Consider the following 55,914-nt stretch of genomic DNA (forward strand, 5'->3'; position numbering starts at 1 on the left):
GGAACGCCGACGGTGTACGACTGCCGCCACACGTGGCCCTGTCGCTTGACCGCGACCTCGAACCGCGACGACAGGGCGTTCACGACGGAGGCGCCCACGTGCCAGCGCCCCGCGCCCGCGCCGCCGCCCCGCGCCCGCGCTGCCGCACCCCGGCGCGCCCCGCCCCGCCGCACCCGCTTCGGGAGGAGGAATGGGCGCACCCACGGCGCGCCGCCCCTCGACACGCCGGACGACCGCAAGAAGTTCCTCCCGAACACGACGGATGGCGCCAGGGAGGCGACGACGGATGCCGCCAGTCCATCCTCGGCACGTGCGCCGCCACGAGATCGCAGGATCAGCGACGGCTCGGCCCCGAATCCAGCCGCATGCGCCGCGTCATCCTGCGAATTCCCACACCTGCCGTTCGCCCGCGCGACCGCCGCGACCGGGTGTGCCCGCGACCCCCGCAACCGGGTCTTGCGCGACCCGGACGCCCGGGTGTTGCGCGACCCGGACGACCGGGTGTTGCGCGACCGCCGCCCCGTGTCCTACACTCGGGTAAACGCTTTCCCGCAGCGGCGCGGCGGCCAGGCACCATGAGGCCCGAGTCCGTCTCCCGCTCCCGGCACCGAAGAGGAACCACCGTGGCAGACGCGACGACCCCGCAGACCATCGGCATCATCATGAACGGCGTCTCCGGCCGCATGGGATACCGCCAGCACCTCGTGCGCTCGATCCTCGCGATCCGCGAGCAGGGCGGCGTGCTGCTCGCCGACGGCGAGACCCGCGTGCAGGTCGAGCCGATGCTCGTCGGCCGCAGCGAGAAGAAGCTCGCCGAGCTCGCCGCCAAGCACGGCATCGAGCACTACTCGACCGACCTCGACGCCGTGCTCGCCGACGACCGCTGGCAGGTCTACGCGGACTTCCTCGTGACCAAGGCGCGCGCCGCCGCCATCACGAAGGCCATCGCGGCCGGCAAGGCGATCTACACCGAGAAGCCGACGGCCGAGAGCTACGCCGACGCGCTCGAGCTCGCGCGCCTCGCGCAGGATGCCGGCGTGAAGAACGGCGTCGTGCACGACAAGCTCTACCTGCCCGGCCTGCGGAAGCTGAAGCGCCTCGTCGACTCCGGCTTCTTCGGCCGGATCCTGAGCGTCCGCGGCGAGTTCGGCTACTGGGTGTTCGAGGGCGACTGGCATCCCTCGCAGCGCCCCAGCTGGAACTACCGGGCCGAGGACGGCGGCGGCATCGTCGTCGACATGTTCCCGCACTGGAACTACGTGCTCGAGAACCTGTTCGGTCGCGTCGAGTCGGTGTACGCGACGGCCGTCACCGAGATCCCCGAGCGCGTCGACGAGAAGGGCGCGCGCTACGCCGCGACGGCCGACGACGCCGCCTACGCGATCTTCGAGCTCGAGGGCGGCATCACGGTGCAGCTCAACTCCAGTTGGACCACGCGGGTCAACCGCGACGAGCTCGTCGAGTTCCAGGTGGACGGCACCCTCGGCTCGGCGGTCGTCGGCCTCTTCGGCTGCAAGATCCAGCCGCGCAACGCGACGCCGAAGCCGGTCTGGAACCCCGACCTCGCCGACGACCACGACTACGCGCAGGACTGGATCGAGGTCCCGACGACCGAGGAGTTCGAGAACGGATTCAAGACCCAGTGGGAGGACTTCCTCCGCCACGTCGTCGAGGACGCTCCCAACGCCTACGACTTCCTCGCCGGCGCCCGCGGCATGCTGCTCGCCGAGCTCGGCCTCGAGTCGTCGAAGACGGGTCGTCGCATCGACGTCCCCGAGGTGACGCTCGCCGAGGGCGACGAGGCGACGGATGCCGCGGCCGCGGGCACCACGGAGCCGAGCGAGCTGACCGGGGCCCGCTGACCATGACCGCGCTCACGCTCCTCGACGCCGACGGCCGCACGCGCGCCGTCGCGCTCGCACCGGCGCCCGCGTTCGCGAAGCCGCGCCATCCGCTGCGATCCCGCGTCGCGTACGCCGCCGCGCACGTCGTGCCGAAGGCCCATGCCGACAACACGCCGGGGCGTCCGGCCGAACTCGACTGGGACGCGACGCTCGCGTTCCGCCACCACGTGTGGTCGTGGGGCCTCGGCGTCGCCGACGCCATGGACACCGCACAGCGCAACATGGGGCTCGATGCCGCGGCGACGCGCGAGCTCATCACCCGCAGCGCCGCGGAGGCGGCGTCGGTCGGCGGCCGAGTGGTCGTGGGCGTCAACACCGACCACGTGGACGACGAGCAGATCTCGCTCGAGCAGGTCGTCGACGCCTACACCGAGCAGCTCCACCACGCCGAGGACGCCGGCGCGGGCGTCGTGCTCATGGCGAGTCGCCACCTCGCGCGCGCGGCGCGGAGCGCCGACGACTACCGCCGCGTGTACCGCGAGGTGCTGCAGGCGGCGGGCGCACCGGTGGTCCTGCACTGGCTCGGCACCGCGTTCGACCCGGCGCTCGAGGGCTACTTCGGGTCGACCGACGTGGATGCCGCGGCCGCGACCCTCCTGCAGGTCATCGAGGCGAATCGCGACACGGTCCAGGGCGTCAAGATGAGCCTGCTCGACGCCGACGCCGAGGTCTCGGTGCGGCGCCGGCTGCCGGCGACCGCGCACATGTTCACGGGCGACGACTTCCACTACGTGGGACTCGTCGAGGGCGACGACGAGGGCCACTCGGACGCCCTCCTCGGGGCCTTCGCCGCGCTCGCCCCGAACGCCTCGGCGGCGATCCAGGCCCTCGACCGCGACGACGTCGACGGCTACCGCGCCATCCTCGGGCCGACCGAGGAGCTCTCGCGCCAGGTGTTCGCCGCCCCGACGTACTACTACAAGACGGGCGTCGCGTTCCTGTCGTGGCTCAACGGCCACCAGTCCGCGTTCCAGATGGTCGGCGGTCTCCACGCCGCGCGCAGCCTGCCGCATCTCTCGCGCATCGTGGAGCTCGCGAACGCCTCGGGTGCGCTCGAGCGCCCCGAGCTCGCGGCCGCCCGCTGGCAGGAACTGCTCACGATCAACGGCGTCGACACGACGGATGCCGCGCCCGCGGCATCCGCCCCGGCCGATGCCGAGCCCGCCGCCGAGGCGGTGCCGGCATGAGCGCGCACCCCCGGCTGTCGCTGAACCAGGCGACGATCAAGCGCGCGTCGCTCGCCGAGGCGCTCGAGGTCACCGCCGCGGGCGGGTACCGCGCCATCGGGCTGTGGCGCGAGCCGGTCGCCGAGGTCGGTCTGGCCGAGGCATCCGCGCGCCTCACGGACTCGGGGCTGCGGTTCACGAGCCTCTGCCGCGGCGGGTTCTTCACGATGCCCGAGGGTCCGGCACGCCGGGCGTCGATCGACGGCAACCGCCGGGCGATCGAGGAGACCGCGACGCTCGCCGCGGCCGGCGCACCCGGGTCGACGGCGGTGCTCGTGCTCGTCGCGGGCGGGCTCCCCGAGGGGTCCCGCGACCTCGTCGGGGCGCGGGCGCGCGTGGCCGAGGCGATCGCCGAGCTCGTCCCCGACGCCGAGGCGGCGGGCGTGCAGCTCTCGATCGAGCCGCTGCACCCCATGTACGCCTCAGATCGCGCGGTCGTCTCGACACTGGGACAGGCGCTCGACCTCGCCGCGCCGTTCGCGCCGGGGACCGTCGGCGTCGAGGTCGACACGTTCCACGTCTGGTGGGACCCGGAGGCGCTCGACCAGGTCGCCCGCGCCGGACGCGAGGGCCGCATCGCGAGCTACCAGGTGTGCGACTGGGCGACCCCGCTGCCGGGCGACGTGCTGCTCGCCCGCCACTACCCGGGCGAGGGCGTGATCGACTTCGCGACGTTCACCGCGGCCGTCGAGGCGACCGGGTACGACCGCGACATCGAGGTCGAGCTCTTCAACGCGGATATCTGGGCGGCGCCGTTCGCCGAGGTCGTCGCCCGCACGGCGGCCTCCTTCGATCGCGTCGTGGCGCCGCACCTGGCTCGGGCCGCCGCCCCGTCGCCCGCCTGACGCGCGGGAGCCCGCACACCCCCACGCCCGCGCGCCCGCGCGCAGCCCGCACGCCCGCTCACAGCCCGCACGCCCGCACGCCCGCTCGCAGCCCGCACGCCCGCTCACAGCCCGCACGCCCGCACGCCCGCGCGCAGCCCGCACGCCCGCACGGGAGGAAGTTCCGCCCCCGGGTCGGTGTGTCGCACCGCGGCACGCCGACCCGATGCCGGAACTTCCTCCCGGAGCGCGGGACGCGGCAAGCAACAGGCGCAGCGAGCAGCGGTGACGCGGCGAGCAACAGCCGCAGCGAGCAGCGGTGACGCGGCAAGCAACAGGCGCAGCGAGCAGCGGTGACGCGGCAAGCAACTGGCGCGGCGAGCAGCGGTGACGCGGCGAGCAGCAGAGGCGCAGCGAGCGGCGGTGTCGGCGCGAGCGGCCGGCAGCGGCGGTGTCAGATGCTCCGCCGACCCGACGCCGCCCGGCCGCTACCCGGCCTGCACCCGGTGCAGCTCCGCGTAGCGCCCGCCGCGCGCCACGAGCTCGTCATGCGCGCCGACCTCGACGATGCGCCCGCGCTCCAGCACGACGATCCGGTCGGCGGAGCGGATGGTCGAGAGCCGGTGTGCGACGACGAGCGTGGTGCGGCCCCGCATGAGGCGCGCGAGCGCCTCCTTCACCTTCGCCTCCGACGCGGGGTCGAGCGCGCTCGTCGCCTCGTCGAGCAGGAGCACCCGGGGGTCGCGCACGAGCGCCCGAGCGATCGAGAGCCGCTGCCGCTGGCCGCCCGACAGCCGGGCGCCGCGTTCGCCGACGACCGTGTCCCAGCCCTGCGGCTGCGCCTCGACGATCTCGAGCGCGTTCGCGTCGCGCAGCGCGGCGACGACGCGCTCGTCCGGCACGTCCCCCAGCCCGTAGACGATGTTGTCGCGGATCGTGCCCTCGAAGAGCACCGACTCCTGCGGCACGACCGACACGGACCGCCGGAACGTGCGGAGGTCGAGCTCCTCCATGTCGACGCCGTCGAGCAGCACGCGGCCGCGGGTCGGGCGCAGGAACCCGAGCACGAGGTTGAGCAGCGTCGACTTGCCGGATCCCGACGACCCGACGAACGCGATCGTCTCGCCGGGCCGGACGTCGAGGTCGACGCCGTCGAGCGCGGGCGGCTCGCCGAACTCGTAGCGGACCTCGGCGCGGTCGAGGCGGATGCCGCCGGCGACCTGCGCCACGGCGCGCTTGCCCTCGTTGAGCTCGAGGTCGGGTTCCTGCAGCACCTCCGCGATCGAGCGGACGGACTCCGTGCCGCGCGCGATGATCGGCAGCAGCATCAGCAGGCCCGTCGCCGACTGCGTGAGCAGCGCGAAGTACGAGCTCAGCAGCACGACCTGGCCGGCGGTGATCGGCAGCCATCCGCTCACCGAGATCCAGGCCGCCAGCACGAGGCAGCCGACGCCGAGCATCTGGAGCGAGACCCACGACAGCGAGGCGAACCGGCCGTTCAGCAGGTCGAGCCGCAGCCCGGCCGATCGCACGCCCTCGGCGCCGGTGGCGACCCGGTCGACCGCGACGTGCTCGAGGCCGTGGGCGCGGGTGATCGGCAGCAGGGTCGCCATCTCGCCGACGCGCGCCGAGAACTGCTCGACCTCGAGCCGGAAGCGCTCGTTGCGCGCCCGGCTGCGCCGGTTGAGGATCGCGCGCAGGACGACGGCGAGTGGGATCGCGAGGGCGTAGACCGGGAGGAACTGCGGCACGTTGACGGCGGTCATCGTGATCGCGCCGATGAGCACCATCGTCGCAGAGAGCAGCGGATGCGCCGCCTGCTGCAGCATCACCTCGACGTTCTCGACGTCGCGGACGACCTTCGTCTGCACGATCGCGGAGTTCGACCTCGTGTGGAAGCCGATCGAGAGCACCTGCAGCCGTGCGGCGAGCGCGTTGCGCAGGTCCCGGCCGACCTCGCGCACGGCGCCCATGAAGAGCTTGGTGTACATGACGTGGTTCGGGTAGTTCTGCAGGAGCGCGACGACGGCGATGCCGGCCCAGAGCGCGAGCTCGCGCAGCGGGCCGCCCGCGACGACGACGTCGATGATCTCCGCCGTGACCACCGGCATGAGCCAGAGCGGCGTGTCCTTGAGGGCGAAGAAGGCGACGGATGCCGCGACGCGGCGGCGGTGCATGCCCAGCAGCCGGAGCACGGATCGTCCGGGCCGGCGGCCGTCCACGGCGGCCTCGAGATTGGAAAGCGCTTGCCGATGCATGATTCCATCATGCCGCCCGGCGCCGCCCGACACCAGCCGGCGACGAGGTGGGAGCGCTCTCGCCCATGATCCGCGGGAGTTACGGAAGCGTTACCAACATTTGTTTGAGGTGAGTCGAAATCGGAGGAACATGGCCGATGCCACCGCCGACGATGACGGTGGCCCCGGAGGGGTCGACCTCACCTTGCAAAGGGGAGAGACATGAGAACGACATCCCTGGTCTCCGTCGCGGCAGTCGCCGGAGCGTCGGCGCTGCTGTTGGCGGCCTGTTCGAGCGGTGGCGACTCGGGCGGCGGGTCGGATGGCGGAGGCGCGGCAGAGGCGCGGGCCTGCGTCATCCTGCCGGACGCCGCGTCGTCACCGCGCTGGGAGAACTTCGACCGGAAGTACCTCGAGGAGGGCCTGGCGGACGCCGGCTTCGAGACCGACATCCAGAACGCGCAGGGCGACACCAACAAGTACGCCACGATCGCCGACCAGCAGCTCAGCAAGGGCTGCGGCGTCATGCTGCTCGTCGACTACAACGGCGCGGGTGCGGCGGTCGCCGAGAAGGCGTCGGCCGAGGGCATCCCGGTCATCGCCTACGACCGCTCGATCGAGGGCGCCGACTACTACGTGTCGTTCGACAACGTGGAGGTCGGACGGCTCGAGGGCCAGTCGATCCTCGACGGCCTCGACGCCGCGGGCAAGGACCCGGCGACCGCGGTCGTCGTGTACATGGGCGGCGACCCGTCCGACAACAACGCCAAGATGTTCCACGACGGCGCGGTCGAGGTCATGGAGGCCGCGGGCATCACCCCGGCCGCCGAGCCCCCGGGCGTGTGGGACGGCGACAAGTCGGCGACGAACTTCGAGCAGGCGCTGACCTCGCTCGACGGCAAGGTCGACGCGGTGTGGGTCGCCAACGACACCAACGCGGCCGGCGTCATCACGATCCTCGACAAGAACAACCTCGTCGTGCCGGTGTCCGGCCAGGACGCCTCGATCGCGGGCCTGCAGAACGTGCTGCTCGGCAAGCAGACCGCCACGGTCTACAAGCCGGTCAAGCTCGAGGCCGACGCCGCGGTCGAGCTCGCGGTCCAGCTGCTGAGCGGCGAGACCCCGCCGGCTCCCGACCTGGAGGACCCGTACGGCACGCCCTACATCGCGGTCACGCCGCAGCTGGTCGGGCCTGAGCAGGTCATCGACGTCGTCGACGCCGGCGACGCCGACCCGGCCGAGCTCTGCCAGGGCGAGGTCGAGGCCAAGTGCGCCGAGTACGGCATCCAGTGATCACCCGCGGCGCGCGCTAGCGCCGCATCCACAGCGGTCCCGGGCCGCCGCAGCCGCACCCGGTTGCGGCCGCCCGGGACCGATTCCCTCTCCCGGCGGGCCGCTTCCAGTGCCACGCTGGGAAGCGACAACGACGTCGGAAGGATGCACATGGACGCGCCACTCATCGAACTGAGCGGGGTCGTGAAGAGCTTCGGTCCCGTGAGCGTGCTCAAGGGGGTCGACCTCAAGGCCTACCCCGGCAAGGTCACCGCGCTGGTCGGCGACAACGGGGCCGGCAAGTCGACGCTGATCAAGGGCCTCGCGGGGGTGCAGCCGTACGACGGCGGCACCGTGAGGTTCGACGGCAAGCCCGTCGCCCTCCACCATCCGCGCGACGCGTCGCGGCTCGGGATCGAGGTCGTGTACCAGGACCTCGCGCTCTGCGACAACCTCGACATCGTCCAGAACATGTTCCTCGGGCGCGAGGAGACCGAGTTCGGCACCTTCGACGAGGGCGTGATGGAGAAGGAGGCGTCCGACACGCTGCGCTCCCTCTCGGTGCGCACGGTCAAGTCCGTTCGGCAGAAGGTCTCGAGCCTGTCCGGCGGGCAGCGCCAGACCGTCGCGATCGCCCGTGCGGTGCTGAAGAACGCCCGGCTGGTGATCCTCGACGAGCCGACCGCCGCGCTCGGCGTCGCGCAGACCGAACAGGTGCTGCACCTGGTCCGCCGGCTCGCCGACCAGGGCGTCGCGGTCATCCTGATCAGCCACAACCTGGCCGACGTCTTCGAGGTCGCCGACCACATCGACGTGCTCTACCTCGGGCAGATGGTCGCGCACCTGGATGCCGACCAGACCAGCCGCGACGACGTCGTCGGCTACATCACCGGGGCCAAGGTCCAGCAGGGAGCGAGCGCATGAGCACACCGCAGACGCCGCAGACGACCGGGCCCGCGCCCGACACGAGCGTGAACGACGTCAACGACCTGATCGGATCCGGCCAGGAGGGCGGCGTCGCCGATCAGGCCAGGGCGTACCTCCAGCGCCTGCAGCACGGCGACATGGGCGCGCTGCCGGCCGTCGCCGGGCTGGTGGTGCTGGCGATCCTGTTCAGCTTCCTCAGTCCGTTCTTCCTGACGGAGCGGAACTTCGCGAACCTGCTGACGCAGGCCGCGACCCTGGTCATGCTCGGCATGGCCCTGGTCTTCGTGCTCCTGCTCGGCGAGATCGACCTGTCGGCGGGCGTGACCAGCGGCATGACGATGGCGCTGTTCATCGTGCTCGTCAACGTGCACGCCGTGCCCTGGATGCTGGCGCTCGCGATCGCGTTCGCCGCGGGAATCCTGACCGGTACGTTCATCGGGTTCTTCGTCGCGAGGGTCGGCATCCCATCGTTCGTCGTGACCCTGGGCCTGTTCCTCGGCTATCAGGGCCTCACGCTGATGATCATCGGCTCGGGCGGCCTGTACCGGGTGCAGATCCCCGAGATCCGCGACATCCAGAACTCGAACATGCCGGTCTGGGCGGGCTGGGCGATGCTCGGCGTCATCCTGCTGATCTCCGCGGGCATGTCGTTCTGGGACCGCGCCCGGCGCACCCGTGCCGGCGTGCCCAACCGCACCGTCGCGCTCGTGTGGATCAAGCTCGGCGTCATCGCCGTGGTCGGCGGTGCCGCGATCGCCGTGCTCAGCCGCAACCGCGGCCAGTCCGTCGGCGTCGTCGAGGGCGTCCCGATCGTCGTGCCGATCGTGCTGCTGATCCTCTGGATCGGCACGTTCGTGCTCGACCGCACGAAGTTCGGGCGATACCTCTACGCGATCGGCGGCAACGCCGAAGCCGCCCGCCGGTCCGGCGTGAAGGTCATGGCCATCCGGTGGACCGCGTTCATCGTCTGCTCCACGCTCGCGGTCGTCGCCGGGCTGTTCTCGATCAGCAAGGTCGGCTCGGTCGACGCCGCCGCGGGACGCGAGATCGTGCTCTCCGGCGTCGCCGCCGCCGTCGTCGGCGGCGTCAGCCTCTTCGGCGGCCGCGGACGCCTCATGCACGCCGCGATCGGTGCGCTCGTGATCGCCGTGATCACGAACGGGCTCGGCCTGCTGAACCTGCCGGCGGGGGTCAACCTCATGGTCACGGGCGGCGTCCTCATCCTCGCCGCCACCGTCGACGCGATCTCGCGCGTCCGCGCCGGCGGCTCCCTGATGCGGACCTGACCCCGGTCGATCCGGAACGGGGCGGATGTCGCGCGTGCGGCACCCGCCCCGTTCGCGTCGCCCGGCGCTGCCGCTCCGGCTCGCGAGGAGCCTCGATAGGCTGGATCGGTGTCATTCGAACCTCGCTCGCTGCCGGTCGATGCCGCCGCCCACGCCGCCCTCGCGGCCAAGGGGCTCGACTACCGCCTGATCGACCCAGCCGACCATCCGGCACTCGACGGATGGCTCGACGCCGACCAACGCGGGTTCCACCACTCGCGCCTGCGTGATGTCGTCCGCGAGCACGAACGTGCCGTCATGGGCGACCGTCGCCTGCACGGCGTGTTCGACCCCACGATCCCGGAGCCCGTCGTGCCGGTCGCGACGGTCTCGAGCTGGCCGTCCGGACTCAGCGTGCCGGGTGGTCGCAGCGTCGACGGGTGGGCGGTGAGCTCGGTGACGGTCTCCCCCACGCACCGGCGACGCGGCATCGCCCGCGCGATGATGGAGGGCGAGCTCGCGACCGCCAAGGCCGCGGGTGCCGCCGTCGCCATGCTGACCGCGACCGAGGCCACGATCTACGGCAGGTACGGGTACGCTCCGGCGGCGAAGGCCGCGACGATCGAGGTGGACCGCCGCCGCGCACACTGGATCGGTCCGGCCGCGCCGGGACGCGTGCACTACGTCGACCCCGCGAGCCTGCGCGAGGCCGCGGCGGCGATCTCGCGTCGCGCGGTCGCGCGCGTCCCCGGCGAGATCGACCGCTGGCCCGGCACCCTCGACCGCATGCTGGGCCTCGTCGATCCGGACTCCGAGGGGTCGCGCGCGGTGCGCGCGCTCCGGTACGACGACGAGCACGGCCAGGCGCAGGGGTTCGCGACGTTCCGCGTCACCCGCGAGCCGAACGAGCCCGGATGGGTGGAGTTCGACGTGCTCGCCGCGGCGACGGACGACGCCGAGCGCGCGCTCTGGCGGGTGCTCGTCGAGCAGGACTTCGTCTCCGGCCTGCGCGGACGGCTGCGGTCGACGGACGAGCCGCTCGAGTGGTTCCTGGAGGACCCGCGGGCGGTGACCGTCTCCGAGGTCTTCGACCACCTCTGGGTGCGCATCGTCGACCCCGCCGCGGCCCTCGGGGCACGCCGCTACGGCGCCGCCGGCGAGCTCGTGCTCGACATCGACGATCCGCTGGGCTACTCGGCGGGCAAGTACACGCTGCTCGCGTCCGCCGACGGCCGCGCGGTCGTGCACGTGCCCCGCACCGACGGCGCCGACTCGGCGCCCAAGCGGGAGCGCGCGCGGGCGCGCGCCGCGGGGACGGAGTCGGGCGGCTCGCGCTCGGCGTCCCGGTCGGCCTCGCGCGCCGCGGAGCCGCGGTCGCTGAAGCTCGACGTGCGCGACCTCGCCTCGATCTACCTCGGCGGCGTCCGCCCGTCGGTGCTCGCGCGCGCCGGCAGGATCACGGCCTCGACGCAGGGCGCCATCGAGCTCGCCGACCGGATGTTCGCGTCGACCCGGACCCCGCACCTGAGCATCTGGTTCTGACCGCGCGGCGCCCGCCGCGCGGCATCCGGTTCAGGCGGCGTCCTGCCGGGGGAAGATGACCTTCTCGACGACGATGATGAGCGACGCGGCGACGGGGATCGCGACGAGCGCGCCGAGCACCCCGCCCAGGGTGCCACCGGCGACCGCGGCGATCACGACGAGCGCACCGGGGACCGCCACGGCCCGACTCATGATCCGCGGGCTCAGCACGTAGGCCTCGAGCTGCATGTAGACGAGGTAGTAGATCGCCGCGGCCAGGCCGGTCGCGGGCGACGCCGCGAGGCAGATCAGCGAGATGATGACGGCGCCGGTGAGCGTTCCGACGAGCGGCACGAGCGAGCCGAGGAACGCGATGAAGGCGAGCAGGATCGGTGCGGGCGCGCCGATGATGGTCAGGAAGACGAGGCTGAGCACGGCGTTGACCGACGCGAGGCTGATCTGCCCGATGACGTACCGGCCGACCGATCCGGTGATCTCCTGCGAGACGTCGACGAAGCCGTTGCGGGACGTCGCGGGGACGAACCTGGCGGCGTAGCGCTTCATCGCGTCGAGCGAGGCGAGGAAGTACAGGGTGAGGATGAGGACGATCGTCGCGCCCGTGAAGCCGCCCGCGATGCCGGCGCCGACCGCGAGGATGCCGCCCGTCAGGGCGCCGATGTTCGACGGGTCGGCGAGCCAGTCGCCGATCGCGGCGATCGAGTCCTCGAGCCACGTGCCGCTGCCCGTGAGCGAGCTGATCCAGCCGACGAGGGCGCTCTGCTTGACGTCCTCGACGATCGTGTCCCAGTTGGTGACGACCTCGGTGATCTGGGTCACGACGATCGGCACGATGGTCGCGATGAGGCCGACGAAGAGCCCGATCACGAAGGCGAACACGATGAGGATGGCCACCCAGCGCGGCATCCCCCGTCGCTGCAGCCAGCTCACGATCGGGTCGAGGCCGAGCGCGAGGAACAGCGCGAGCGCGATGTAGAGGATGACGGTGCTGAGCTGCCCGACGATCCCGCCGATGAACAGCGCGACGAGCACGCCGATCGCGCCGACGAACCCGATGCGGAACGCCCGGACGCGCACCTCCGGTGCCCCGGGGTCGTGGTCGGCGGTCACCTCCGCCTGCACGGTCGGCTCGGGTCGCCGGACGGCGTCCGCCACGCGTCTCCACATGGCTGCGACGCTACGCCCGGGCCCGAGGCGGGTGCGGTCGGCGCGCCGACGCGCCGGGCCGCCCGCTCAGAGCAGACCCGTCGCGGCGGCGATCCCGACGGCGATGGCGGACGCCATGCCGACGGTGCCGAGCACGATGCCGGCGATGCCCAGCGTCCGGCGGCGCGAGGCCGCGCGATCCGACTCACCGGTGCCGGCGCGCGCCCAGATCGGCACGCGACCCTTCCGGACCTGGGTCTGCACGATCATGAGCCGGATGAGGTCGCGCATGGTGCTGGCGACGTCGTGCGCGTTCGGACGGACCGCGGGGTCGTCTGCGGTCATCGCGGCGAGGATGGCGCGCCACTCGGGCTCGAGCTCCTCGGGTACCTCGGGGGGACGGTGGAGGCGCGCGAGCGCGGCCTCGATCGGCGTTCCGGTGTACTCGCGGTCGCCCTTCAGCGCCTCGAGGAGCACCAGCCCGAGCGAGTAGATGTCCGTGGCCGGCGTGACCTCCTGCCCGCGCGCCTGCTCGGGCGAGATGTAGGCCGCCGTGCCCATGATCGTGCCGTCGCCGGTGAGTCGGGTGCCGCCCACGAACTGCGCGACGCCGAAGTCCGCGAGCCGCGTCATCAGGGTGTAGCCGAACGTCGGCACGTCGCTGACGAGGATGTTCTCGGGCTTGATGTCGCGGTGGATGACGCCGCGGCCGTGCACGTAGCTGAGCACGTCGGCGATCTGGGCGCCGATGTCGGCCACCTGCCGCGGCTTGATCGGGCCGTCGACGATCCGGTGGGCGAGCGAGAGCCCGTCGATGAGCTCCATGACGAGGTAGCGACGGTCGATGCCCGCGTGCACGAGCGTGCCCGCGTCGTAGACGGGCACGAGGCCCACGTGCGCGAGTCCGCTGAGCAGGTTGATCTCACGTTCGCGGCGCTGGCGGTCGGCCGCGGTCTCCTCCGCCTCGCGGAAGAGCTTGACGGCGACGTGGCGCCCGAGCTCGCTGTCTCGGGCACGGTACACGTCGGCCATTCCGCCCGACCCGATGTGCTCGAGGAACTCGTAGCGCGGCGACGGCTCGGTGGTCGGCGCCGGTTCCGCGCCGAACAGGCCGGGGTCGGCGACGGGACCGGGATCCGACGGCGCGTGGGGCACGACCGGCATCGCTCGGGGGTCGGTGCGCACGCTCGGGTCCGTGCGCGTCGACGGGTCGGAACGCAGGGTCGGATCGGTGCGGACGCCGACACCTGGCACGCCGAGCGGGCTGGCGCGGTGCGGGTCCTCCGGGGACGACGACCCGTTCATCTGCGGCCTCTTCTCTTCGGCTCCTCGGCCGATCCACAGGTGGGTAAGATTCGCTAGTTTATCTAACTAGCAGTTTTGCGAACAACTCTTGCTGAGAAGTATCGGCGAGCGCGGTCGGCGCGGCAATTCGCCGACCCGGGCTTGACAGGCCGATCGAAGCATGCAGGGCCGATGGGCCGCCGCAGCGGGGTCCGGGCTCAGGAACCGGAGGCGGAACGGGCCTCGTCGATCGAGGTCACGGGGGCGGTCGGCGCCTGCTCCCCCTCGCCGTCGCGCACGCTGTCGACGGCCGTGCGCATGTCCTCCAGGAAGTCGAGGACGGTCACCGCCTCGTCGGGCTCCAGCCCCTCGGCCACCTGGATCATGCGGCGATGCATGTCGCCGAGCGTGGCCCGGACCTCGTCGTCGCTCGCGATAGTGGGCGCGATGACGAGGGCGCGCCGGTCGGTCGGGTGCGGCCGTCGCTCGACGTGGCCGCTGCGGACGAGGCGATCGATGAGGACGGTGGTGGACGCCGACGAGATGCCGAGGTGCGTGGCGAGGTCCTTCGGGCTGACCGAGCGCCCCTCCTGCTCGCGCTTGAGCAGGAAGCGGATCGCCAGCAGGTCGGTCTCGCCCATCCGCATCGCGGACCGTGTGCGTCGGCGCATGGCCGCCTCCGCTGCGCGATAATCGCGCAGCGCATTCAGGACCGCGACCCCTCGCCGGGTGCGATCGGCGGAATACCAGTACCCCGAGGATCGCTCGTCAGACATTCCAGTAAGCCTACACGAACTGGTAACTAGACGTTCTAGCGAATCCGACGTGACCCTCCGCGAGCCGGTCGCCCCTCAGAATCGGTGCAGGTACACCCAGGGAAGCCGGTCCATCATCAACCGGTGCCGCGGGCCGTCGGCGTCCGGTCCGTCGTCGGGCACCGCCCGATGATCGCGCACGTCCGTGTGGAAGTGCTCGTCCTCCTGCCAGTACAGGGTCGTCCGATCGTCGTCGAACCGGCCGACGTACGCCCGGAGCTCCTGTGCGTCGAGCATCCGCAGCGCGGCCTCGACCGATCGCGCCCGCCGGAGCTCATGGAGCGTGACCCAGGTCGGCGGGAACAGCGTCATCGCGCCGTCGGCGTGGCGCTCGAGCGCCTCCGTCGGCGACAGCCACTCCGCGTCGACGAACTCGTCCCGCGCGATCCGGACCTCCCCCGCCGGCGCCGGCGCCGCGAAGAACCAGGTCCGCATGCGCTTGGGCACGCCCTTCGGCGGGTTCCACAGCGCGAACTCGACGAGGTCGCCGACCTCCAGCTCGAGGCCGACCTCCTCACGCGTCTCGCGCACCGCCGCCCGCAGCGCGGCCTCGCGGGAGCCGATCGGGTCGCCCTCGGCATCCGCCTCGTCGACGGCGCCGCCCGGGAACACCCAGGCACCGGCGAACGAGCCGCGATCGTGGGGGCGCTCGCCCAGCAGCACCTCCGGCCCGAGCGCGCCCTCGCGGAGCAGGGCCACGGTGGCGGCCGACCCGACGGGCGGTTCGGCGCCCGGGTCGACCTCGGCGTCCATGCCGACCAGCCTACGCCGCTGGCTACACTTCGGAGACATGGCCGAGATCGCCGACGCTCCTGCCCTGCCCGACGGCGTCACGCTGGTGCGTGCGCCCAATCCGGGCCCGATGACCCTCGACGGCACCAATTCCTGGGTCCTCCGCGCCGGCGGCGCGGCCGGCGCCGTCGTCGTCGATCCGGGACCCGCGGATGCCGCGCACCTCGACCGCCTCGCCGAGGGCGGCGTCGAGCTCGTGCTCGTCACCCATCGCCACCACGACCACACGGACGGCGTCGACGCCCTCGCCGAACGCTGCGGCGCGCCCGTGCGCGCGATCGACCCGGTGTGGTGCCGGGATGCCGACCCGCTGCGGGACGGCGAGCTGATCGAGGCGGGCGGCATGCGCCTCGAGGTGCTCGCGACGCCGGGCCACACGTCCGACTCGATGTGCGTGGTGCTCCGCGACGCCGACGATGACGCGGTCGCCGTGCTCACGGGCGACACCGTGCTCGGGCGCGGCACGTCGATCATCGCCCACCCCGACGGCGCCCTCGGCCCCTACCTCGAGGCGCTCCACCGGCTGCTCGCCATCGGCGCCGGCGCCGCGGACGGCGGGCCGCCGGTCACCGTGCTGCCCGGCCACGGACCGGTGCTGCCCGACCTCGCCGCGATCTGCGACGCGTACCTCGCGCACCGCGCCCAGCGCCTCGACCAGGTGCGTGCCGCGCTGGCGCGGCTCGGTGCCGATGCGAGCACCGAGGCCGTCACGGACCTCGTCTACGCCGACATCGATCCCGGCGTGCGGATGGCGGCCGAGGCGTCCGTGCGGGCGCAGCTCGAGTACCTCCGCGGCGCCTGAACCGGTCGTCCGCACCGGGGCGCACGGGTCCGGCGGATCGGCCCGGGCGTCCGTCAGCGCGACGCATCGTCGCGCTCGAGCGCCGTCCCGGTGTCGTCCACGTACTGCTGGTGGAGGTGCACGGGCTCGAGCTCGCGCTCGGCGGCGCGCTTCCGGCGCCGGGCGGCTGCGGCGAGGTTCAGCACCTCGACGAAGATGGCGAACGCCATCGGACCGTAGATGAGGGCCTTGTCGATCTTGACGCCGAAGCCGTCGGCGACGAGGAACACGCCGATGAGCAGCAGGAATGCGAGCGCGAGCATCTTCACCGTCGGGTGGCGGGTGACGAAGCCGAAGATGTGGCGCGCGGCGAAGAGCATGATGCCGAACGAGAGCACGACGACCGTGATGATCACGATCATGTTCTCGGTCATGCCGACCGCGGTGATCACCGAGTCGAGCGAGAAGACGACGTCGAGTGCGAGGATCTGCGCGATGACGGCGCCGAACGTCGCGGTGCCGGCTCCGGTGGTGTGCTCCTCCTCGCCCTCGAGCTTGTGGTGGATCTCGGTGACCGCCTTGTAGACGAGGAACACGCCGCCCGCGATCAGGATGAGGTCGCGGCCCGAGAAGCCCAAGCCCCAGATGGTGAAGAGGTCCGCCTTGAGCGTGATGATCCAGCCCGCGGCGAACACCAGCCCGACGCGCATGAGCATGGCGAGGGTGAGGCCGAGGTTGCGCGCCCGCGCCTGCTGCTCCACGGGCAGCTTGGCCGCGAGGATGGAGATGAAGATCACGTTGTCGACGCCGAGCACGACCTCGAGCACGAACAGGGTGACGAACACGGCCAGCAGGTCGGGCGTGAACTCGAGGGAGAAGTCCATGCGGGCCATTCTCCCCGAGCCGCGGTGGGAACATGCCGTGACGCGCATGCGATCGGCGAGGCGGGCGGCGATCAGTCGAGGTCCGGCTCCCCGAGCGAGATCGACGGGATCGCCACGCCGAGCGGATGCCGCACCCACACCTCGCGCGTCCGTCGGTGCTCCGACCGCGTGCTGAACCGGAACAGCTCCGTGCGGGCGCGGACCGCGACCGGGCGCTCGCCGTCGAACGGGTCGTGCGCGAGGAGCCGCAGCGTCGCGGCATCCGCCTCGAGCAGGCGCTGCAGCAGCCGGAGGAACCACTGCTCCTCGATGCGTCCGAGCGGCAGGAACCACATCAGCCAGTCGAGGCGCAGGTGGTACGGGGCGAACTGCCGGGGGATGCGCCTCGGATCCCCGGGCTTGCCCTTGAAGCCGTACTCCCGCCACTCGGCGTCCGGCTCGGCGGGGTCGTCGGCCGTGCCCTCCACGATCACCTCGACCCGCTGGCGGGTGATCGTGCCGAAGGCGCCGTAGGCGTTCACGAGCATGTAGCGGTCGAACGAGGCGTTCATGAGCTGCCGCCGCGAGAAGAGGTTCATGAGCGGCTTCCGGCCGAGCCAGGCCAGGAACAGCGACACCGCGAGCACGAGCACGATCCACCACGGCGGGCTGGTGGCCTCCGCGCTCGCCTCGATCGGCCCGACGGGCAGCCACGGGAGCAGCCGTTCGACCACGCCGTCGCCCACGGCACCGAACGCGAGCACGATCGTGATCCAGTTCAGCCAGGCGAAGTTGCCCGTGACGACCAGCCAGAGCTGCGTGCCGATGATGATCGCGGCGGCGATCGTGCGGACCGGCTGCGGGGCGAACAGGAGGAAGGGCACGACCAGCTGCGCGGTGTGGTTGCCGACCACCTCGAGCCGGTGGAACCACTTCGGCAGCAGGTGCGCCTGCCGGCTGAGCGGCCCGGGCATGGGCTGGGTCTCGTGGTGGTAGAAGAGCGCGGTGAGGTCGCGCCACGCACGGTCGCCGCGGATCTTGATCATCCCGGCGCCGAACTCGAGCCGGAACACGAGCCACCAGACGAGCACGAGCGTGGGCAGCGGCGGCGGGACCTCCCGGGAGCCGAGGAAGGCGACGAGGAATCCGGCCTCGCAGAGCAGCATCTCCCATCCGAAGCCGTAGAACGTCTGCCCGACCGAGACGATCGAGAGGTAGAGCGCCCACATGCCGAGGAAGACGAGCATCGGCGCCCACGGCGGACCGAGTTGCGGCAGGCCGACGACGACGGATGCCGCGAGCAGCATGCCGACCGCGCAGACGACGGCGAGGCGGGCGTCGGTGTACCGCCATCGGCGGAAGATCGTCGGACCGAGGTAGCCCAGGCGTCGCGTGCGCCCGAGTCGGCGGAGGTGCTCGCCGGCGCGGGCCGCGCGCTCGCGCACGCGCCGCTCGGCGTCGTCGACGGCGCGCAGCAGCGCGGGGACGGGGAGCAGCCCGTGCTCCCCGAGGAGCGGGCGGAACTGGTTCAGCGTGGAGGCGAACGCGACCAGGAAGAGTGCGGCGATCCCGCGCTGGAGCACCTCGCGCGCGATGTCGGCGTCGCGGGCGTCGAACCATGCGAACCAGGTGGACCAGTCCACGCCGTCACGCTAGCGGGCACGGCGAACGCCGGCCGGGTCGAACGACCCGTGCCTCGCGCGACGGCGTCGCTCAGTCCGGCGCGTCGCCGGGCTCGACGGACTCGATGGAATCGCGCTCGACCTCGTTGTCCGCCTCGAGCTCGTCCGGATCGGGCACCGGCTCCGGGCCGGTGTCGCCGACGCCGCCCGCGGCGGTCTGCTCGGCATCCTCGGCCTCGCGCTCGGCCTGCCGCTCGCCGGGGAACGCGTCACCGAAGCCGCTGCCGTCGATGTCGAGGCCGACGGTGTTGATCATCCCGGTGAGGTTCGGCGTCTCGGGGTTGAGGTCGCCGGCGGGTCCGAGGCGGTCCTGGTCCTCCCACGGGTTCAGCGGGTCGCCGTTCATGCTCGTGCTCCTCCCGGCTCTGCAAGGGACGGAACGCGGTCGCGGACCGCGGTCCGGTACCTCCAACGTTCCTCCCGTCGGCCCTCCACGTCAACGGGTTGCGTCGGCGTGGCCGCCGCGGCATGCGCAGGGCCCCGGGCCCGTACGGGTCCGGGGCCCCTGCGGGCTCGGGACGACGTCAGGCGACGAGCGCGACGCCCGCGTTCCAGCCGACCTTCTCCTGGACCGCCAGCGTGAGCTGGAGGAACCCGACCGACTCGAGCTCGCGCGCTCGGGACAGGGCACCGGCGTCGACCGCAGCGACGCCGCCGGCGCGGACGACGTCGATGAGCGCCTGCTTGGCGAGCTCGTCGTCGCCCGCGACGAGGACCGTGGTCGGCTGCTCGCCGCCGACGGTCTTCGCCGCGAGGGTCGCGGCGAAGTTCGTGTTGAACGCCTTGAGCACGCGGGACTCGGGGAGTGCTGCGGCGATGACCGCCGCCGCCGAGCCGTCGGCGGGCACGACGAGCGAGTCGAAGGTCTCGAAGTTCAGGGGGTTGGTGATGTCGACGACGATCCTGCCGGCGAGCTGCTCGCGGCGCGCCTCGACGATCTCGGCCACGGCGGGGTACGGCACGGCGAGGACGACGAGGTCGCCCGTGATCGGCTGCGACGTGTCGCGGCTCACGAACTCGACGGTGCTGCCCCCGGCCGCCACGACCCCGCCGATGGCGGTGCCCATGTTGCCGTTCCCGATGATGCTGACGGTCGTCATGATGTCCTCTCCGCGCCTGGCGACGCGATTACTTGTTGCGACAACCAACACGATAGAGGAATTCAGTTGTCGTGTCAACCAAGTGTGGGAGAATGACGTCATGACGGAAGACACGCGCTGGCTCGACACGGAGGAATCGGCGGCCTGGGTTCGGCTCGTCGCCCTGACCGAGCTGCTGCCCGGCGTGCTCGACCAGCAGCTCCTCCACGACGTGCAACTGACCCACTTCGAGTACGCCGCGCTCATGTCGCTCGCCTCCGCGCCGGAGCGCACGATGCGGATGACGGCGCTCGCGGCGCGCACGAACGCGACGCTCCCCCGCCTCTCGCACGTGGCCCGTCGACTCGAGGAGCGCGGGCTCATCCGCCGGTTCCCGTGCCCCGAGGACCGGCGTGCGACCAACGCGACGGTCACCGACGCGGGACTCGAGCTCATCGACGAGGCGGCGCCCGGTCACGTCGAGACCGTGCGGCAGTACGTCCTCGACGCGCTCTCGCCCGAGCAGCTCCGCCAGCTCTACGAGATCGCCGGCGCCGTGCTGTCACGGCTCGACCCCGATCAGCGCCTCACCGCGACCGCGTGCCAGTTCAGCGAGGGCCCCGCGCTCGCGCGCGCCGGCTGACCGGGGGCCGATGCGCCGCCCGAACCGCGACCCGGCGGCCACGGCTCCGCGCCTCCCGCGGCGAACGGCGGCGCCGCCGGGTCACCCCTGTACGTGGGTCGTGGCCGCAGCGGCGCATCGCTAGCATGAGCACAGCCGTGACCCGAGCGGCACGTTTCTGCCGCCCGGAACACCCCTGCTCCAGGAGGCCAGGATGAACGTGTTTCGATCGCTCGGTACGCTCGCCGCCGTTTCGGCGGCACTCATGCTCGGGTTGGGGGCGACCGCGTTGAGCGCCGCCGGCGACGGCGACGAGACGCTCCGATTGCACCTCGGCAGCGACGGCTCCCGATTCGTGTACAGCAACTCGGGCTCCCCGGTCACGCAGGCGATCACCGCCTCGAAGAACTGCCTCATCACGGTCAACGGCCCGTTGGCCGCGATCAGCGGCAGCGACAAGGGACCGGGCCTGAAGGACGGCTCGATCGGCATCAAGTCGGGCGGCTCCACCGGAGTCCCCTGCGCCCGGGTGGACGCCACCGAGGCACTCACCGTCAGCCTCGTCGGGGTGCCGGACGCAGTGCGCGCCTCGCTGGATCTCGAGTTCAAGGGTGCGGTCCAGGTCGAGATCGTCGTGAAGAACGGCACGACGTCGGTCGACACGTTCCAGGTGCGCGCCGGCGGCGGCATCGTGGCGGGCCAGGGCGTCGACGGAAGTTCGACCGCGCCGTACACGGCGACCGTGACCGCCGCGCAGCCGATCGCGAACTGCCGCAACGCCTCCGACGCGGGCCCTGACGCCGGACCGAACGACAACTGCTACCTGACCGTCGAGCCCTCGGCGGCGTTCGACTCCATCAGCTTCACCCCGCTGCTCGGCGAGATGTCCCTCGAGGGCAGCTGGGACTACGGCAACGACCCGGCGTTCGACACCATCTTCACGCTCGGCTCGGGCTTCGACGGCGAGCTCGGCTGCACCGAGGAGAACAGCACCGCGACGGTCGACCAGGGCACCGTCTACGGCACCTTCACGCGGCTCGCGAACACCGACGGATCGGACTGCGTGCTGAAGCCGTACACGCTCTCGGCCGACGTCGTGGCAGAGACGCTCAGCTTCGTGCCGGTCGACGTCGATCCCCCGCAGCCGGCGGCCTACATGGGCACCGTGAGCTTCGCGCCGCAGAACTCGGCCAACCCGTTCACCAGCCACCTCGAGTACGACCAGGACGACGACGGCCCGCTGGGCTTCGAGTACATGCCGTGGTGCACGGGCGACCCGTTCGCGACGCCGGACTCGCCCGGCTCGATCGACACCTCGGTGATTCCGAGCGGGCACACGTGGTGCATCGTCTCCGAGGGCACCACCATCTACTCGGCGACGCAGACGCGCACCGCGTGGGATGTCGTCGGCATCGGCGATCCCAAGATGCAGTAGGGTTCGACGCCGTCGTACTCCGCGTCCGTCAGTCGAGGTCGCGGAGCACGACGCCGAGTCGTCCGAGCAGTTCCTCCGCCTCGGCCCGCACTGCTCGGCGCCCATCCGGACTCTCGGTGAGGCGAGCCTCGATCAGCTGGAGCAGCGCCACCTCGTAGATCAGGCCCTGCTCGCGGGACATGGTCAACCCGGCCGCGACGACCTCGCGGGCCTCCGCGTTGCGCCCGAGCGCCAACAGGGCCTGCGCCCTGGTCCGCGCGAGCGGACCTCCGTACACGTCGGCCTCGTCCGCCGCACCCGCCTCCGTTCGGTCCAGGGTGTCGAGCGCCTCCTCCGGCCTGCCCTCCTGCACGAGCCCGTAGGCGATGAGGATCGCCGCCTCGATCGCCGACTGCACTTGGCCGGTCCGGATCGCCTCGGTGCGCAGCTGGACCAGGCTCTCGAGCGCTCCCTCGTCGCACCGGAGCAGGCGCAGGCGCGCGAGCTGGATGTCCGCGAATATCGCGGCGTCCACTCGCCCGTGCGCGCGAAGCACGCGAACCGCCGTGACCAGCACCGGCTCGGCCTCGTCGAACCGGCGCTGGCTGACGAGCAGCTCGCCGATGTTGGCGCCGCACGTCGCAGCGGCCGCCTCGTTGCCGGACCGGAGCGAGGCGTCCTGAGCGACCGTGTAGAAGCGCACGGCGTCCTCCCAGCGCCCCTGCCAGTAGGCCTGTCCTCCCAGGTTGTTCGTCACGACAGCCGTTCCCGGCAGGTCCCCGAGTTCCTCGTAGATGGCGAGCGCGCGTTCGCCGTGCACCGCCATCGCGGACTGGCCGAGCATCACGTAGGCGGCATCGAGCACCTGGTACGACCGGGCGAGCGCCTCCCGTTCGCCCGAGGCCTCCGCCTCGATCATCGCCTGCTCCGCGAGTCGAACCGCCGCGCGCGGATGCTCCTGCAGCTGCCGGATCTGGGCGTTCAGCGCGTTGAGGCGGGCCGTCGCGCCGAGCGCCTCGGTGCTCTCGATCTCCGCGACAAGGTGCCGACCGATCGTGAGCTCCCGATACGCGGCGACGTAGGCACCGGTCCGTGCTCGCGCGCGGGCACGCTTGAGCAGGACGTCTGCGGAACGGATGGGGTCATCGCGGACGAGGCGGCTCGCCTGGCGGAATGCACCCACGGATTCGTCGAACATGCCGGCCAGCTCCAGCACGTCGCCGAGCGCCTCCGAGACGTCGGCGACCTCCGTGGTGGGCAGGTCCGGCACGTACCGCGACGCGGTAAGGGCGCGGCGGTAGAAGGTCGCCGCCTCGAGGTTCGCGTAGATCTCCTTCGCGCGTTCGCCCGCCACCCTGGAGGACGACCACGCCTCCGGCCACCGATGCGCCTCCGAGTAGTGGATCGACAGGAGCTCCACCTGTCCGCCCGCTGAAGCCGCGGAGATGGCGTCGCCGACGCGCGAGTGCAGTTCACGACGGGTCTTGAACGGCAGGCCGCCGTACGCGACGTCGCGGATCAGACTGTGCTGGAACCGGACCCAGCCCGTCGAATCGACCGACAGGAAGCCGCCGAGCCGGCGCAGCGTCTTCACCTGCCGGCTGGACTCCACGACGTCCGCTCCCAGGACGGCAGGGATGTGCTCCTGCCGGAACCCGGTGCCCAGCACGGCGAGCCGGCGGAGGAGGTTCCGGTCGACGGGCGGGAGCTGGTCGATCCGCGCCGCGATGAGGCCCTCGACCGACTGCGGGAGGTAGTCGACCGCGGCACCGGCACGCAGGACGTTCAGCAGCTCCAGCAGGAAGAGCGGGCTTCCCTCCGCCCGCGCGGCGAGCGCGTCGACCTGGCTCGACAGCAGCGGCGTGCCGGTGTTCGCCCGCTGGATGAGCTCCCTGGCCTGCACCGGGCCGAGCGGCGGGAGCTCCACGTGCGTCACGGTCGGACCGTCCTCGACGACGAACCCGCCATCCCCCGGCTGACGGCCGACCACGACCAGCCATGGCACCGACTCGATCCCCGAGATGATCGTCGCGAGCAGGTCTCGGGACGCGTCGTCCATCCACTGGCCCTCTTCGACGAGGAAGAGGGTCGGCCGGTCGATCGTCGCCCGGAGCAGCGCGGCCACCGACGATCGCGTGCGCGCCGCCCGGAACTGGTCCTCGAGCTGGGCGACCTCGGGCGACTCGGGCAGGACGAGTCCGAGCGGGGTGCCGATCAGGGCGAGCCACGGCTTCAGTTCGGGGGCGCGGGTCCGGACCAGGTCGGCGAGCGCGGCGCCGGTCGCCGCCGGATCGAGGTCGTCGAGGCCCAGCGCCTGCCGCAGCAGGGCGCGGAAGGGGAAGTACGGCGTCGCGGCCTGGTAGAGCCGGCACTCGGCAGTGACGACGTGCTCCGGCTGCGCCGTCGCGAGCAGCTCCCGCAGCAGTCGGGACTTGCCCATCCCGACGTCGGCCGTGACATCCACCACGCCCCCGCGGCCGGTCCGGGCGTCCTCCCACGCGCGGACGAGCGTCGCGAGCTCCTCGTCGCGGCCGATCAGGGGGGTCGCGGCGGCGCCCTCGGTCGAACGGCTCCCCTCCGGCGGGCCGACCGAGAACGCATGGACGGGTGCCCGCTTGCCCTTGACGGGGAACGGCTCGCACTCGGCGAGCTCGAACGTCGTGCGCGACGCGTCGACGACGTCGGCAGTGGCGAACACCTCGCCCCTCGGCGCCGCGGCCATGATGCGTGCGGCCAGGTTCACGGCGTCGCCCATGATCGTGTACGTGCGGCGGTACTCGGGCCCGACCGCGCCCGCGAAGACGTGCCCCCAGTTCACGCCGATCCGTACCGGCAGTTCGCGGGTCGCGCGATCGCTGATCTCGCGCACCGCGAGCAGCATCTGCTCCTCGTTGTTGCCCGCCGTATCGGGCACGCCCGCGGTGAGGATGATCTTGCCCCCGTTCGGCGCGATGTCCGTGGCGAGGAACGTCACGCCGCGCGGATCGACCTCCTCCTGCACGATGGCGACCAGCCCGTCCAGGATCGTCGCGGCCCGGTCCGGATCCTGCGCCACGAGCCGGTCGAAGCCGGTGTAGTGCAGGAACGCGATCGCCGCGGGGCGGTGCTCGGGGTCGACCGCGCCGCTCAGGAGCGTCTCCCGGAGGCCGAGGGGAACGAACTGCCGGAGGTCCACGGCGGGGCTCTTCGCGGCGATGAAGCCGGACGGCTCGACGTCCGGCGCGCGGCCGAGCAGCCGGCCGGGCCCGCGCACCGGGCCGACGGACGTGGGCGGGAGGAGCGCGGCGGTCTCGGGGCTCAGGAGGATCTGCGAGGCGGTCGCCGCGCCCTCCATCTCCACCGTGCGCGTCGCGCCGGGCCCCGCCACGATGAACTCGCGATGCGACCGGCCGATGAGGAAGAAGTCGAACGTCCCGCTGTGGACGCCGACCGACATCCGCAGCGACACCCTCCCGGCAGAGGTCGAGAACCCGTCGAGCCCGCGCAGCTCGTCGCGCATCGCATGGGCCGCCGCCGCTCCGCGGAGGTGGTGGTCCTCGCCCGTGAACAGCAGCAGCTGGGCGTCCCCGCCGAACTTGAGCAGGTTGGCGCCGAGCGCGTAGGCGGGCGGGAGCAGCCGGGCGAACGTGCCGTCGATGACCTCGGTGACCTCCTCGGCGCCGACGTCGCCGTGTCGTGCCAGCCGCTCCGACATGCGGGTGAAGCCCGAGATGTCGACGAGCGCCATCGTGCCCTCGACCGCACGGTGCAGGCGACCGGGCACCTCCTCGTCCCAGTACCGGACCATGCGCGGCACGTAGGGCTGGAGCACCTCGACCGCGTCGTCGTCGACCGCCACGATGCCTCCTTCGCGCCGGCGGATGCCTTCCCTTCACGTCAATCTAGCCGCAACCGGCTCGGGAGGCCGGGAGAACCGGCCGTCCGACCGCACGCCGCGACGGCGCTGCCGACGGCGGCACTGCCGACGGCAGCGCTGCCGTGAGCGGCATCCGCCCCGGCCGGCCGGCGACCGGCGCAGGGTTGACCCATGAGCGATCGAGAGACCCCACCCGTCCAGCCCATCGACGCCGAGCTCACGCGCCGGCTCTACCACGAACGCATCATCGTGCTCGGGGACGAGCTCGACCAGGCCGGCGGCAACCGCATCTGCGCCCAGCTCGTCGCGCTCGCCGCCGACGACGCGCGGCGCGACATCCGCTTCTGGATCAACTCGCCGGGCGGATCGGTGCCCGCCATGCTCGCCATCCACGACGTGATCCGCGCGATCCCGAACGACGTCGCCACGATCGCCGTCGGCATGGCGGCGAGCGCCGGCCAGTTCCTCCTCACCGCCGGCACGCCGGGCAAGCGGGCCGCGCTCCCCCACTCGCGCATCCTGCTGCACCAGGGCTCTGCGGGCATCGGCGGCACCGCCGTCGACATCGAGCTCCAGGCCGACGACCTCCGCCACACGCGCGACACCGTGCTCGGGCTCATCGCCCGCTACACGGGCCAGCCGGTCGAGCGCGTGCGGGAGGACTCGCTGCGCGACCGGTGGTACACGGCGGAGGCGGCCGTCGACTACGGGTTCATCGACCACGTGACCGAACGGTTCGACGAGTTGTTCCCGCTCGAGCCGCGCGCCGTCGCCGGGCTGGGGGTGCCGGCATGAGCTCCTACGCCATCCCGTACGTGGTCGAGCGGCGCGGCGGGGTCGAGCGGTCGCTCGACGTGTACAGCCGCCTGCTCTCCGAGCGCATCGTCTACCTCGGGACCGAGATCGACGACGGCGTCGCGAACGTGCTCATCGCGCAGTTCCTGCATCTCGCGTCCGATTCGAGCGACACCCCGATCAGCCTCTACGTGAACTCGCCGGGCGGGTCGCCGAGCGCGGCCCTGGCGGTCTACGACACGATGCAGCACATCCGGCCGGAGGTCGCGACGACCTGCGTCGGGCGCGCCGGCGGTCCGGCGGCGGTGCTCCTCGCGGGCGGGGCGCGCGGGCAGCGATCGATGCTGCCGCACAGCACCGTGACCCTCCACCAGCCCTCCACGCAGGGCCGGGGCACCGTGCCCGACCTGATCCTGCACGCCGACGAGGTGCTGCGCGTGCGCGCGGACCTCGAGGCCGCGCTCGCGGCCGACACCGGCCGGAGCGCGGAACAGCTGCGGGCGGACACCGATCGCGACCTCATCCTGCCTGCCGGGGCCGCCGTCGACTACGGGCTCGCCGACCACGTGCTCACGGCGCAGGTCGCCGTCGGCGCGGGCCTTCGCTAGGCGGCGAGCAGGTACGCCCGCTCCGGCGACGACGCGCCCGGCGCCGGGGCGGGCACGGCCGCGCGCTCGGACCGGGTGAGGTCGAGCACGACGTGCGCACCGGCCACGCGTCGGCCAGCGGACGCCGCCTGCGCGCGCATCGGGACCGCGGCCGGTCGCCGTGCCGCCGCCGTGTCGCGCATCCCGGACGCCGTCAGTCGCCCGGCCACCCGACCGACGACGTCGGCGAGCTCGAGCCCGAGGGCGTCCGCGACGGCGCCGAGCACTTCGGACGACGCCTCCTTGCGGCCGCGCTCGACCTCGGACAGGTACTGCGGCGAGACGCCGGCGGTGCGGGCCACCTCGGTGAGGATCCGCTCCTGTTCGCGCCGCTCGTCGCGCAGCACGTCGCCGAGCACGTGCCGCCACAGCGGCTTGGACCGGCGCGCCGAGTCCGCGCCCGGGAGGTCGATCGTCTCACCCATGGGCCGAGGCTACGCAGCGCCGTCCTTCGCCGACAGGCCGATCCGCTCACAGCAGAACCGGCGTCGCGGTAGCGTCTGGGTCATGCCCGAGCCGATCATCCGACCCGCCCGCATCGCCGATGCGCCGGGCATCGCCGACGTCCACTGGCGGAGCCACCAGACGACGTACGTCGAGCCGGGCCGGGTCGACCGCGAGCTCGTGGAGGCGTGGTCGATGCGGGAGCGGATCCAGGGATGGGTGACGTACGCCGCGATCTCCGAGGGCGTGCTGCCGCCGCCCGACGGCTTCCACGCGGTGCGACTCGCCGTCGCCGTCGACGGCGACCGCGTCGTCGGCTGGGCGGTCACCAGCGCAGGGCGCGACGAGGACGGCCCGCGCGACCTCGAGCTGGAGGGCCTCTACGTGCTCGACGAGTTCCACGGCCGCGGCGTCGGCCAGGCGCTCGTCGACGCGGCGATCGGCGACCGACCCGCGTACCTGTGGGTGCTGGACGACAATCCGCGCGCCCAGGCGTTCTACCGCAGGAACGGCTTCGCGTTCGACGGCGCGGAGAAGTGGGACGACCGCTGGCAGGTCCGCGAGCTGCGGATGACCCGCTGAGCGGCGGGATCCGCGACGAGCCGCGACGGGGACGCCGCGCGCCGATCGGCGGCCCGTCCGGGCCGCGGCGCCCCGCGGGTCAGGCGGTGGCGTACGTCAGGCAGTCGGCGTCGTCGGCACCCGGCCCGATGCGCACGGCCTCGGCGTGGCACTCGAGCGCATCGTTGTGGATGCACTCCGACCGCTGGCAGGCGCCGACGTGCGTGACGACCTTGTCGAGCCCGCCCTTGGTGCCGAGCGGGATGAAGGTCGCGCACTCGGCGTCGCCGACCGCGCCCGCGATGGTGACCGCGGCGGCATGGCAGTGGGAGTGGTCGTTGTAGGAACACCCGGACACCGAGCACTCGGTGACGGCGGGCAGTTCGTCGAGGGTCATGCTCACGGCGACCTCCAGATGCGGCTCCGACCGGCAGGTGCGGGCGATGCTACTCCCGAGCCCCCGCGACGGCCACCCCCGTGGGGCGTGTCCGTCGATCCTCGGAGCCCCGGTTCGACCGCGCGGGGTCAGAGCAGCCAGGGGTCGATGCCGGGGTCGTCGCCGCGCGGAGGGTCGGCCAGCGCCGGGGGCGGCGGCGTCCGTCGACGCACGCGTCCGGCCATCCACCCGCGCACGAGGCCCGACGCGCCCGTGGCGCCCGCCCCCAGTCGGACGAACTCGCGCGCGGACGGGCCGGTCGGGAGGTCCTTCGGCAGCGAGGCCGAGGCGACGATCCAGCCCGGCATGCCGAGCAGGTCGAGCACTCGGGCCAACCGCTCCGACTCGAAGACGCTGTCGGAGTCGAGCTCCTCCTCGAGCACCTCCTCCAGTTCCTCCGCCGAGTCCGGGCGGCCCGCCGCCCGGGCGAACGCCGCCGCGTGCTCGGTGCCGAACGGCTCGTCGAGCACCTCCTCGTCGGCGCCCGGCTCGCGCGACGGGTCGCTCGAGTAGCGGCCGAGCTCGTCGTCGCCCTCCCATGCCCCGATCACGAGCTGGCGATCCAGGCGCACCCGGAGCGCGAACGTCGGCGCGGACAGCCGCGCGGCGAGCGCGGCCGCCGTCTCGAGCGCGCCGCGACGGCCGGAGGCGATCGCGCCGTCGCCGGGCACCGCGATCGCGACCACCCAGCCGTCGGCGGGCGGGGCGAGCCATCCCGTGTACGCGAGGTCGCCGAGCGCGGCCTGCACGGCGTCGCGCGATGCCGCCGACGCACGCACGAGCAGCGCCGCGTAGGTGTCGCCGCCCGGCTCGTCGGACTCGGCCGGCACGCCGGGCACGGGAAGGGCCATGACCCGATCATCCCGCAGCGCGGGCCGTCGCGACAGTCGCGGCCGCCCGATCAGACCTCCAGCACGTGGCTGGTGTGCCCGTGGGCGACGACGTACCCGGCGTGCTTGTAGAGCGGCAGCGCGCCCGACGGGTTCTCGGCGTCGACGTCGAGCACCGAGCGCCCGAGCCCGGCCGCCGCGGCGGCGGCGAGGTGCCGCGCGAGCAGGGCGCGGGCGAGCCCGCGCCCTGCTCGCCTCGGGCACGACGCCGACGAGGCGCACGTAGGTCGACGTGAACCCCTGCCCCGCCCAGTCGCCCTCGTTGCGGAGCGCGGCGACGAGGCCGACGACGCGCTCGGCGCCCGAGCCGTCCGCCGCGACGGCGACGACGCCGAGGTCGGCGGCGAAGTCGTGCCCGGTCGTCATCGATGCCCAGGTCGCCCGGTCGACGGACTGGCTGCCCCAGTGCTCGGCGAAGCTCGCGTTCCGCGCCAGGCGCGCCGACTCCGACCGCGCGTCCGACCACGTCTCGAGCCGGACCCCCTCGGGCGCGGGCACGTCGGCGACGGGCGCGGCCAGGTCGCGCTCGAGCGCGGAGAAGTGGCGGGCGACCCGGAACCCGGCGTGCGCCAGCAGCGACGCGGCATCCGTCACGCCGTCCTCGAGGAACGAGATGATCCAGCCGGGCAGCCGTTCGCCGGTCGCCGCGAGCTGCTCGCGCGCGCGGGCGACCTGCCAGCCGAGCAGCGCGCGACCGATCCCCACGCCGCGGGCATCGGGGTGCACGGCGCCGAGCACGATCGAGCGGACGAGGGTCTCGTGGCCGGGCGGCGCGATCGCCGACCCGTGGGCGAGGATCGTGCCGGCGCCGTCGAGGCCGATCAGGGTGTCCCGGGCGGGATCGACGTGCGGCAGCTCGAACACGCCCTCCAGCTCGTCGCGACTCTCGGTCCAGTGCGGATGGTCGGCACGCGCCACGTCGGCGTGGAAGCCGAGCAGCGCGTCGACGTCGCCCGCCGCGACCGGCCGCCACACGGCGACGTCCGGATGCATCGGCGCGCTCGGCGGGTCGATCGGCCCGAGCCGCTCGGCCAGGGTCGGCATCGGGGCGGCGGCGTCGTCGGGCATGGCCCGATCGTGCCACGGATGCGACCGGCGCGGGTGGGCTACGCCGGTTCGGGCCCCGCGGCGACCAGTTCGAGCACGAGCGCCTGCTCGGGCGCGAGCAGCGGCATCGGCAGCCCGACCTCGCCGAGCAGGCGCCCGGGCAGCCGCACCTCGCCCGCGGCGAACCACGGCGGCGCCGCGTCCTGCACCGTCCGGACGGGGCCGAGGTCGATGCGGCGCACCGCGTACTCGAGGTCCGGGTCGAGCCCGGGCATCCGCACGGCCGGCGGCAGCGCCGCGACCGGCGAGCCCAGCACCGCGACCGACACGACCGCGTGGCGCCGGTCGGGCGCGACGACGCCCTGCACCACCTGGGCGGCGTCCGCGGCATCCACCCGGACGACCCGGCCGCCGTGGAGCAGGCCGCGGAGTCGCCGGTACGCCGCGGTCCACGCGGCCACCGCGTCGAGGTCCGCCTCGCTCGCGGTCGCGAGGTTCCACTCGATGCCGGCGCTGCCGAACAGCGCCGTCGCCAGGCGGAACGAGAGGTCCGAGGTGCGCCCGGTCGTGTGCGCGCGGGCGGCGCCGAGGTGCGAGCCGAGGTACTCGGGCGGGACGACGAGGCCCGTGAAGCGCTGGATCCCCTGGCGCTCGAACGGGTCGTTCGTGTCGCTCGTCCAGACCCGGTCCGTGCGCTCGAGGATGCCGAGGTCGATGCGCCCGCCCCCGGACGCGCACGACTCGATCTCGACGCCGGGGTGCGCAGCCCGGAGCCGGTCGATCAGGCCGTAGAGCGCAGTGGTCTGCGCATGCGCTGAGCCGCCGAGCAGGTCGCGGTTGTGGTCCCACTTGAGGAAGCGGATGTCGTATGAAGCGAGCAGCGCGTCGAGTGCCGCGAACACGTGGTCCGCCGCGCCGGGGGCGGTGAGGTCGAGCACGCGCTGCCGGCGCCACTCCGGGTCGTCGCCCCGACCGAGCACCCAGTCCGGATGCGTGCGGGCGAGCTCCGAGTCGGCGCTGACCATCTCCGGCTCGACCCAGAGCCCGAACTCCATGCCGGCGGACGTGATGCGATCGATGAGCGGACCCAGGCCATCGGGCCAGACCGTGGGGTCGACCGTCCAGTCGCCGAGCGCGCGCCGGTCGTCCCGGCGGCCGAGGAACCAGCCGTCGTCGAGCACGAACCGCTCGACCCCGACCCGGCGGGCCGCGGCGATGAGGGGCTCCAGCCGTTCGAGGGACTGGTCGAAGTAGACGGCCTCCCAGGTGTTCAGGGTGACCGGTCGCGGCCGCCCGGCGATCGTCGACCACGAGCGGATCCACGGGTGCAGCCGGTCGGAGACGCCGTCGAGCCCGGACGCGGAGTGCACGGCGACGACCCACGGCGAGGCGGCCTCCTCGCCCGAACCGAGCACGAGCTCCCCCGGCGCGAGCAGCTCGCCGCCGCCCAGCGTCGCCGGGCCGAGCGCGCTGCGCTCCGCCCAGGCCTCGGTGTCACCCGACCACGCGACGTGCATCGCCCACGTCTCGCCGTGGCCGAACCCGAAGCCCGGCGTGCCGGCCACCAACAGGAACGCGTCGTCGTGCCCGCCGCGACCGTGCCGCGACTCGCGGGCGTGGACGCCGTGGTCGAGCGTGCGCCGCATCGGGCGCCGCTCGCGCGCCCAGAGTCCGCTGAAGTCGAGCAGCTCGCTCGCGCGGGCCGGAACCGGCAGCACGGCCGCGAGCCGGGCGACGGCGAGCGGGCCGTCGCCGCGGTTCGCGACCCGATGCCGGACGCGCAGCACGCCCTCGCGCGTGAGCTCGAGCCGCGTCGCGACGGCCACCCGGGCCTCGTCGTCGACGACCTCGAAGGCGAGCGCGTCGCCCGCGGCATCCGCCGTCGCGGCCCGATCGGCGGCCCGCTCGACCGAGTCCGGCACCAGGCGGAACCGCGGTGCGCGCAGCGCGGCGGCGGCGCGCGCTCCGTCGGCGCCACCGGGATCGCGGGCGAACTGCACGCCGGGGCGCCCGGACCAGCCCTCGCCGAGCCCGGGGAGGAGGCTCAGCCGCAGGGGCACGTCGATCGAGGAGGGCGGCACGGCCGGCACGGCGGCGGTCACGAGGGCGTCGAGGGCGCGGGCGTCGAGCTCACCGAGGTCGCTCCCCCAGTGCAGCACGGCGGGCACGCCCGTGCCGCGGACGTCGACGACGATGCTGACGCCCGCGGCACGGAGGTGATGGATCACGGCGCGAGGTTACTCCGCGACCGGGATGGACTGGGCCTTCATGGTGTCGATCGTCGCCTGCTGGCCCTTCTCGAGCGCCTGCCCGAGGGTGCTGCTGCCCGATGCGGCGGCCTTGAAGCCGTCGGACACGTCGGCGTACGTCTGCGTCATCGTCGGGCCCCAGACGAAGTCGGGGCTGACCTGCGCCGCCGCCTCGGCGAAGACGTCGTAGATCGGCTGGCCGCCGTAGAACTCGACGCCCTCGGTGAGGGTCGGCAGCTCGAGCCCCGCCTTCGTGGCCGGGTAGATCGCCGCCTTCTGGTTCAGGATGGTCAGCGACTCCTCCGACGTGTTCAGCCACAGCGCGAACTTCGCGGCCTCGTAGAGGTGGTCGGTGCCCTTGAAGACCGCGATCGACGAGCCGCCCCAGTTCCCGGCGGCGGCGTCGCCCGCGCTCCACTGCGGCGCGAGCGCGACCGACCAGTTCCCCGCGGTGTCGGGCGCACCCGACGCGATCGAGTTCGCGCCCCACACGGCCGAGTTCCAGGTCCAGACCTCGCCCGAGTTGTAGGCGTTGTTCCACTCGTCGGTCCACGCGGGGTACGTCGAGACGAGGTCGTCGTCGATGAGGCCCTGCCAGTAGTCGGCGACCGTCATCGACTCGTCGCTCGTGAGCTCCACCGTCCACGCGTCGCCGTCGTTGGCGAACCACTCGCCGCCGGCCTGCCAGACGAAGCCGGCGAACTGGTTGATGTCGGTCTGCGAGAAGTTGGTGATGTAGCCCCCCTGCTCGCGGATCTTCACCGCGGCGTCGCGGTACTCGTCCCAGGTGGTGGGCACGTCGATGCCGGCCTGCTCGAACAGGTCGCTGCGGTAGAACAGCGCCATCGGGCCCTGGTCCTGCGGGATGCCGTAGACTTGGTCGTCGGTGCCGAGGGTGACCTGGCCCCAGGTCCAGTCGAGGAAGTCGTCCGACGCCGACATGACGTCCTCGCACGCGGCGAGGTCCTCGAGGCCGTCCTGCACGCGGAAGTTCGGCAGCGCGTCGTACTCGATCTGGCCCAGGTCGGGCGCGTTGCCCGCCGCGAGCTGGTTGAAGAAGTTCTGGTACGTGCCCGAGTTGCCGTTCGGGCCGGTCTGCACCTCGACCTGGATGTCGGGGTTCTCGTCGTTCCAGGCGGCGACGGCGTCCTCGATGCCGGGGATCCAGCTGGTGAAGGTGAGGGTGACGTCCTCGCCGGCCGGCTCGCACGAGCCCGAGGCCGTGCCATCCGAGCCGGAGTCGCCCGCGGCGCAGCCGGTGAGGGCGAGCGCGGCGGAGGTGAGCAGGGCTGCGGTGACCGCTCGTTTCGTGTGTCGCATGGGTTTCCTTCTCTCGGTGGGGTTGGACCGTCCGGATGCCGCCGGGCGGGGGCCTACTTCAGTGCGCCGGTGCCGAGGCCCGTGCGCCAGTACCGCTGAAGCAGGAGGAACGTGATGATCAGGGGGATGATCGACAGCAGCGAGCCGACGAGCACGAACGTGCGCAGCTCGGGGAACTGGTTGATCGTGGAGTTCCAGGCGTAGAGCCCGAACGTGACCGGGAACAGCTCCTCGCTGCGGAGCATGATCAGCGGCAGGAAGAAGTTGTTCCAGATGGTCACGAACTGGAACAGGAACACCGTGATCATCGCGGGGAACATCAGCCGCATCGACACGGTGAAGAACGTGCGCAGTTCGCCGGCGCCGTCGAGGCGACTCGCCTCGAGCAGCTCCTCGGGCACCGAGGCCTCGGCGAAGACGCGCGACAGGTACACGCCGAACGGACTCACCACGCTCGGCAGGAAGACCGCCCAGAACGTGTCGGTCAGCTGCACGCGGCTGAACAGCAGGAACAGCGGCAGCGCGAGCGCGGTCGCCGGCACGAGCACGCCGCCGAGCACGACGTTGAAGATCGTCTCGCGGCCCGGGAAGCGGTACTTCGCGAGCGCGTACCCGCACATCGCGGCCAGGACCGTCGCGACGACGGCGCCGAGGCCGGCGTAGAGCAGGCTGTTCAGGATCCACCGGAGGTAGACGCCGTCGCGGTACGCGAAGAGCGCCGCGATGTTGTCGAACAGGTTGAAGTCGGAGAACCAGAGCGGGTTCGTCGTGAAGATCTGCCCGCGCTCCTTCGTGGAGGCCACGAGCAGCCACCAGATCGGCACGAGGAAGTACAGCGTGAAGACCGCCATGACGAGCATCGCGCCGGTGCGGGACAGCAGGCTCTCGCGCGGGCCGCGTGCGGCGGGCGCGCCGCCGGAGCGGCCGAGGCGCCGCGGGTTCACGGCCGGGGAGGCGGTGGTCGCGTCGGGTCCGATCGCGGTGCTCATGCGTCGGCCCCCTTCCTGCGGGTGAAGCGGAGGAACGTGAACGAGAGGACGAACGTCGCCAGCGCCAGCACGACCGAGAACGCGGCCGCGAGCGACACGTTCGGGATCGAGCTCGTGGCGTAGATCGTCATGTTCGGCGTGTACGTGCTGGTCACGGCCGAGCTGAAGGAGCGGAACGTCTGCGGCTCCGCCAGGAGCTGCAGCGTGCCGATGATCGAGAGCACGGCGGTGAGCACGAGCGCGGGCCGGACGAGCGGGATCTTGATGGACCAGGCGATGCGGCCCTGCCCGGCGCCGTCGATGCGGGCCGCCTCGTAGATCTCCTGCGGGATCGCGAGGAGGGTCGAGTAGATGATCAGCATGTTGTAGCCGACGAACACCCACGTGACGACGTTCGCGATCGCCCACAGCACGAAGTCGGCGGAGAGCAGGTCGACGCGGCTGGTCAGCGCCTCGAACGGCGAGAGGTTCGGCGAGTAGAGGAAGCCCCACATGATCGCGGCGATGACGCCCGGGACCGCGTACGGCGCGAAGAACGCGAGCCGGAAGAACTTCTTGCCCTTCACGAGCGGCGAGTCCAGGAGGAGGGCGAACAGGAGCGCCAGTCCCAGCATCACCGGCACCTGCACGATGCCGAAGAGGAGCACCCGGCCGACCGAGGTCCAGAAGGCCTCGTTCTGGAACACGAGCACGTACTGGCTGAGCCCGCCGAAGACCTCACGGGCCTCGCCGAACGTGCCCTCGCGCTCGATGACGAGCAGCGACTGCCAGACGGCGACGCCGATGGGCACGAGGTAGAAGAGCGTGAACATGACGGCGAAGGGCGCGACGAACGCGACGATCGCCCAGGGATGCTGGACGCGACGACGACGCGCCGTCGGGGGCCGTCCGGTCGCGTCGCGCGCGGCGGCGCGCGCGACGGCCGGGGTGGATGCGGGTGCGGTCATGCCGCTCCCTCCTCTCTGATCACGCGGACCGTGCCCGCGGGGACGGCGAGGGCGCCGTCGACCGCGATCCCGGTCACGAGTTCGGTGCCGCGCGCGTCGACGTCGACGTCGGCGGACCCGTGGTTGACGACGAACCGGTAGCGACGCCCGTCGCTCCCGGCCCGCCGGGTGATCTCGACGTCGGCCGAGGCGCCCGGTTCGGATGCCGCGCCCGCGCCGGTCAGCACGCGGCCGACGAGGTCGCGCAGGTCGTCGCGCTCGAGGAGCGTGGCGAGGTACCACGCGTCGCCGGCGCCGTCGGTGCCGGTGCGCCGCGTCACGGCGGGCATGCCGGCGGCGGGGCCGTCGGCGAACCGGTCGAGCACGTCGGCATCCGTCGCCTCGAGCCGCTCGGCCCAGACGGCGGCCGCCGCGCCGGATTCGAGTGCGAGCCCCGTGCCCGCCAGCACCGGCGCGAACTCCTCGACGCGGATGCCGAGCAGGTCTCGCCAGGCGCCGGGATATCCGCCCGGGCGCACGCGATCGTGCTCGTCGACGATGCCGCTGGAGAAGGTCACGAGCACGTGGGTGCCGGATGCCGCGGCGGCGTCGAGTGCGGCGGCCTCGGCGTCGCGGACCAGGTGGAGTCCGGGCACGACGACGAGCCGGTAGCCGGAGAGGTCGGCGCCGGGGCGGACGACGTCGACGGTCGCGCCGAGGTCGTGGAGGGCGCCGTAGAGCGCGTGCACCTGGTCGAGGTAGGCGATCTCGTGGGTCGGCCGGTTCTCGCCGTCGGCCGCCCACCACGACTCCCACGAGAAGAGCAGGGCGACGTCGGCCCGGACGCGCGTGCCGGCGACCTCGCCGAGGACGCCGACGACCCGGCCGAGCTCGGCGACCTCGCGCCAGAGCGCGCTGTCGGTGCCCGCGTGCGGGATGAGCGCGGAGTGGAACTTCTCGGAGCCCTGGAGCGACGCGCGCCACTGGAAGAAGCACACGCCGTCGGCGCCGCGGGCGACGTGCGCGAGCGAGTTGCGCAGCAGCTGGCCGGGCTCCTTGGCGAGGTTGACGGGCTGCCAGTTGACCGCTCCGGTCGAGTGCTCCATGAGCAGCCAGGGCTCGCCGCCCGCGAGGCCGCGGGTGAGGTCGGCGGCGAAGGCGAGCTCGGTGCGCGGCTCCCCGAGGCGGTGGTCGAGGTAGTGGTCGTTCGCGACGACGTCGACGTCGGGCGCCCAGGTCCAGTAGTCGAGGTCGCGGATGTGGGCGGTGACCATGAAGTTCGTCGTGATCGGTGCGGCGCTGTGCCGGCGGATCACCTCGGCCTCGGCGCGGTAGTACCCGAGGAGCTCGTCGGAGGAGAACCGGTGGAAGTCGAGCACCTGCCCGGGGTTGCGGGTCGAGATCGTCAGGCGCGGGGTGAGGATCTCGTCCCAGTCGGTGTAGCGCTGGCTCCAGAAGCTCGTGCCCCAGGCGCGGTTCAGTTCGTCGATCGTGCCGTGGCGCTCGCGCAGCCAGCGACGGAACGCGCGCGTGCTCTCGTCGCAGTGGCATTGGGCGTTGTGGCAGCCGAGCTCGTTGGAGACGTGCCAGAGGGCGACGGCGGGGTGATCGGCGTACCTGGCGGCGACGGCCTCGACGAGGGCGAGGGCGTGCTGCCGGAAGACCGGCGAGCTCGGGCACCAGGCCTGGCGGCCGCCCGGGTAGCGGGTGGTGCCGTCGGCCATCACGGGCAGGATCTCGGGATGCCGCGCGGTGAGCCACGGCGGCGGCGAGGCCGTCGCCGTGCCGAGGTTGACGCGGATGCCGGCGCCGTGGAGGAGTTCGACGACCTCGTCGAGCGCGCTGAAGTCGAATGCGCCGTCGGGGGCCTGCAGGGACGACCAGCCGAAGACGTTGATCGCGACGAGGTCGACCCCGACCTCGCGCATGAGCGCGACGTCCTCGCGCCAGACCGACGGATCCCACTGCTCGGGGTTGTAGTCGCAGCCGAACGCGATGCCCGGGTGGGCGAAGCGCGGCCGGTCCGTCGCGGCGACCGGGCGATCGAGCTCGGTCGGGCTCGAGGCGAGGGTCGAGACGGGCTGGTCCACGATGCTCCCGGGATCGTCGTTGATTCTGTGAACGTGCACAGTTCGCGCCGAGCGGGACCTCGGTGCGATTTCTGTGAACGTACACAGAATGGCACCGCGCCTCCGCGCTGTCAACCCCGGACGGCGATACAGTGAGTCGCATGACCTCCCGGACGACCCGGCCGAAGCGCGCGACCGTGCACGACGTCGCGGTCGAAGCGGGCGTCTCGCGGGGTACCGTCAGCCGCTACGTCAACGGCGAGCGCTACGTCTCCGCCGCCGCCCGCGAGGCGATCGAGCTCGCCATCGCCAAGGTCGGCTACGTCCCGAACACCGCCGCGCGCAACCTCGTCATGCAGCGCACCCAGGCGGTCGGCTTCATCGTGCACGAGCCGCACTCGCTGTTCGTCGAGGACCCGAACATCGGCGAGATCCTGCTCGGCGCCAACTCGCGGCTCTCCGAGGCCGACCACCAGATGGCGGTGCTCATCGTCGACACCGAGCGCGACACCGAGCGCGTCGCGCGGTACCTCTCGGGCGGGCTCGTCGACGGCGTCATCATCGTGTCCGCGCGGGTCGACGATCCGATCACGCGAGTGGTCGAGCGGCTCCAGCTGCCGGCGGCCTACGTCGGCCATCCGCCGGGCGCCGCCGGGTCCGCCTCGTTCGTCGTGATCGACAACGTCGGCGCGGCGCGATCGATCACCGGCAGGCTGCTCGAGACCGGACGGCGGCGCATCGGCATGGTCGCCGCGGCGCTCGACCGCGACTCCGGCACCGACCGGCTCGCGGGCTTCCGCGAGGCGCTGGGCGACCGGTTCGACGAGACGCTCGTCGAACCGGTCCCGCTGTACTCCTACTCGGCCGGCCGCGACGGCATGCGGCGGCTGCTCGACCGCGCGCCCGACCTCGACGGGGTCTTCGCGGCGTCGGACGCCGTGGCGGCGGGCGCGATCGAGGCGCTCAAGGAGTCCGGACGGCGCGTGCCCGACGACGTCGGCGTCGTCGGCTTCGACGACAGCGCCTGGGCGCAGCGCACGACCCCCGCCCTCTCGACCGTCCGGCAGCCGGCCGCCGGGCTGGGCGCCGAGGCGGCGCGACTCGTGCTCTCGCGCCTCCGCGGCGACGACACCCCGGCCGAGGTGCGGCTCGACTGCGACATCGTGTGGCGCGGGTCCGCCTGACCCGCCCCACGGCCGCGGTCAGCGCAGGGCGTCGGCGATGGGCGTCTCGCCGCGGTTGAAGCGGATGGTCCGCCCCACCGTCGCGGGCTCGGCCAACGTCGCGGCGACGGTGGCCGCGACATCCGCCCGGTCGACGTCGGCGCTGTCCTCGGCGGTCGTGTCGATGCGGCCGGCGCCCGGGCCGTCGGAGAGCGTCGACGGGCCGAGGATCGTGTACTCGAGGCCCGAGGCCCGCAGGTGCTCGTCGGCGGCCGCCTTCGCGTCGGCGTAGTGCCGGAACGCGCTGTCGGCGGGCACTCGGTGGTCCACACGCGAGCCGAAGTACGAGACCATCACGTAACGGCGGACGCCCGCGCGGTCCGCGGCGTCCATCGACCGCACCGCGGCATCGTGGTCCACGGCCCGCGTGCGGGCCGGATCGCCGCCGCCCGCCCCGGCCGACCACACGACCGCGTCGTGCCCGGCGATCAGGTCGACGAGCCCGTCGACGTCGAGCTGCTCGACATCCGCCACGACCGGCGCGGCGCCCGTCGCCGCGACGTCGTCGGCGTGCTCCGCGTTCCGGATGACCGCGTCGACCTCGTCGCCGCGCTCGGCCAGGATCCGCTCGAGCTGCAGGGCGACCCGCCCGTGCCCTCCGATGACCAGCACCTTCGCCATGAGCAGCCTCCCCCGCCGTCCGTGCCCCCAACGCTACCGACGGATGCCGCCCCGGCACCACCGTCGGGACGGCCGCCCGCTCGGCAGGACCAGTGGTCCGCGAACGCTGGCGTCGGCCGCCGTCCGGCGGGCAGAATGGGCCCACGAACACGCGGAGGTGTGCATGTCGGTCGAGACGGTGCTCTGGGGAGCGATCTTCGGGATCATGGCGATCGGCGGGGTCGGCCTCGCGGCGAGCCTCTGGGTCTTCGCGAGGGGCCCGAGGGACTGACGCGGCCGGCGTCGATCGATGCCGGTGACGAGCGCCGGCGTGCTGCTCTACCGCCGCACGCCGGGCCTCGAAGTGTACGTCGCCCACATGGGCGGGCCGTACTGGGCGGGCCGCACCGAGCACGCGTGGTCCATGCCGAAGGGCCTCATCGAGCCCGGTGAGCAGCCCCGCGCGGCGGCGTTCCGCGAGTTCGCCGAGGAGATCGGCGCACCGGTTCCCGTGGCACCACCCGACGCGATCGACCTCGGCACCGTGCGCGCCTCGTCGAGCAAGGTGCTGCACGTGTTCGTCGCCGAGGCCGCGGACTGGGAGCCGGACTTCCGGCCGGGCACGTTCGAACTCGAGTGGCCGCCGCGATCGGGCCGGACGGCCGTGTTCCCCGAGGTCGACGAGGCGCGCTGGGTGCCGGTGGATGAGGCCAGGACGCTGCTCGTGAAGGGGCAGGTCGCCGCGCTCGACCGCCTCGAGCGGCACCTGGCCTGACGGCGACCGGGCGCGCCGGCGACCGGACGCCCGAGCGACCCGGACGCGCGGGTCAGGCGACCGTCACGTCGCCTGCGTCGCCCGATCCGTCCCGACGTCGCCGGAGGTGGAACTCGCGCCGCTCGTCGATCGACGGGTCCGGGGCGTCCCACACCTTGACGATCGCCCAGCCGACGGCGGTCAGTGGGACGGCGAGCACGGCGCCGGCGATGCCGCCGAGGATCGTGCCGGCGGTCAGGGCGATGAGCACGACGAGCGGGTGCAGCTTCAGCGACTGCGCCATGACCACGGGCTGCAGCAGGTCGCCCTCGAGCTGGTTCACGGCGATCACGATCGCAACGACGATCAGGGCCACGATCGGCCCGTTGGCGACGAGGGCGACGAGCGCCGCCAGGATGCCGGCGACCGTCGCGCCCACGAGCGGGATGAACGCCGTCAGGAACACGATGACGGCCAGCGGCAGCGCGAGCGGCACCTGCAGGATCGCGAGGCCGATGCCGATGGCGACCGCGTCCACGAGGGCCACGATCGCCGTGCCCCGCACGTACCCGCCGAGCACCTTCACGCTCGTCTCGCCCACGCGGCGTCCGCGCTCGAGCCGGTCGCCGGCGAACGGACGGAGGAAGAACGCCCAGATCCGGTCGCCGTCCTTGAGGAAGAAGAACAGCACGACGAGCATGAGCACCAACCCGGTGAAGAACTCCGTCGCCTGCGACACGCCGGTGAGGGCGCTCTGGCCGAACTCGGCGCTCGTGACGAAGTCGAGGATGCCGTCGCGCCAGGCGTCGAGCTGCTCCTGGTCGATCGGGATGGGCAGCGTCCGCACCCAGCCGAGCAGGTCGTCGAAGCCGTCGGTGGCCGACGTCGCGAGGTCGTCCCACTGCGAGCGGACCGCGAACACGATCGCCGTCACGATGCCGCCGAGCACGACGATGCCGCCGAGGAGCGCGACCCACGCCGCGAGGATCGGCGGCATCCCGCGCCGGAGCCATGCGATCAGCGGGCTGGCCGCCGCGGCGAGGATCAGCGCGATGAGCACGGGGATGACGATGAGCGTGACGCGTGTGAGCGCCCAGACGGCGAGCGCTCCGAGCGTCACCACCATGAGCACCTGCAGGCTGCGGATGGACCAGCGGCCGAGCCGGTCGTTCCAGATCGGCCCGCCCGTGCTCTCACGGGTGGGGGATCCCTCCCCCTCGGCGGGCCGGGTGCGGGCGGGATCCGGGGCGCTGCGGCGGCGGAAGACCATGGCTCGACCCTAGGCGCGGCCCGCCCGCGCGCACAGGCCTTGACCCGGTGCGTCCGCGAGCCGAGCGTTGACCGCCGGCGCCGCGGGCGCCTAGCGTGACCGCGGAGGCACGATCATCTCGAGGGGAGCCGGCCGATGGATGCCGCGACATCCCGTGCCACGGGCGGCGTGCGCGACCTCAGCCGACCGATCGCGGACGGCATGGCCGTGTACCCCGGCGATCCGCCCGTGCACCTCGCGCCGGCGTTGGAGCTCGAGCGGGACGGCGCGGCGGTCACCGCGCTGGAGCTCGGCTCGCACACCGGCACGCATGTCGACGCACCGGCCCATGTCGTCGCGGGTGGGCGCACGATGGCGCAGGTCGCACTCGACGAGCTCGTCGGCGACGCGCTCGTGTGCCACCTCGCCGGCCTGGCCGACGGCGCGACGTACGGGCTGGGCGAGCTCGCGGCATCCGTGGCCGGCGGTGTGCTGCCCGCCGTCGTGCCGCCCGTCGTGGTGGTCGACACCGGGTGGTGGCGGTGGTTCGGCACGGAGCGCGCGCTGCGGCATCCGTCCCTCTCCCCCGAGGCCGCGCGGGCGCTGGTCGACCGCGGCATGCACGTGCTCGCCGTCGACACGCTGAGCCCCGACCCGACGGATGCCGCGGGCACGCCCGGCATCCCGGTGCACCGGATCGTGCTCGGTGCCGACCGTCTCATCGTCGAGAACCTCACCGACCTCGACGGCCTGCCCGAACGCGTCCGGATCGGCTGCTTCCCGCTCCGCCTCGACGGCGACGGCGCGCCCGCCCGCGTGGTCGCCTTTCCGGGCTGAACGGACTCCCCCGTTCCGACCCCCGCCCTCCGACCGTCCTCTCCCCCGGACGCACACACGCTGGATCTCCGGGAGGAACTTCCCGACGACACGCCGCCCCCGGGAACGCGCCGCTCGGCGCGGCGGCCAGAAGTTCCTCCCGACGGGAACCGGACGTCGAACGGGAGACATCGATCCGTGATCGGGAGGGAGGAGCGACGACAGAGGAGGGCGGCGGCGCGATGCGCCGGCGCGTGCGGCGGGTCGGCGGTGCGCGGCAGACTGGGGCCATGGACCCGGTATCGGCGCTGGAGGAGATCGCGACCCTGCTCGAGGTGCAGCTCGCGTCGCCGTTCAAGGCGAAGGCGTTCCGACGCGCGGCCGGGGTGATCGGCCCGCTCTCGGAGGAGGAGCTGCGGGCGCGCGCCGGCGACGGCCGGCTGAAGCGCACGCCCGGCATCGGCGACTCGAGCCTCGGCGTGATCGTCGAGGCGCTCGACGGGACGGTCCCGTCGTACCTGGCGGATCTCCGCGAGAAGGCGGGCGTCGAGACCGCGTCCGGGCTGCGGGCGCTCCTCCGCGGCGACCTGCACGCGCACTCGGAGTGGTCGGACGGCACGACGAGCATCGCCGCCATGGCGCGGGCCGCGGCATCCGCCGGGCTCGAGTACTTCGCCCTGACCGACCACTCGCCCAGTCTCCGGGTCGCGAACGGGCTGTCGCCCGAGCGGCTCGAGTCGCAGCTCGAGATCGTCGGCGCGCTCAACGCCGGGCTCGGCGAGGGGCCGGGCGACGCCGACGAGCGCGACCGCGGCGACCTCGGCGTGCGGATCCTCGCCGGTATCGAGGTCGACATCCTGGAGGACGGCACGCTCGACCAGGAGCCGGCCCTGCTCGACCGGCTCGACGTGGTCGTCGCCAGCGTGCACTCGAAGCTCCGTGCGCCGCGCGACGCCATGACCGAGCGGATGCTGCGGGCGATCCGCGATCCGCGGATGAACGTGCTCGGCCACTGCACGGGCCGGCTCGTGCAGGGCTCGCGCGGCACGCGACCGCAGTCGGAGTTCGACGCCGAGGCGGTGTTCGCCGCGTGCGCCGAGCACGACGTCGCGGTCGAGGTCAATTCGCGCCCGGAGCGGCAGGACCCGCCCGACGACCTCATCCGGATCGCGCTCGACGCCGGCTGCCGCTTCTCGATCGACAGCGACGGGCACGCTCCCGGGCACTTCGGGTTCCTGGCGCTCGGCGCGAAGCGCGCGGAGGCTGCCGGCATCCCGCCCGAGCGGATCGTGACGACGTGGCCTGCCGACCGGCTCGTCGAGTGGGCGGCGTCGAAGAAGCGGGCCGCGCGCTAGTCCGCCGTGTCGCCCGCACGCTCCACGAGCCAGTCGAGCACCTCGGGCACCACGCGCAGCACGGCGACGTGCCCGTCGTCGAGGCGCATCCACAGGCGCGCGTCCGGCAGTCCGGCGACGAGGCGCACGGCGTGCGCCCGCGGGATGACGCGGTCCAGCTCGCCCTGCACGAGCAGCGCGGGCACGCGCACGTCGCCGAGCTCGACGCCCCAGTCCCGGGTGAACGCCACGTCGTCGTCCACGAGCCCGCCGGGGCCGAACTGCTCGGCGCGTCCGGCGTCGCGGCCGACGGCGCCCCACTCGCCCCCGAGCACGTCGAAGTCGGCCGCGATGAACTGCCCCGGGTCGAACTCGTCGGTCTCGGCGAACCGCATCCGCTCCGCCCGGGAGACGGCGGCCGCGCGGAGCGCGGCGGGGCCGTGCATGCCGGCGAACCAGTCGTCGTCGCCGTCGTACGGCGCCGGGCTCGCCAGCACCGAGACCGCCGTGACGCGATCGGGCAGCAGGGCGGCGCAGGCGAGCGCGTGCGGCCCGCCGCCGGAGTAGCCGAGCGTGGCGAAGCGCTCGAGCCCGAGGGCGTCGGCGATCGCTCCGACGTCGGCGGCGACCGAGGCCACGTCGCGGCGGGGCCGCGGGGTCGACCCGCCGTACCCGGGGCGGGCGAAGGTCACGAGCCGGATGCCTCGGGCCCGCGAGGCCGCGACGAGCGGCTCGAGCGGCTCGCCCGTGTGCGGCGACCCGGCATGCCAGACCACGGTCGGCGCGGCGGCACCCTCCGGAGACGCCTCGACGACGAACGCCCGCACGACGCCGCCGTGCGGCGACGGCACGTCGAGGATCCGGGCCCCGTCGGCCGTGACCCCTCCCGCCTCCGGCAGGTCCGCGCCGGCTATCGCTCGACCGCCTCGCGTTCGCGGCCGCGACGACCGAGCGAGCGCAGCCAGAAGAACACGGCCACGGCGACGACCGCGACGACGGCGAGCTTCACGACGAACCAGAGCACGCTGAAGACGAGGTCGACGAGGAACCACGCGATCACGACGGCGGTGATCACGCCGAGGACGGTCCAGACGGTGCGGCTCATCCTCCGAGCCTATCCGCGCCCCCGCCGGCCCGGCCGGGGGTTGCGCGGCGGCCGGGTCGACCACAGCGCGAGCGCGATGAGCACCGGCTGGAAGAACAGCCGGACGAACCGCGCGCGGTCGGTCGTGAGCCCGAAGGCGTCGCGCCGCTCGCGCCACTGCGCGACGTTCCCGGGGAACACCGCAGTGAAGAACGCCGCCACGATCCAGCCGATCCGCGAACGCTCCCGCGGCAGCACGACGAGCGCCGCCCCGAGCCCGACTTCGGCGACGCCCGACGCGACGACGACGCCGTCGGCGTCCATCGGCACCCACGGCGGGACCTGCGCCCGGAACTCGCGCCGCGCGAACGTCAGGTGCGAGACGCCCGCGAACACGAGGAACGCGGCGAGCAACCAGCGACCGGCGGTCCGGGCGGGCGTGGAGGGCGGCAGGGAGTCGGCTCGGGTCATGCGGAGAGCCTAGGTGCGCCTGACGGACGCGTCATCCGACCGCACGGCGCCTCGCAGCGAACGGTCAGCCCTGGACGCGCCCCGACGCGGCCGCGATGCGCTTCAGCAGCGGCGGCTTCGCCACCACCCAGGCGACCACCATCACGACCACCGACAGCGCGAAGACGACGAAGCCGAGCCAGTCGTCGGCGTCGCGCGCCGCGTACATCTGGTTGAGCTTGCGCAGCGCACCGGAGGTGAGCACGAGTACCACGTGGACGAACGTGAAGGCGAGGAAGAAGAGCATGACCGGGTAGTGGACGGCGCGCGCCATCCGCTCGGTCGACGGCGATGCGAGTCGCCCCTCGGCGGGCCACGCCGACGACAGCCGCAGGCCCGAGAGCAGCGCCAGCGGCGAGGCCACGAACACCACGACGAAGTAGGACAGCTGCTGCAGCGCGTTGTAGACGACCCAGGAGTCCTCCACCGGCCACTCGAGCGACGCGTACTGCAGGCCCGCCGAGATCGCGTTGGGCACGACCGCCCAGTCGGTCGGCACGATCCGCAGCCACTGCCCGGTCGCGAACAGCAGCACGACGTAGCTGATGCCGACGAGCACCCACAGCGCGTCGAGCCACAGGTGGAACCACAGCCAGATGCCGAGGCGCCGCGGCGGCCGCTTCGTGCGCGGCCACCGGGTGTTGTCGCGCGTCCAGAACCCGGGCGGCCGACGCTTGCCGCGCAGCTCCAGCCCCGTCTTCACGAGGAGCACCAGGAAGAAGGCGTTGAGGAAGTGCTGCCAGCCGAGCCAGGCCGGGATCCCGACGGGCGTGCCCTCGGGCGGCGGCACCACGCCGGGGTACGCGTCGACGAACGCCTCGACCGCGGGGATGCCTCGGATCAGGCGGGCGGCGACCACGACGACCGCGAACACGACGACCGCGATGACCGCGCCCCAGAGCACGCGTCGACGCTGGGCCCTCCACCACTCGGCGGCGCGGGTGGACGTCGTGGGCGTCGTGGTCATCTCGGCGTCGGGTCCTTCTCCAACGGGGCTCCGGCCGCGGCCGGAGGGGCGCGGCGCGGGATGCGCCGGCGTCGAACGGATGCCTCGACGATATCGCCGTCGGCTGGGAGCACGCGCACGCCCTGCAACACCGCGTCGCAGTGCGGCGCGCCGGGCGGCATCCGTCGTCGCACCTATGCTGGCCCGATGCTGCACGATCTCGCCGACGGAGTCCGCGCGCTCGGGCGCGGGTTCGCGTTCTGGCGGCGCGATCCGGGCGTGATGCTGCTCGGACTGGTGCCCGCCGCGATCGTGTTCGTGCTGCTCGCCTGGGGCCTCATCGCGCTCGGCATCGGGCTCCCGGGGCTCGTCGACCTCGCGACGCCGTTCGCCGACGCCTGGGTGGAGTTCTGGCGCGTCGCGTTCCGCACGCTCGTCGCGGTCGTCGCCTTCGCCGGCGCGGCCGTGCTGGCGTTCGTGACGTTCACGGCGCTCACGCTGATCGTCGGCGACCCGTTCTACGAGCGCATCTGGGTCGCGGTCGAGGCGGATGCCGGCGGGGACCCGCCCGGCGAGGGCCCCGGGTTCTGGGCCGGCGTGCGCGGATCGCTCGTGCTGATCCTGCAGGGGCTGCTGTCGGCGGTGCTCGTCGGGCTCGTCGGGTTCGTCCCCGTCGTCGGCACGGTCGCGGCCGCGGTGCTCGGCGCGGTCCTCACCGGACGGCTGCTCGCACGCGAGCTCACGGCACGCGCGCTCGACGCGCGCGGCATCCCCCGCGACGAGCGCCGCGCACTGCTCCGGGCGAATCGGTGGCGCTTCCTCGGCTTCGGCATCGCGACGCAGCTGTGCTTCCTCGTGCCGCTCGGCGCGATCGCGACCATGCCCGCCGCCGTGGCCGGGGCGACCGTGCTCGCGCGTTCCGCGCTTGACAGGCGGGAGGCGCCGCGGGAGGCTCGCCCGGAGTCCTGACCGACGCGACGGGTGAGGGGGTCGCCGATGTCGCGCACACCCGACGCACCCGCGCGGCACCACGCCCGCTGGGTGGTCGCGGCCCTCTGCACGGGGACCCTGCTCAGCGCCATGAACTCGGGCATGATCGCGGTCTCGCTCAGCACGCTCCGCCGGGAGTTCGCCGTCGATGTGGCGACGGTGACCTGGGTCATCTCGGTCTACTACCTCGCCTCGGCGGTGCTGCAGCCGATCATGGGGCGCCTCGCCGACCGCTACGGCCCGCGCCGCGTCTTCGCGTTCGGCATGTGGACGGTCGCGCTCGCGGGTGCGCTCGGCCCGTTCGCGCCCGACCTCGCGGTGCTCTGCGCGGTCCGGGTGCTGCTCGCGGTCGGCACCGCGACCGCGTTCCCATCGGCCGCGGCCATGCTGCGCGCGGTCGCCGCGGCCGACGGCGGCAACGCCACGAAGATGATCGGGCGCATCCAGCTCGTCGACACGACGTCGGCGGCCATCGGTCCGGTGCTCGGCGGCGCGCTCATCGTCGCGTTCGGCTGGCCGGGGATCTTCTGGATCAACGTGCCGCTCGCGGCACTCGCGCTCGTGAGCACGGGCCTGCTCGCACCGCGCGACGCTCCTCGCGCCCACGTGCCGCTGCGGCGGACCCTGGCCGAGTCCGACCTGCCCGGCATCGGGCTCTTCGTGGTCGCGATCGCGACGCTGATCGGGTTCCTGCTCGAGCTCGCCGACGACCCGCCGTGGCTGCTGCTGCCGGTCGCCGTGATCGCCGGCGGCCTGTTCGCCTGGCGGGAACTGCGGGCGGCGACGCCCTTCATCGACCTGCGGCTGCTGGCCGCGAACCTGCCGCTCGTGCGCGTGTACGTGCTGTTCATCCTCGCCAACCTCGTGTTCTACGGCGCCCTGTTCGGCATCCCCCAGTACCTCGAGGACCACGCCGGGTACCGCACCGACGTCATCGGGCTCCTGCTGCTGCCGCTCGCGGCGTTCAATGTGGTGACCGCCCCGCTCGTGGAGCGGCTGATCGATCGCCGCGGCCTCCGCCGCGCACTCGTGGTCGGGCTCGCCGCGCTCACGGCCGGCACGCTCGCCCTGCCGCTCCTCGGCGGGTCGACCGCCGCGTGGACGGTGCTCGCGGCGACGGCGGCGCTCGGCATCCCGTACGTCTTCGTGCTCGTCTCGATCACGCAGTCGCTCTACGTGGCGGCTGCCGGCCAGCACGTCGGCCAGGCGGCCGGGCTGTTCCAGACCGCACGCTGCCTCGGCTGCATCGGCGCCTCGGTCGTGGTGGGGCTGGCGTTCTCGGGCGGCACCGGTCCGTCGGACTGGGTGCTGCTGGCGATCGTCACCGTCGCGCTGTCGCTGACGACGCTCGTGGTCGCGATCGCCTGGCGGCCGCGGCCGGTGGGCTAGCCGCCCAGCACCTCGTCGACCCACTCGGGCACGAGCAGGCTCGCGGGGCCGAGCCGGGTCTCGGCGAAGAACGGCGTGATCTCGCTCTCGGCGAGGTTGAGCTCGAGCGTCGTGGCGCCGAGCGCCTCGGCCGTGAGCACGAAGCCGGCGGCGGGGTGCACGGCGCCCGAGGTCCCGATGGCGACGAACGCCTCGCACCCGGCGAGCGCGAGGTCGATGTCGTCGAGGCCGTACGGCATCTCCCCGAACCAGACGACGTCGGGGCGCAGCGTCCGTTCGCCGCAGGCGGGGCACGGCGGCCCCGGCAGCAGGTCGCCCGGCGCGTCGGAGCGCACCTCGCAGACGAGGCACCGCGCCAGGCGCAGCTCGCCGTGCATGTGGAGCACGCGCGTCGACCCGGCGCGCTCGTGCAGGTCGTCGACGTTCTGCGTGACGACGAGCAGTTCGTCGCCGAGCTCGTGCTCGAGCGCGGCCAGCCCCGCGTGCGCGGGGTTCGTGGCGACGGATGCCACGGCCCGCCGCCTGGCGTCGTAGAAGCGCTGCACGGTCTCGGGATCCGCGTCGAAGGCCTCGGGGGTCGCGACGTCCTCGACGCGGTGCCCCTCCCAGAGCCCGCCGGCGTCGCGGAACGTCGGCACGCCGCTCTCCGCGGAGATCCCGGCGCCGGTGAGCACGACGATGCGCGGCGCAGCGGTCATCGGGCGCCCTCGGGCACGTGGCCGCTGAACAGCAGCACGCGCGTCGGGCCGAACGGGAACGACGGCACGCGCACGAGCCGGGCCTCATCGGCCGCGAACCCCGCGGCGACGAGCGCCGCACCGGTGTCGCGATCCCAGTGGCAGCCGTGGCACCATCGGCGGCTGAACGGCGTCACGGCGTGCTGGATGCCCCGCTTGAGCGTGCCCGGCGGGGCGACGACGTGGTCGACGAACACGACGCGGCCACCGGGGCGCAGGACGCGCCGCACCTCGGCGAGCGCGGTGGCCTGGTCGGCCACCGAGCACAGCACGTACGTGCCGACGACCGCGTCGACGGAGGCGTCGGGCAGCGGGATGCGCTCCGCCACGGCGTCGAGCGGTTCCGCCGGATGCCGCCATTCGCGCGCCCTCGTCCGCAGTTCCGCGCGCCGCTCCGCGTCGGGTTCCAGCCCCACCCACTCGACCTCGTGGTGCAGCGCGCCGAAGTTCTCGCCCTCGCCGGCGCCGATCTCGAGCACGCGCCCGCGGACGCGCCCGATCGCCTCGCGCTCGAGGTCGTCGAGCTCGTCGTCGGTGATGAGCGGGGGCCGCGCGGCATCCATCACAGGTCATGCGACCACGCGGCGGAGGCGGTCGTCAAGCGGCCGGTCCGGCGCTCAGCGACGGAGCCAGACCGTCGTCTCGGCGGGCAGCCGCGCGTCGCCGACCTCCCGGCTCGCGACGAGCACCGATCCGTGCGGGAGGTCCACGGCATCGGTGCCGAAGTTGGACACGACCTCCCAGCCGTCCGGGCGCCGGAAGTGCACGACATCGGGTTCGGAGGTCGCGACCCACTCGAGTTCCTCCGCGCCCTGGAGCTCGCGGCGCAGCGCGAGGGCGCGACGGTACATCGCCAGCGTCGATGCCGGGTCCCCGCCCTGCACCTCGACCGCGAACTCGCCGAACCAGGCGGGCTGGGGCAGGTGCGAGCCGTCGGGCCCGAACCCGAAGGAGTCCCCGTCGGCCGTCCACGGGAGCGGCACGCGGCACCCGTCCCGGCCGATGTCGACGCCGGGGTTGCGGAAGTACGCGGGATCCTGGCGCTCCGAGGCGGGGATGTCGGCGACCTCGGGGAGTCCGAGCTCCTCGCCCTGGTACAGGTACGCCGACCCGGGCAGGCCGAGCACGAGGAGCGAGGCCGCGCGGGCGCGCCGGAGTCCTCGATCGCGATCGAGCTCGGGGGTCGCCCCGCCCGACAGCAGCCACGCGGCACCGTGCTTCTCTCGCGGGTCGGACGGCTCGGGCAGTCCGTAGCGCGTGGCGTGCCGCACCACGTCGTGGTTCGAGAGCACCCACGTCGTCGATGATCCCGACATCGCGGCGAGGGCGAGGTTCGCGTCCACGATCCGCCGGAACTCGGCCGCGTCGTACGGCGCCTCGAGGAGATCGAAGTTGAACGCCTGCCCCAGCCCCTCGACGCTCGCGTACCGAGGCCGACGGTGGGACTCGACCCAGGCCTCCGCGACCGCCGTCCGCGGCGGCGAGTACTCCTGGAACACGCGGCGCCATTCGGCGTAGATCTCGTGGACCTCGTCGCGGTCCCACAACGGGTGGGCCCCGTCGCGCGGCAGCGCGTCGAGGGTCGCCTGATCGGGCAGGACGTCGTCGAGCCGCTTGGCGAGCCCGTGGGCGACGTCGATGCGGAACCCGTCGACCCCGCGATCCGACCAGAACCGCAGCGTGCGGAGGAAGTCGTCGCGCACCTCGCGGTTGTCCCAGTTCAGGTCGGGCTGCTCGGTCGCGAAGTAGTGCAGGTACCACTGGCCGTCGCCGACCGGCTCCCAGGCCGCGCCCCCGAACGCGCTCGTCCAGTCGGCCGGCGGCTGCGCGCCGTCGGGGCCCAGCCCGTCGCGGAAGATGTAGCGGGCGCGGGCGGCCGAGCCGCGCGGGGAGGCGAGCGCCTCGCGGAACCACTCGTGGCGATCGGAGGTGTGGTTCGGCACGATGTCGATGATGACGCGGATGCCGGCCTCGTGGAGCGCCGCGACCAGGCGGTCGAAGTCGGCCAGCGTGCCGAGCCGGGGGTCGACGTCGCGGTAGTCGTCGACATCGTACCCGCCGTCGGCGAGCGCTGACGGGTAGAACGGGCTCATCCAGACCGCGTCGATGCCGAGGGCCTGCAGGTACGGGACGCGGTCGCGCATGCCGCGCAGGTCGCCGATCCCGTCGCCGTCCGCGTCGGCGAAGCTGCGCGGGTAGATCTGGTAGACCGCGGCCTGGCGCCACCAGTCGGCGTCGTCGTGGAGTCGGGCGAGGTCGGGGCGTGCGAGCACGTCGCTCATGTGCGGTGAGGTCCTTTCCGGGGCGGAGGTGGTGAAGGTCGTGGCGGAGTCGGTTCGGGTGCGGGCGCTCGGTCAGCCCTTCACGGCGCCCTGCGTGACACCTTCCATGACCCAGCGCTGGGTGAAGAGGTAGACGACGATGGCGGGCGCCATGGCCATGAGGTACGACGCGAACGAGACGTTGTAGTTGTTGCTGAACTGCGTCTGGAAGATCGACTGCACGACCGGCAGCGTCTGCTGCGCGGAGTCGGCGATGATCAGCGACGGCATCATGAAGTCGTTCCAGGAGGCGAGGAACGCGAAGATCGCGACGGTCGCGCTCATGGGCGCGAGCAGCGGGAAGATCAGCTGCCGGAACGTCTGCCAGGTCGTCGCACCGTCGATGCGGGCGCTCTCCTCGAGTTCGAGCGGGATCGAGCGCAGGAACGCCGTGAACAGCAGGATGCTGAACGAGAGCTGGAACATGATGTGCAGGATGGTGACGCCCACCGGGTTCGCGAGCCCGGTGAGGCCCGTGAGCTGGATCTGCGGGAGCGCGACCACCGGGAACGGCAGGAACATCGCCGCGAGCAGGTAGAAGAACGACCAGCGGAAGAAGCGGTGCTCCCAGTTGCGGACGATCGCGTAGGACGCGAGCGAGGCGAGGAGGACGGTGCCGACCACGGTCCCCGCCGTCACGAGCAGCGAGATGGTGAACGCGACCGGGAAGTTCGTGAGCTCCCATGCCTGCACGAAGCCGGAGACGTCGATCGGGTTCGGCAGCGAGAACGCGTTGCCGTCCACGGCCTGCGAGGTCGACTTCAGCGACATCGAGATCGTGACGTAGAGCGGCAGGATCACCGTGATGGCGCAGAGGAGCAGGATGACCATGGTCGTCCAGCTCGTCTTCTCCTGACCGACCTTGCCTCGTCGGCGGATGGCGACCGCCGCGCCGTCGCGGCCGGGGACGGGGGTCACGGAAGCGGGCGTCCGCTTCGCTGCTGTCTGGGTCATCAGATCGCCGCCTTTCCGCGGGTGATTCGGAGTTGGAGCACCGAGATGGCGACCGCGATGATGAAGAAGATCGTGGCGTTCGCCATCTGGTAGGCGTAGTCGCCGCCGGTGAAGCCCGTGAAGATCGTCATGGCGATGCTTCGGGTGGACGTGCCCGGTCCGCCGTTCGTGAGGCCGACGATCACGTCGTACACGTTCAGGTAGTTCTTGAAGCCCAGGATCATGTTGATCACGACGTAGCCGGAGACGAGCGGGAGCGTGACGGACCAGAGCCGCCTCGCCGGCCCCGCCCCATCGATGTCGGCGGCCTCGTACACCTCGCCCGGGATCGAGAGCAGGCCGGCGATGTAGATGAGCAGCGTGGCCGGGATCGTCTGCCACGCCGTGACGATCACGATCGAGAGCCACGCGAGGTCGGGGTTGGCCAGGATCGACTCGGACAGCCACGGGATCCCGAGCGACGTGCCGAGCGCGGGCACCGAGTTCGAGAACAGGAAGTTGAAGACGTACGCGATCACGATGCCCGAGATGACCATCGGGATCACGAACACGGCGCGGAGCCCCGCCTTGAACCTGATCTTCGCCGTGAGGCCGACGGCGAGCAGGAACGCGATGACGTTCACCAGGAGCACCGTCACGATCGCGAAGCCGAAGGTGAAGCCGTAGCTGGCGAGGATCGCCGGGTCGGAGAAGGCCGCCACGTAGTTGGTGAGGCCGACGAACTCCCAGTCGCCGAAGCCGATGAAGTTCGTGAACGAGTAGAAGATGCCGAGCACCGCCGGGACCGTGATCGCGAGGGTGAACAGCGCGAGCGTCGGGACGAGGAACCAGTAGTAGATCGGATCGACGCGCGTGCGACCGCGTCGGTCGTGGCGGGCGCCGGCGAGGTGATCGGCCCGGCCGTGCTCGGCCTCGTCGACGAGGGAGCCCGTGGAGGCCGCGGCGGTGGTGACCGGAGTGCTCATGTCGGGATGTCCTTTCGAATCCGCGTCAGCCGCGCAGCGCGAGCCGCGCCCAGTCGGCGTCGATGGTCGCGAGGGTCGCCGGGACGCTTGCACCCGTCACCATCGCCTGGATGTAGTTGTCGATCGGGATGGTCAGGGGGACCGAGCGCGAGAGTCCCTGGTAGAACTCGCCGGCGTCGTAGTACTCCTGCATGCCGATGATCCGTTCGTCGGTCACGGGCGCGGCATCCGTCGTGGTGCCGAACCCGAGGAACGCGGCGTTGTAGGCGTCCATCACGTCCTGCTGCATGAGGTACGACACGAACGTGCGCGCCGCCTCCTTGCTGTTGCTCGCCTCCGGCACCCACAGGGCCAGGTCGAGGTTCACGCGGACCTTCAGGTCGTCGGGGTCGTTCGTCATGGGGAGCGGGAAGGTCCCGAGCTCGAGGTCGGGATTCGTCTTGGCGATCTCGCCGAGCGCCCACGGGCCCTGCAGGTACATTGCGGCTTCGCCGTTCGCGAAGGCGACGTTCCCGTCGCCGTACCCGCGGCTCGGGGCGTCCGCGTTCGAGTAGGCCGCGAGCTGCTCCATCTGCTCGACCGGGTCGAGGATCGTCTTCTGGAACGACACGGGCGAGTCGGGGCCCACGTCGGTGCCCTCCTCGTCGAGGTCGGCGAGGAACTCCGGCACGTCGGTGGTGCCGCCGACGCTGTAGTCGAACAGGCCCTGCGCGACGGTCCACGCGTCCTTGTAGGTGCTGTAGATCGGGGTGATCCCCGCGGCCTCGAGCGTGTCGCACGCGGCGATCAGCTCGTCCCACGTGGTCGGCACCTCGATGCCGTTGTCCTCGAACATCTGCACGTTGTAGATGACGGACGCCGCGGCCACCGAGTAGGGAAGCACGCTGGTCCGCCCGGGATAGGTCGCGTACTGGTCGACGAGCTCCTGCACGTCGGGGCGGATGCGATCGGCCTCGGGCATGTCGGAGAGGTCGGAGAGCGCGCCGCGCTCCATGAAGCGCGCCATCTCGTAGTTGTAGTTCAGCAGCCCGACGTCGGGCGGATTGCCCCGGAGGAACCCGGCCGAGAGGTTGGAGGCCGAGTCGAGCGTGACGTGGACCTCGGACTGGGAGTCGTTGAACTCGGCGACGACGTCCTGGAAGTAGGGGATCGCCTCGGGCTTGCTCAGCAGGAAGGTGATGTCCTCGGTGCCGCTGCCCGCGGCGGAGCAGCCGCTGAGGGCGAGGGCCGCCGCGAGGACGGCGGCGGCGGTGCCGCCGAGGCGGGCGCGCACGCGGCGGGTGCCGGTGGCGGGGCCCCGGCTGCGGCTGTGGTCGGTCGATCGGTGAGGCACGTCGTCGTCTCCTCCTGGGAATCCGGGCGTCGATGCCGTGGCGACGACGCCGATAGATAATTTGGAGTGTAGATTTACTCTGTGTCGTAAATAATGGCCGAGGACGACGGAAAGGTCAAGCGCGTGGACGAGAACGGTGCGGCGACGTCGCCGCAGGTGCTGCAGCGGGTGAACGCGAGACGGGTCCTCGAGTACGCCTGGCGCACGGGCGCCTTCACGGCGAGCGACGCGATGGCGGCGACGGGACTGACCCGCTCCACCGTCATCGGGGTGTGCGACGAGCTGCTGCGGCAGGGCTGGCTCGACGAGCTCGGCGATGCGCGCGCCGTCGGGGCCTACACCAAGGGCCGGCCCGCGCGTCGCTACGCACTTCGGGATCGCGCCGCGGTGGTGATCGCCGTCGACGCGGGCCACGATCGGATCTCGGCCACGGTCGCCGACCTCCGCGGCACCCCGATCGGGCGGAGCAGCACCGTGATCGCCGCGGTCAGGCCCGACCGGCCCGAGCGGCTGGCCGACGCCGGCCGGCGACGCGCACTCGTCCGGGCCGCGATCGACGAGGCCCTGGCGGACGCCCGGGTCGACCCCTCGACCGTGCTGGCGATGACGGTCGCCGTACCCGCGCCGGTCGATCGCGACGGCGCCTCGCCCGCCGAGAACCCCTTCTGGCGACTCGCCAATCCGGGGTATGCCGAGCTCGTCCGTGAGGACGCGGCGCTCGTGACGATCGAGAACGACGCGAACCTCGCCGCAGTCGCCGAACGATCGGCTCCCGAGGGCGGCGGTCGCGACGTCGACTCGTTCATCG

The 55,914-nt window shown here is 72.8% G+C and carries 50 protein-coding genes (1 of these 50 only partly in view); 20 read left to right on the top strand and 30 right to left on the bottom strand.

Annotated features, from left to right (window positions below; translation table 11 throughout):
- The first annotated feature begins 662 nt into the window (after positions 1–662).
- From ABD230_RS14305 to ABD230_RS14315, 3 genes are read left to right on the top strand one after another with little or no spacing between them, the layout of a single operon-like run.
- On the top strand, positions 663–1,862 hold the full coding sequence (locus ABD230_RS14305; protein WP_344376882.1) for a Gfo/Idh/MocA family protein: 1,200 nt from the start codon (positions 663–665) through the stop codon (positions 1,860–1,862).
- A 2-nt stretch (positions 1,863–1,864) separates the two neighbouring features.
- On the top strand, positions 1,865–3,091 hold the full coding sequence (locus ABD230_RS14310) for a DUF993 family protein (RefSeq protein WP_344375788.1): 1,227 nt from the start codon (positions 1,865–1,867) through the stop codon (positions 3,089–3,091).
- Complete coding sequence (locus tag ABD230_RS14315) at positions 3,088–3,975, top strand: sugar phosphate isomerase/epimerase family protein (protein ID WP_344375791.1); 888 nt, start codon at positions 3,088–3,090, stop codon at positions 3,973–3,975. The genes ABD230_RS14310 and ABD230_RS14315 overlap by 4 nt, the downstream gene beginning before the upstream one ends.
- 467 nt (positions 3,976–4,442) lie before the next feature.
- Here the strand turns inward: ABD230_RS14315 and ABD230_RS14320 are convergent, their stop codons facing one another.
- Positions 4,443–6,212 carry an ABC transporter ATP-binding protein gene (locus ABD230_RS14320; RefSeq protein WP_344375793.1) on the bottom strand — a complete coding sequence of 590 codons (1,770 nt, stop codon included), beginning with the start codon at positions 6,210–6,212 and terminating at the stop codon, positions 4,443–4,445.
- Between the two features lie 201 nt (positions 6,213–6,413).
- On the opposite strand from ABD230_RS14320, the gene ABD230_RS14325 reads away from it, so the two are divergent.
- The 4 genes from ABD230_RS14325 to ABD230_RS14340 all read left to right on the top strand — a co-directional run bounded on the left by ABD230_RS14325 (position 6,414) and on the right by ABD230_RS14340 (position 11,197).
- Positions 6,414–7,484 (top strand): sugar ABC transporter substrate-binding protein, encoded by a 1,071-nt coding sequence (locus tag ABD230_RS14325; protein WP_344375795.1) that lies wholly within the window; start codon positions 6,414–6,416, stop codon positions 7,482–7,484.
- 150 nt (positions 7,485–7,634) lie between these two features.
- Positions 7,635–8,387 (top strand): ATP-binding cassette domain-containing protein, encoded by a 753-nt coding sequence (locus ABD230_RS14330; RefSeq protein ID WP_344375800.1) that lies wholly within the window; start codon positions 7,635–7,637, stop codon positions 8,385–8,387.
- Positions 8,384–9,676 (top strand): sugar ABC transporter permease, encoded by a 1,293-nt coding sequence (locus ABD230_RS14335; protein WP_344375802.1) that lies wholly within the window; start codon positions 8,384–8,386, stop codon positions 9,674–9,676. The genes ABD230_RS14330 and ABD230_RS14335 overlap by 4 nt, the downstream gene beginning before the upstream one ends.
- Positions 9,677–9,784: 108 nt before the next feature.
- Positions 9,785–11,197 carry a GNAT family N-acetyltransferase gene (locus ABD230_RS14340; RefSeq protein WP_344375805.1) on the top strand — a complete coding sequence of 471 codons (1,413 nt, stop codon included), beginning with the start codon at positions 9,785–9,787 and terminating at the stop codon, positions 11,195–11,197.
- 30 nt (positions 11,198–11,227) lie between these two features.
- Here ABD230_RS14340 and ABD230_RS14345 read toward each other — a convergent pair whose 3' ends face one another.
- The 4 genes from ABD230_RS14345 to ABD230_RS14360 form a co-directional block, all read right to left on the bottom strand.
- Positions 11,228–12,361 (bottom strand): AI-2E family transporter, encoded by a 1,134-nt coding sequence (locus ABD230_RS14345; RefSeq protein ID WP_344375807.1) that lies wholly within the window; start codon positions 12,359–12,361, stop codon positions 11,228–11,230.
- A gap of 66 nt (positions 12,362–12,427) precedes the next feature.
- Positions 12,428–13,645, bottom strand: a complete 1,218-nt coding sequence (locus tag ABD230_RS14350; protein ID WP_344375809.1) for a serine/threonine-protein kinase — start codon at positions 13,643–13,645, stop codon at positions 12,428–12,430.
- 197 nt (positions 13,646–13,842) lie between these two features.
- Positions 13,843–14,265, bottom strand: coding sequence for a MarR family winged helix-turn-helix transcriptional regulator (locus ABD230_RS14355; protein ID WP_344375811.1), 423 nt, complete (start codon positions 14,263–14,265; stop codon positions 13,843–13,845).
- 210 nt (positions 14,266–14,475) lie between these two features.
- Positions 14,476–15,192: an NUDIX hydrolase gene (locus ABD230_RS14360; protein WP_344375814.1), complete on the bottom strand. Its 717-nt coding sequence runs from the start codon at positions 15,190–15,192 to the stop codon at positions 14,476–14,478.
- A gap of 37 nt (positions 15,193–15,229) precedes the next feature.
- Between ABD230_RS14360 and ABD230_RS14365 the strand changes: the two genes are divergently transcribed.
- On the top strand, positions 15,230–16,033 hold the full coding sequence (locus ABD230_RS14365) for an MBL fold metallo-hydrolase (RefSeq protein ID WP_344375816.1): 804 nt from the start codon (positions 15,230–15,232) through the stop codon (positions 16,031–16,033).
- Between the two features lie 53 nt (positions 16,034–16,086).
- Here the strand turns inward: ABD230_RS14365 and ABD230_RS14370 are convergent, their stop codons facing one another.
- From ABD230_RS14370 to ABD230_RS14385, 4 genes are all read right to left on the bottom strand, one after another.
- A complete protein-coding gene (locus ABD230_RS14370; protein WP_344375819.1) occupies positions 16,087–16,896 on the bottom strand; it encodes a TerC family protein in 810 nt (269 codons plus the stop codon).
- 71 nt (positions 16,897–16,967) lie between these two features.
- Positions 16,968–18,518, bottom strand: a complete 1,551-nt coding sequence (locus tag ABD230_RS14375) for a lipase maturation factor family protein (protein ID WP_344375821.1) — start codon at positions 18,516–18,518, stop codon at positions 16,968–16,970.
- A gap of 70 nt (positions 18,519–18,588) precedes the next feature.
- A complete protein-coding gene (locus ABD230_RS14380) occupies positions 18,589–18,903 on the bottom strand; it encodes a hypothetical protein (protein WP_344375824.1) in 315 nt (104 codons plus the stop codon).
- A 178-nt stretch (positions 18,904–19,081) separates the two neighbouring features.
- Positions 19,082–19,657, bottom strand: a complete 576-nt coding sequence (locus ABD230_RS14385) for an NADPH-dependent F420 reductase (RefSeq protein ID WP_344375826.1) — start codon at positions 19,655–19,657, stop codon at positions 19,082–19,084.
- A gap of 100 nt (positions 19,658–19,757) precedes the next feature.
- Here ABD230_RS14385 and ABD230_RS14390 point away from each other — a divergent pair, with 100 nt between their 5' ends.
- A complete protein-coding gene (locus ABD230_RS14390; RefSeq protein ID WP_344375828.1) occupies positions 19,758–20,279 on the top strand; it encodes a MarR family winged helix-turn-helix transcriptional regulator in 522 nt (173 codons plus the stop codon).
- 193 nt (positions 20,280–20,472) lie between these two features.
- Positions 20,473–21,693 carry a hypothetical protein gene (locus ABD230_RS14395; protein ID WP_344375830.1) on the top strand — a complete coding sequence of 407 codons (1,221 nt, stop codon included), beginning with the start codon at positions 20,473–20,475 and terminating at the stop codon, positions 21,691–21,693.
- Positions 21,694–21,721: 28 nt separating this feature from the next.
- On the opposite strand, the gene ABD230_RS14400 is transcribed toward ABD230_RS14395, so the two are convergent.
- Positions 21,722–25,510 carry an AAA family ATPase gene (locus ABD230_RS14400; protein WP_344375832.1) on the bottom strand — a complete coding sequence of 1,263 codons (3,789 nt, stop codon included), beginning with the start codon at positions 25,508–25,510 and terminating at the stop codon, positions 21,722–21,724.
- A gap of 189 nt (positions 25,511–25,699) precedes the next feature.
- Here ABD230_RS14400 and ABD230_RS14405 point away from each other — a divergent pair, with 189 nt between their 5' ends.
- Both ABD230_RS14405 and ABD230_RS14410 read left to right on the top strand, forming a co-directional pair.
- A complete protein-coding gene (locus ABD230_RS14405) occupies positions 25,700–26,323 on the top strand; it encodes a ClpP family protease (RefSeq protein ID WP_344375834.1) in 624 nt (207 codons plus the stop codon).
- Positions 26,320–26,931: a ClpP family protease gene (locus ABD230_RS14410; protein WP_344375836.1), complete on the top strand. Its 612-nt coding sequence runs from the start codon at positions 26,320–26,322 to the stop codon at positions 26,929–26,931. The genes ABD230_RS14405 and ABD230_RS14410 overlap by 4 nt, the downstream gene beginning before the upstream one ends.
- Here the strand turns inward: ABD230_RS14410 and ABD230_RS14415 are convergent.
- Positions 26,928–27,395: a helix-turn-helix domain-containing protein gene (locus ABD230_RS14415; protein WP_344375839.1), complete on the bottom strand. Its 468-nt coding sequence runs from the start codon at positions 27,393–27,395 to the stop codon at positions 26,928–26,930. The two genes, ABD230_RS14410 and ABD230_RS14415, sit on opposite strands and share 4 nt — an antisense overlap.
- 82 nt (positions 27,396–27,477) lie before the next feature.
- On the opposite strand from ABD230_RS14415, the gene ABD230_RS14420 reads away from it, so the two are divergent.
- A complete protein-coding gene (locus ABD230_RS14420; protein WP_344375842.1) occupies positions 27,478–27,996 on the top strand; it encodes a GNAT family N-acetyltransferase in 519 nt (172 codons plus the stop codon).
- 79 nt (positions 27,997–28,075) lie between these two features.
- On the opposite strand, the gene ABD230_RS14425 is transcribed toward ABD230_RS14420, so the two are convergent.
- The 7 genes from ABD230_RS14425 to ABD230_RS14455 all read right to left on the bottom strand — a co-directional run bounded on the left by ABD230_RS14425 (position 28,076) and on the right by ABD230_RS14455 (position 37,922).
- A complete protein-coding gene (locus tag ABD230_RS14425; protein ID WP_344376885.1) occupies positions 28,076–28,372 on the bottom strand; it encodes a DUF1540 domain-containing protein in 297 nt (98 codons plus the stop codon).
- 128 nt (positions 28,373–28,500) lie between these two features.
- Positions 28,501–30,369: a GNAT family N-acetyltransferase gene (locus ABD230_RS14430; protein ID WP_344375844.1), complete on the bottom strand. Its 1,869-nt coding sequence runs from the start codon at positions 30,367–30,369 to the stop codon at positions 28,501–28,503.
- A gap of 38 nt (positions 30,370–30,407) precedes the next feature.
- Positions 30,408–32,576, bottom strand: coding sequence for an alpha-galactosidase (locus tag ABD230_RS14435; RefSeq protein WP_344375846.1), 2,169 nt, complete (start codon positions 32,574–32,576; stop codon positions 30,408–30,410).
- A 9-nt stretch (positions 32,577–32,585) separates the two neighbouring features.
- Positions 32,586–33,917 (bottom strand): ABC transporter substrate-binding protein, encoded by a 1,332-nt coding sequence (locus tag ABD230_RS14440; protein ID WP_344375848.1) that lies wholly within the window; start codon positions 33,915–33,917, stop codon positions 32,586–32,588.
- A 53-nt stretch (positions 33,918–33,970) separates the two neighbouring features.
- Positions 33,971–34,906: a carbohydrate ABC transporter permease gene (locus tag ABD230_RS14445; RefSeq protein ID WP_344375852.1), complete on the bottom strand. Its 936-nt coding sequence runs from the start codon at positions 34,904–34,906 to the stop codon at positions 33,971–33,973.
- Positions 34,903–35,853 carry a carbohydrate ABC transporter permease gene (locus ABD230_RS14450; protein WP_344375854.1) on the bottom strand — a complete coding sequence of 317 codons (951 nt, stop codon included), beginning with the start codon at positions 35,851–35,853 and terminating at the stop codon, positions 34,903–34,905. Before ABD230_RS14450 ends, ABD230_RS14445 begins: the two co-directional genes overlap by 4 nt.
- Positions 35,850–37,922 carry a beta-galactosidase gene (locus tag ABD230_RS14455; RefSeq protein ID WP_425546243.1) on the bottom strand — a complete coding sequence of 691 codons (2,073 nt, stop codon included), beginning with the start codon at positions 37,920–37,922 and terminating at the stop codon, positions 35,850–35,852. Before ABD230_RS14455 ends, ABD230_RS14450 begins: the two co-directional genes overlap by 4 nt.
- Positions 37,923–38,062: 140 nt before the next feature.
- Here ABD230_RS14455 and ABD230_RS14460 point away from each other — a divergent pair, with 140 nt between their 5' ends.
- Positions 38,063–39,085, top strand: coding sequence for a LacI family DNA-binding transcriptional regulator (locus ABD230_RS14460; protein ID WP_344375856.1), 1,023 nt, complete (start codon positions 38,063–38,065; stop codon positions 39,083–39,085).
- An 18-nt stretch (positions 39,086–39,103) separates the two neighbouring features.
- Here ABD230_RS14460 and ABD230_RS14465 read toward each other — a convergent pair whose 3' ends face one another.
- Positions 39,104–39,745, bottom strand: a complete 642-nt coding sequence (locus ABD230_RS14465; RefSeq protein WP_344375859.1) for an SDR family oxidoreductase — start codon at positions 39,743–39,745, stop codon at positions 39,104–39,106.
- Between the two features lie 289 nt (positions 39,746–40,034).
- Between ABD230_RS14465 and ABD230_RS14470 the strand changes: the two genes are divergently transcribed.
- Positions 40,035–40,499, top strand: a complete 465-nt coding sequence (locus ABD230_RS14470; RefSeq protein WP_344375860.1) for an NUDIX hydrolase — start codon at positions 40,035–40,037, stop codon at positions 40,497–40,499.
- A 52-nt stretch (positions 40,500–40,551) separates the two neighbouring features.
- On the opposite strand, the gene ABD230_RS14475 is transcribed toward ABD230_RS14470, so the two are convergent.
- Complete coding sequence (locus ABD230_RS14475; RefSeq protein ID WP_344375863.1) at positions 40,552–41,748, bottom strand: AI-2E family transporter; 1,197 nt, start codon at positions 41,746–41,748, stop codon at positions 40,552–40,554.
- A gap of 135 nt (positions 41,749–41,883) precedes the next feature.
- On the opposite strand from ABD230_RS14475, the gene ABD230_RS14480 reads away from it, so the two are divergent.
- Both ABD230_RS14480 and ABD230_RS14485 read left to right on the top strand, forming a co-directional pair.
- The gene (locus tag ABD230_RS14480; protein ID WP_344375866.1) at positions 41,884–42,564 is read left to right on the top strand and encodes a cyclase family protein; all 681 of its coding nucleotides are present in this window, start codon (positions 41,884–41,886) and stop codon (positions 42,562–42,564) included.
- Between the two features lie 269 nt (positions 42,565–42,833).
- The gene (locus tag ABD230_RS14485) at positions 42,834–43,898 is read left to right on the top strand and encodes a PHP domain-containing protein (protein ID WP_344375868.1); all 1,065 of its coding nucleotides are present in this window, start codon (positions 42,834–42,836) and stop codon (positions 43,896–43,898) included.
- Here the strand turns inward: ABD230_RS14485 and ABD230_RS14490 are convergent.
- The 4 genes from ABD230_RS14490 to ABD230_RS14505 all read right to left on the bottom strand — a co-directional run bounded on the left by ABD230_RS14490 (position 43,895) and on the right by ABD230_RS14505 (position 46,438).
- A complete protein-coding gene (locus ABD230_RS14490; RefSeq protein ID WP_344375870.1) occupies positions 43,895–44,728 on the bottom strand; it encodes an alpha/beta fold hydrolase in 834 nt (277 codons plus the stop codon). The two genes, ABD230_RS14485 and ABD230_RS14490, sit on opposite strands and share 4 nt — an antisense overlap.
- 59 nt (positions 44,729–44,787) lie before the next feature.
- On the bottom strand, positions 44,788–44,982 hold the full coding sequence (locus tag ABD230_RS14495; protein ID WP_344375872.1) for a hypothetical protein: 195 nt from the start codon (positions 44,980–44,982) through the stop codon (positions 44,788–44,790).
- Positions 44,983–44,991: 9 nt separating this feature from the next.
- Positions 44,992–45,432, bottom strand: a complete 441-nt coding sequence (locus tag ABD230_RS14500) for a DoxX family protein (RefSeq protein ID WP_344375875.1) — start codon at positions 45,430–45,432, stop codon at positions 44,992–44,994.
- 64 nt (positions 45,433–45,496) lie between these two features.
- Positions 45,497–46,438, bottom strand: a complete 942-nt coding sequence (locus ABD230_RS14505) for a cytochrome b/b6 domain-containing protein (protein WP_344375877.1) — start codon at positions 46,436–46,438, stop codon at positions 45,497–45,499.
- Positions 46,439–46,624: 186 nt separating this feature from the next.
- Here ABD230_RS14505 and ABD230_RS14510 point away from each other — a divergent pair, with 186 nt between their 5' ends.
- Both ABD230_RS14510 and ABD230_RS14515 read left to right on the top strand, forming a co-directional pair.
- Positions 46,625–47,386 carry an EI24 domain-containing protein gene (locus ABD230_RS14510; RefSeq protein ID WP_344375879.1) on the top strand — a complete coding sequence of 254 codons (762 nt, stop codon included), beginning with the start codon at positions 46,625–46,627 and terminating at the stop codon, positions 47,384–47,386.
- A gap of 27 nt (positions 47,387–47,413) precedes the next feature.
- Positions 47,414–48,796 carry an MFS transporter gene (locus ABD230_RS14515; protein ID WP_344375882.1) on the top strand — a complete coding sequence of 461 codons (1,383 nt, stop codon included), beginning with the start codon at positions 47,414–47,416 and terminating at the stop codon, positions 48,794–48,796.
- Here the strand turns inward: ABD230_RS14515 and ABD230_RS14520 are convergent.
- The 6 genes from ABD230_RS14520 to ABD230_RS14545 all read right to left on the bottom strand — a co-directional run bounded on the left by ABD230_RS14520 (position 48,793) and on the right by ABD230_RS14545 (position 55,106).
- Positions 48,793–49,494: an NAD-dependent deacylase gene (locus ABD230_RS14520; RefSeq protein WP_344375884.1), complete on the bottom strand. Its 702-nt coding sequence runs from the start codon at positions 49,492–49,494 to the stop codon at positions 48,793–48,795. The genes ABD230_RS14515 and ABD230_RS14520 overlap by 4 nt on opposite strands.
- Positions 49,491–50,096, bottom strand: a complete 606-nt coding sequence (locus ABD230_RS14525) for a class I SAM-dependent methyltransferase (protein ID WP_344375886.1) — start codon at positions 50,094–50,096, stop codon at positions 49,491–49,493. The genes ABD230_RS14520 and ABD230_RS14525 overlap by 4 nt, the downstream gene beginning before the upstream one ends.
- Before the next feature lie 54 nt (positions 50,097–50,150).
- Positions 50,151–51,815, bottom strand: a complete 1,665-nt coding sequence (locus ABD230_RS14530; RefSeq protein ID WP_344375889.1) for a glycoside hydrolase family 13 protein — start codon at positions 51,813–51,815, stop codon at positions 50,151–50,153.
- A gap of 72 nt (positions 51,816–51,887) precedes the next feature.
- Complete coding sequence (locus tag ABD230_RS14535) at positions 51,888–52,808, bottom strand: carbohydrate ABC transporter permease (protein ID WP_344375892.1); 921 nt, start codon at positions 52,806–52,808, stop codon at positions 51,888–51,890.
- Positions 52,808–53,773, bottom strand: coding sequence for a carbohydrate ABC transporter permease (locus ABD230_RS14540; protein WP_344375896.1), 966 nt, complete (start codon positions 53,771–53,773; stop codon positions 52,808–52,810). The genes ABD230_RS14535 and ABD230_RS14540 overlap by 1 nt, the downstream gene beginning before the upstream one ends.
- A 25-nt stretch (positions 53,774–53,798) precedes the next feature.
- Positions 53,799–55,106 (bottom strand): ABC transporter substrate-binding protein, encoded by a 1,308-nt coding sequence (locus ABD230_RS14545; RefSeq protein WP_425546244.1) that lies wholly within the window; start codon positions 55,104–55,106, stop codon positions 53,799–53,801.
- A gap of 123 nt (positions 55,107–55,229) precedes the next feature.
- Between ABD230_RS14545 and ABD230_RS14550 the strand changes: the two genes are divergently transcribed.
- On the top strand, positions 55,230–55,914 hold the 5' portion of the coding sequence (locus ABD230_RS14550) for an ROK family protein (protein WP_344375900.1). 557 nt of this gene lie beyond the right edge of the window; the window shows 685 of its 1,242 coding nt (coding positions 1–685); its start codon is at positions 55,230–55,232; its stop codon lies beyond the right edge, outside the window.

This window comes from Agromyces tropicus (genome assembly GCF_039531345.1).
Classification (GTDB): Bacteria; Actinomycetota; Actinomycetes; order Actinomycetales; family Microbacteriaceae; genus Agromyces; species Agromyces tropicus.

What these genes read in the sequence shown, in the direction of transcription:
- ABD230_RS14305 (WP_344376882.1), top strand. Translation starts at nt 663, where the DNA reads ATGAACGGCGTCTCCGGCCGCATGGGATACCGCCAGCACCTCGTGCGC.
- ABD230_RS14310 (WP_344375788.1), top strand. Translation starts at nt 1,865, where the DNA reads ATGACCGCGCTCACGCTCCTCGACGCCGACGGCCGCACGCGCGCCGTC.
- ABD230_RS14315 (WP_344375791.1), top strand. Translation starts at nt 3,088, where the DNA reads ATGAGCGCGCACCCCCGGCTGTCGCTGAACCAGGCGACGATCAAGCGC.
- ABD230_RS14320 (WP_344375793.1), bottom strand. Translation starts at nt 6,212, where the DNA reads ATGCATCGGCAAGCGCTTTCCAATCTCGAGGCCGCCGTGGACGGCCGC.
- ABD230_RS14325 (WP_344375795.1), top strand. Translation starts at nt 6,414, where the DNA reads ATGAGAACGACATCCCTGGTCTCCGTCGCGGCAGTCGCCGGAGCGTCG.
- ABD230_RS14330 (WP_344375800.1), top strand. Translation starts at nt 7,635, where the DNA reads ATGGACGCGCCACTCATCGAACTGAGCGGGGTCGTGAAGAGCTTCGGT.
- ABD230_RS14335 (WP_344375802.1), top strand. Translation starts at nt 8,384, where the DNA reads ATGAGCACACCGCAGACGCCGCAGACGACCGGGCCCGCGCCCGACACG.
- ABD230_RS14345 (WP_344375807.1), bottom strand. Translation starts at nt 12,361, where the DNA reads ATGTGGAGACGCGTGGCGGACGCCGTCCGGCGACCCGAGCCGACCGTG.
- ABD230_RS14350 (WP_344375809.1), bottom strand. Translation starts at nt 13,645, where the DNA reads ATGAACGGGTCGTCGTCCCCGGAGGACCCGCACCGCGCCAGCCCGCTC.
- ABD230_RS14355 (WP_344375811.1), bottom strand. Translation starts at nt 14,265, where the DNA reads ATGGGCGAGACCGACCTGCTGGCGATCCGCTTCCTGCTCAAGCGCGAG.
- ABD230_RS14360 (WP_344375814.1), bottom strand. Translation starts at nt 15,192, where the DNA reads ATGGACGCCGAGGTCGACCCGGGCGCCGAACCGCCCGTCGGGTCGGCC.
- ABD230_RS14365 (WP_344375816.1), top strand. Translation starts at nt 15,230, where the DNA reads ATGGCCGAGATCGCCGACGCTCCTGCCCTGCCCGACGGCGTCACGCTG.
- ABD230_RS14370 (WP_344375819.1), bottom strand. Translation starts at nt 16,896, where the DNA reads ATGGACTTCTCCCTCGAGTTCACGCCCGACCTGCTGGCCGTGTTCGTC.
- ABD230_RS14380 (WP_344375824.1), bottom strand. Translation starts at nt 18,903, where the DNA reads ATGAACGGCGACCCGCTGAACCCGTGGGAGGACCAGGACCGCCTCGGA.
- ABD230_RS14385 (WP_344375826.1), bottom strand. Translation starts at nt 19,657, where the DNA reads ATGACGACCGTCAGCATCATCGGGAACGGCAACATGGGCACCGCCATC.
- ABD230_RS14390 (WP_344375828.1), top strand. Translation starts at nt 19,758, where the DNA reads ATGACGGAAGACACGCGCTGGCTCGACACGGAGGAATCGGCGGCCTGG.
- ABD230_RS14395 (WP_344375830.1), top strand. Translation starts at nt 20,473, where the DNA reads ATGAACGTGTTTCGATCGCTCGGTACGCTCGCCGCCGTTTCGGCGGCA.
- ABD230_RS14405 (WP_344375834.1), top strand. Translation starts at nt 25,700, where the DNA reads ATGAGCGATCGAGAGACCCCACCCGTCCAGCCCATCGACGCCGAGCTC.
- ABD230_RS14410 (WP_344375836.1), top strand. Translation starts at nt 26,320, where the DNA reads ATGAGCTCCTACGCCATCCCGTACGTGGTCGAGCGGCGCGGCGGGGTC.
- ABD230_RS14415 (WP_344375839.1), bottom strand. Translation starts at nt 27,395, where the DNA reads ATGGGTGAGACGATCGACCTCCCGGGCGCGGACTCGGCGCGCCGGTCC.
- ABD230_RS14420 (WP_344375842.1), top strand. Translation starts at nt 27,478, where the DNA reads ATGCCCGAGCCGATCATCCGACCCGCCCGCATCGCCGATGCGCCGGGC.
- ABD230_RS14425 (WP_344376885.1), bottom strand. Translation starts at nt 28,372, where the DNA reads ATGACCCTCGACGAACTGCCCGCCGTCACCGAGTGCTCGGTGTCCGGG.
- ABD230_RS14430 (WP_344375844.1), bottom strand. Translation starts at nt 30,369, where the DNA reads ATGCCCGACGACGCCGCCGCCCCGATGCCGACCCTGGCCGAGCGGCTC.
- ABD230_RS14440 (WP_344375848.1), bottom strand. Translation starts at nt 33,917, where the DNA reads ATGCGACACACGAAACGAGCGGTCACCGCAGCCCTGCTCACCTCCGCC.
- ABD230_RS14445 (WP_344375852.1), bottom strand. Translation starts at nt 34,906, where the DNA reads ATGAGCACCGCGATCGGACCCGACGCGACCACCGCCTCCCCGGCCGTG.
- ABD230_RS14450 (WP_344375854.1), bottom strand. Translation starts at nt 35,853, where the DNA reads ATGACCGCACCCGCATCCACCCCGGCCGTCGCGCGCGCCGCCGCGCGC.
- ABD230_RS14460 (WP_344375856.1), top strand. Translation starts at nt 38,063, where the DNA reads ATGACCTCCCGGACGACCCGGCCGAAGCGCGCGACCGTGCACGACGTC.
- ABD230_RS14465 (WP_344375859.1), bottom strand. Translation starts at nt 39,745, where the DNA reads ATGGCGAAGGTGCTGGTCATCGGAGGGCACGGGCGGGTCGCCCTGCAG.
- ABD230_RS14470 (WP_344375860.1), top strand. Translation starts at nt 40,035, where the DNA reads ATGCCGGTGACGAGCGCCGGCGTGCTGCTCTACCGCCGCACGCCGGGC.
- ABD230_RS14475 (WP_344375863.1), bottom strand. Translation starts at nt 41,748, where the DNA reads ATGGTCTTCCGCCGCCGCAGCGCCCCGGATCCCGCCCGCACCCGGCCC.
- ABD230_RS14480 (WP_344375866.1), top strand. Translation starts at nt 41,884, where the DNA reads ATGGATGCCGCGACATCCCGTGCCACGGGCGGCGTGCGCGACCTCAGC.
- ABD230_RS14485 (WP_344375868.1), top strand. Translation starts at nt 42,834, where the DNA reads ATGGACCCGGTATCGGCGCTGGAGGAGATCGCGACCCTGCTCGAGGTG.
- ABD230_RS14495 (WP_344375872.1), bottom strand. Translation starts at nt 44,982, where the DNA reads ATGAGCCGCACCGTCTGGACCGTCCTCGGCGTGATCACCGCCGTCGTG.
- ABD230_RS14500 (WP_344375875.1), bottom strand. Translation starts at nt 45,432, where the DNA reads ATGACCCGAGCCGACTCCCTGCCGCCCTCCACGCCCGCCCGGACCGCC.
- ABD230_RS14505 (WP_344375877.1), bottom strand. Translation starts at nt 46,438, where the DNA reads ATGACCACGACGCCCACGACGTCCACCCGCGCCGCCGAGTGGTGGAGG.
- ABD230_RS14510 (WP_344375879.1), top strand. Translation starts at nt 46,625, where the DNA reads ATGCTGCACGATCTCGCCGACGGAGTCCGCGCGCTCGGGCGCGGGTTC.
- ABD230_RS14515 (WP_344375882.1), top strand. Translation starts at nt 47,414, where the DNA reads ATGTCGCGCACACCCGACGCACCCGCGCGGCACCACGCCCGCTGGGTG.
- ABD230_RS14520 (WP_344375884.1), bottom strand. Translation starts at nt 49,494, where the DNA reads ATGACCGCTGCGCCGCGCATCGTCGTGCTCACCGGCGCCGGGATCTCC.
- ABD230_RS14525 (WP_344375886.1), bottom strand. Translation starts at nt 50,096, where the DNA reads ATGGATGCCGCGCGGCCCCCGCTCATCACCGACGACGAGCTCGACGAC.
- ABD230_RS14530 (WP_344375889.1), bottom strand. Translation starts at nt 51,815, where the DNA reads ATGAGCGACGTGCTCGCACGCCCCGACCTCGCCCGACTCCACGACGAC.
- ABD230_RS14535 (WP_344375892.1), bottom strand. Translation starts at nt 52,808, where the DNA reads ATGACCCAGACAGCAGCGAAGCGGACGCCCGCTTCCGTGACCCCCGTC.
- ABD230_RS14540 (WP_344375896.1), bottom strand. Translation starts at nt 53,773, where the DNA reads ATGAGCACTCCGGTCACCACCGCCGCGGCCTCCACGGGCTCCCTCGTC.